We start from the raw sequence: 56,945 nt of genomic DNA, 5'->3' as shown, positions 1-56,945 counted from the left end.
AAACCATTAACTGCCTAAACTTCAGGCAGTTTTTTTTGCGGTTAGTGATCTCTGACTAAGAACACGAAGAAACCCCTAAAAGAAAACCTAGAAAAATTGTAAGACCTTACCCCTTTTCATAAAAATATAGAATGATTACAATTTTACGATAACGGAAAATAAACCAAAAACCCTCATATATTAAGGGTTTTTAGTTTATAAAATATTGATTTAAAGATTGTTTATTGTTCGTTTTAAAAAAGTTTACCCGTTTTGATGGCATAAATAGTTAAGGAAATCAGAATGAACAACGCCAACATTTCTAGTAAAAAGTCAGTCGGTTTTACTCCGTTTTTCGAAGCGTCCTTTTCTCGTTTCATTGCGCTATTAGAGCCCTCCTCGCTTTGATATTGCAAGAATAACAAATCAGCGGTACAGGTCCGTAACAATTCTTATTGAATTTAATTAGAATCTCATTAACAGAATTTAATTTCTATCCAGTTCAAAAACCAACGATGTTTTTGTCGTAAAAATCCGTTAAAAAAGTAATTGCAAACTCCTGCACTTTTACGCTCACTTCTCTGTAACTTTTTTGTCTAGTTTAGCAAACGGAATAAATGCTGGTAATTGTCCTTCTGGCTTAGTTAAAAATTTTTGCAGCCAGATGACATCGAGCCATTGATCAAATTTATAACCTATTTTAGGAAAACTAGCGACTTCTTGATAACCAAGTTTTGTATGAAAATGGATACTAGATTGATTTCCACCAGTAATACATGCTGTTAAAATCGCGACGTTTTGTTTTTTTAATGCTGCTTCTAGCGCTTGGTATAAAACTTTGCCTGTCCCATTGCCGCGTTTTGTACGATCAACGTAAACACTGACCTCCACTGCCCAATCATAAGCCGCTCGATTTTTATATGGATGCGCATAGGCATATCCTAAGATTTCTCCCTCATCTTCTGCCACAAAATAGGGATATGTGTCGACCGTTTCTTCTATATTTTGAACAAATGTCGCCTCACTGGGCACTTCATAATCAAAAGTAATGGTTGTTTCTTCGACATAAGGCGTATAAATCGCAACTAATGCCGCTGCATCTGCAGGTGTTGCTACTCGAACTTTAATCATTTTAGACCTCCTTGCTGATTCAATTTTATCACTCTGTTAACTAAAAAACAGCCTCTCCTAAAGAAAATAAACAGCAACAAACTGTTGGGTTTGCTATTTTTAAAAATCATTTCCTGATAAAAATTCAGGAATGCACGCAATTTTTCCTAATTCCAAAATAATTTTCTTCTGCACGTATTTAGGATCAGGTATTTCCTTATTTTCAAACAAAAGTGCTACTTGTCGCTTCAAATTATAACAAAATGATAATTCTTTAATGTAAAAACACTTAGTTTCACTTTATCCTTATGGTCATTTTCACACAAATATGCTTGAATAGAAACAGTATTTCTTAGGAGGAAATTTATGGAACAAAATCAAGCACCTGATAACCATACGAAAGAGATGAGTTTATTAGGTTTGAGTATGATTGTCATCGGCTCGATGTTAGGCGGCGGCGTCTTTAACTTGCCTAGCAGTATTTCGCAGTCAGCTGGTGTAATTGCTTCGTTACTCGCCTGGCTAATTACCGGACTCGGCGTTTTCTTTATTGCGAAAGTGTTTCAAACTCTTTCAAAAGAAGAGCCGCAAATCATCGGTGGGATTTATTATTACGCCAAAGATGGTTTTGGCGATTATATCGGCTTCAACTCGGCTTGGGGTTATTGGCTGAGCAATATTATTGGAAATGTGTCTTTTGTCATTTTATTTTTAGACGCTTTAAGCAAGTTCATTCCCTCAATTGGTGGTTCTGGTGGTCGGATTGGTTTATTTTTGGGGACCTTTATGATCTGGAGCGTTGTTTTTTTAGTGGCTCGCGGCATTCGAACTGCAAGTATTTTAAATACGATTGCTACCGGCGCAAAAGTCATTCCGATTTTAATGGCAATTTTACTTTTATTTATCCATTTTAATTATCAGACTTTTTCATTCGATGTCTTTGCTCAAAATATAAACTTGAATGGGCAGCATTTAGGCAGTATTCCAACGCAGATCCGACATGCCATGTTACAAACGATGTGGGTTTTTGTTGGGATTGAAGGCGCTGTTGTACTGTCTGGGCGTGCCAAACGTGCTCGCGACGTCGGTCGTGCTACCTTAATCGGATACGCGATAACGTTAGCTATTTACGTTTTGATCGTGATGCTTAGTTTCGGCTCATTGCCACAAACCGAATTAGCGGCACTACCTAGTCCTTCTTTAAGCGGCGTTTTACGGGTATCCACGGGTGCGTGGGCAGCTCACATGATTGACATCGGAGTCATCATCTCAGTCTTAGGTGCATGGATATCGTGGACAATTTTAGCTGCCGAGATTTCTTTTGACGCAGCACAAGACAAAATGTTCCCAGCATTTTTAGGAAAAGCCAATAAACAAAACGCACCTGTAAATGCGTTGATCTTAAATGGCGCCATCATGCAGATCGTCTTTTTGATTTCTCGTTGGGCAATGGATGCTTTCCAAGCAGTGACGAATACCGCAACGACCATGGTGCTAGTCCCTTATGTTTTATCTGCTGCATTTTTATGGCAGATTGCTAAAAAGAAAAAACATAAAGGTCAACAGTTTTTAGCAATCGGCGGCATTGTTTATGGAATTTATATGCTGTATTCTTCTGGATTGCTAAATTTACTTTATTGCATCGGAATCTATGCGTTAGGACTTGTCTTTTGGCTGTGGAACAGTCACACGTATCACCGCCCAGTCTTTACGACAAAACGCGATAAACTCCTATTTACTATTGTTACTAGCCTAGGTTTATTAAGCTTAATCATCTTTTTGATTCAATGAAACGAATAAAAAAAGAAGTGACAAAAATTTTGTCACTTCTTTTTTTTGCAGCTATTTTTCGACTAAACCTAAACTCATCCCGATAATCAGAATGATCAACACGATTACTGTGATCACTACATACAAATAATCTTTTTCTTTTGCAAAAGCAAAAATCGACACGACCACTCGTAAAACTGGTGTCAAAATCAAACAGAACAATCCCAGCATAATGAAGGCTTCTCCTCTTAATCGAAGCAAACCTTGAAAGATCAATGACAAGCTAGTTGGTGTTTGAATGGCGGTTGGTCGCAAAAATAATAAAACCAGCCCAATCACAATGATTGCGGCAGACACGATCACACCGATCCGTAAAATGTATCCGATCGACCGTTCAACTTTTAAAATTTCTTCTTTTTCTTCCATTAAACGATCACCCCAAATCCGCGGAGAACCATCTGGATCCCCATAAATAACAATATCGGAATAAAGATCAAGCGAATGACGGCAGGTTTCAACCGTTGCATGATCCTAGAGCCGATTGTTGCGCCAACTAAAACCCCTAAGGCTAGCGGCGCCGCAATTTCTGGTAAGATCGTTCCGTTAAAAAAGTAAACCATCGCAGAAGCTGCTGCCGTCACGCCCATCATTAAATTGCTCGTAGCACTTGAGGGTTTCAATGGCATTTTCATAATGGTATCCATTGCTGTCACCTTAAAAACACCACTACCAATTCCTAACAAGCCCGAAGCAATCCCTGCACCAAACATCATCGCAAAACCGCCAGGCACTTTTTCAACTTGATAATCAATTTGTTTTTCCAGTACTTTGTCATAATATGAACCATTTAATTTTAATTTTTCAGCTAGTGAGTCCTTAACAGATCCATTGACGCCATTGTCTGATTTTCCACGTAGTTTTTGAATCATGTTAATCACTGAAAACAGTAAAAATCCACCAAATAGAATAAATAAAAATCCTGTTGGTACGATACCAGAAAGTACCGCTCCAACGATTGCGCCGATCGTTGTTGCAATCTCTAAAAACATCGCTACCCGCAGATTCAACATATCGTCTTTCAAATAGGCGATAGTCGCACCGGAACTTGTCGCAATTACACAAACAATACTTGCTGCAATCGCGTATTTGATATCTAATCCTATGATTAATGTCAAAAAAGGCGTTAAAATAATCCCGCCGCCAATTCCTAAAATTGCGCCCAAGATTCCAGCAAAAACACCGATCATTAGTAATGAACTGACTAAACTAATAAGCATAACCTTCCACCTTTCTCGCTTTATTATAGCGCAATTTTATTCAATCAGTTGCTCTGATAGCCGCTTCGGACTAAATCTATGTATTTTAATGCTAAAATAACGTACAATATTGCTATTAAATTGATTGGAGTCGATCTGATGACCGAAAATATTTTTGAAAAGATAGCACAAACTTATGATACCCCTGAACGGAAACATTTAGCCCAAATTATTACAAAAAAAATTGAACCTGAATTTTATGGAAAAGTACTAGATTACGGCGGCGGAACTGGGTTAGTCAGCTTACCTTTAGCCGAGCAAGCTGATGAACTGCTTTTAGTTGATCCAGCAGAACAAATGTTAGCCGTAGCACAACATAAAATAAACCAGCAACAACTAACCAATGTCCGCGTCCTGCAAGCTGATTTTACTAAAGAAACTCCTGAGTTAACGGTTGACACGATCGTACTGTCGTTGGTTTTGCTGCATATTCCCGATACAAAAAAAATCTTGACGGAACTCTTTGATCTCTTACCAAAAGGCGGCAAACTATTGATTGTTGATTTTATTGAAAATTCAAAAGTCTACCATCCTAAAGTCCACAATGGTTTTGCTGAATCTGAATTATCAAGTTTACTAAAAACGATTGGTTTCTCCCAAGTAAGTATTCAACCTTTTTATCGTGGTGAAAAGATTTTTATGAACCAAGACGCTGAACTTTTTCTTGCCACTTGTTATAAATAAGGTGGGCTTCTTCCGTACAAGATCAAAATACTTGTCTTAAAATTCTTTGTAATCGTCAGCTGCTCCGCTGACCTAAATCTTTGATTATTTCAGCGGAGTAATTTATTCTGTCAGACACCAATTTTTTAGTTATCTTTGATCTGCAAACCTAGTCCCGCTGCGATAACTACCGCTTGATAAGTATCGACTTTTAGCCCTTTCAACTGGTCCATTGAGAAGGCAATCTTACTAAATCGATTGGTTGTAAAATCTAATTCAGCTAATTTAGTCCGCATCCAGTTGCTGTTAGTCAATTCATTATCTACCAAAAATAAATGTTTCCATCGTACTTCAAAAAATTCACTATCGTTTAATTGGCAGTGTTCAAATGCAACATTTTTTAAATTTGTCGCGCTGAAAGAACCAAAATTGATCAAACAATCTTTGAACTGACAATCACGCAAATAGCTTTCTGCAAAATTACAGCCTGTCAGTTTGCAATTTTCAAAAACAACTTGATGAAAGCTACCACCGATCCATTCAAGATTTGAGAAATCACAGTTTTTAAAAAACACATTGTTCGCTTCAAAGCGAACCAGTTTTGTCCGTTGCATCGTCACTTTTTCTAAAATCGATCGGCGTAATACTAGATTTTCACAAACTAAGTAACTATAATCCAATCCGTAGCCGTGAACAGCTTCAATACTAGCTTCATCTTCCAAATAGAAATCGTTGGAAAAACTTTGGGGTACGTTTGGTGAGACGGGATAATTCTTATTCATCGCTTTGCTCCTATCATTGATCCTCGTTTTAGTTTCCCACAAACTACTTGATTTCTCTAGCCTTAAACGAATAATAGTTTAAAAGAGCTTTTTATTTTGAAGAATGATAAAATTTAAACACGAGGTGACCCTATGAACAATAAAATAAAAGAATGGCTTCCAGTAGTCATTATCATTGCTCTAATTTTTCTTGCTAGAATATTTGTTTTTTCACCAGTGAAAGTTGAAGGCCATTCAATGGACCCGACACTCCACGACAATCAACGCTTAATCACATCCAAACTATCTAATTTAGATAGACAGGATATTATTACAACAAAAGAACCGGATAATCAGAGTCTTTACGTGGTGAAGCGGATCATCGGCTTGCCCGGCGATCAGGTAGAAATGAAGAATAATGTGTTGACCATCAACGGCAAAACATACGATGAACCGTATCTTGACGAGTTCAAGGAGCAGTTTAAAAAAGACGCGCTGGCTGATGAGTATTCATATAATTCGGCTTTCCAAGAACAAGCTGAAAATGCTACCAGTTTCACAGATGATTTTTCAGTGACTGTCCCGACAGATCAATATTTTGTTTTAGGTGATAACCGTTTGATCTCAAAAGATAGCCGAATTTTCGGTTTTGTCGATCACTCTTTGATTCAAGGAAAAGTGATTTTACGCTTTTGGCCGTTAAATGAATTTAAATTGTTTTAATCAGTCATGGGATTCTTCCCATGGCTTTTTTGTTTGTCCAATCCCCCCTTTCTTCCAAGAATGAATTACAGAGCTTTACTTAGTTCGATGAAAAGGACAGAAACGATTGACGATATATTGAGGTTCATCTATATTAAATACATAGATGGATTTCTATATAGAGGAGTTGAACTATGAATTATGCTGAAATGACCAAAATATTAAAAGCTTTAGCTGACCCAAGCCGTTTAAAAATTATCGACTTGTTATCATGCGGCAGTTTATGTGCTTGCGATATTTTAGACCACTTTGACTTCACCCAACCAACCTTGTCTCATCATATGAAGGTATTGGAAAAAGCCGGTATCATTCTTGTCACGAAACAAGGGACGTGGCATCATTATCAATTAACTGAAAGTTTTATTGATCAATTTATGGGATCAATCAAGCAATTATTTTCTGATGACGATGATTGTCTTTGCAAAAAAATAAATTGTAACTGTAAAGGAGAAAGAAACGATGAAAAAATTGGAATTATTTGAACCAGCCATGTGTTGCTCTACCGGTGTTTGCGGTCCATCAGTCGACGAAGAATTATTGATGGTGACTTCTGTCTTTGAAATTTTCGAAGGGCTAGATTCAATTGAAGCTGCCCGTCATAATTTAACCGGTGATCCAGATGCCTTTGTCAATCAACCTGCCGTTTTAAAATTACTGCAAGAAAAAGGTAACGATATTTTGCCGGTGACCTTATTAGATGGTGAAATCGTCAAAGAAGGCGCCTACCCTACTTTAGAAGAGTTTGGAACATATGGAGACGTCCACTTCGTAATGCAGCCCGCAAACAGCTCGAGCGATTGCTGCGGTGGAAATTCTGGCTGTTGCTAGTCGATCAGGAGGAAATGCCATGCTTCGCTATATTCCCCAAAAGATGGGACTAACCAAATATTTATTTTTTACAGGCAAAGGCGGCGTTGGCAAAACGACTACTGCCTGTGCAACCGCCGTAACTTTGGCACAAGACAATAAAAAAGTTATGCTCGTCAGCACGGACCCCGCTTCAAACTTGCAAGACGTTTTTCAAACTACGTTATCGAATCGGCCTACAACTATTGCGGGCATTACTAATTTAAAAGTTGCCAATTTTGATCCGATCACTGCTGCTAAAGAGTACAAAGAACAAGTTGTCGGTCCGTATCGTGGAATCCTTCCTGACAGCGCTCTTATTAATATGGAAGAACAGTTATCCGGATCTTGTACCGTTGAAATTGCTGCCTTCAATGAGTTCGCAAATTTCCTAACAGATGAACAAGTTGCCAAACAGTTTGACTATATTCTCTTTGATACAGCACCAACTGGTCATACATTAAGAATGTTGCAGCTCCCTTCTGCTTGGAACAGTTTTCTAAATGAAAATACTACAGGTGTTTCTTGCTTGGGACAATTATCAGGATTGAGCGGTCAAAAAGAACGGTATGAAAAAGCCGTTGCAACATTGACTGATGCTGCTCAAACATCTTTGATACTAGTTACCCGCCCACAAGCAGCTCCTTTGATCGAAGCTGAGCGTGCTTCAATAGAGCTGCTGAAATTGGGAATCAAAAACCAACGATTAGTAGTCAATGGTTTACTGAAAGTGCCTGACGATGTAATTTCTCAAGAGATTTACACAGAGCAACAAAATGATTTAGCCAACACGACTCTGTTGCATAAATTTGAATCATTTTATATCCCGCTTCGTCCTTACAATGTTACGGGAATCGACAAGTTACAAATTCTATTAAACGAACAACAACCGGCTATTGTTGAATTAGAACATACATCACTTGATTTTCCTCATTTAGATTTGATCGTAAATGAGTTCATTCGGACAAACAAAAAAATTATTTTTACAATGGGTAAAGGTGGTGTTGGCAAAACAACTGTTGCGATTAAAATCGCGGAAAAATTGGCCCAAGCAGGAAAAAAAGTTCATTTAGCCACCACGGATCCGGCTGATCATTTGAACCTGTTTCTTCCAGCCGATTTCCCTATTTCAATTAGCCATATTGATGAAGAAAAAGAACTAGCTGATTATAAAGAAACTGTTCTTTCGAAAGCTCGTGAAACATTGAAAGCTGATGATCTAGCTTATATAGAAGAAGATCTACGTTCTCCATGCACACAAGAAATAGCGGTATTCCGCGCTTTCGCGGAGATCGTTGATAAATCAGAAAATGAACTTGTCGTTATTGATACGGCACCTACGGGACATACTTTGCTGCTTCTAGATTCTACTCAAAGTTATGCAAAAGAAGTCGCCAGAAGTTCAGGTGAAGTCCCGCTTTCTATTCAAAAATTATTGCCGCGACTGCAAAACAAAGCCGAAACAGAAGTATTAATGATCACTTTACCTGAAACAACACCCGTTTATGAATCTATGCGTCTAGCTGAAGATTTGGATCGGGCAAAAATTGCTCATACTTGGTGGCTGATCAATCAGAGCCTATTTGCAGCTGATACACACAACGATATTTTAAAAGCTCGTTCTTTTAATGAATTGGAATGGATTAAGAAAATTTCCAAACTTTCAAATGGAAATTTTGCCGTTGAGAAATGGCAGCCGAACTTTGCTTCACGAATATGATTAGTGATTCCTGTGATCACCACTGCTTCAACTGTTTTTGTTGGTATCTTAACAGGAATTTCGGTACTATTATTTTTGACGTATTAATCACACGAATAAATTCTCACTGAATGAACGTATATTGGAGGACAATCGGAATGAAGAAAGTGTATTTTTTATGTACAGGAAATTCTTGTCGCAGTCAAATGGCTGAAGGCTATGCTCACAAATACTTGCCTAGCACACAATTTGAAATCAGAAGTGCCGGAATCGAAACTCACGGCTTAAATCCTAAAGCGGTTCAAATCATGGCAGAAGATGGGATCGACATTTCCAATCAAACATCTGATTTGATCGATAGAGACTACTTCAATCATGCGGATTTGATCATTACCCTTTGTGGTGATGCAAAAGATAAGTGTCCGGCCATCCCTAAAGGTGTCAAACATCTTCATTGGGATCTGCAAGACCCTGCTCGAGCAGTCGGAAGCGAAGCAGAGATCTTATCCGAGTTTAGAAAAACAAGAGAGCTTATCAAGAATAATGTTTTAAGTCTCAAATAAAATTAATTCTCTACTGATCCAACAGTCTGCTTTATCGTCTGTTGGATCTTTTTGTTTCTATTAGTTTTTTATCAAATAAAACGGAGAGTTACTTGACTTTTTTTCAAGAAACGAAGTAATATATATACGAACGTAAGTTCTGTTTTTTTAAACGATGGATTGGAATTGATTGCTCACTGTTTGTGAATGTCAAAGTTAAGGGGATTCAAATGAATTTCAACTATGAATTAGAACCAACTGGAGACTATGCGTTTATTGATATGAAATCTTTTTATGCCAGCTGTGAATTAGTCGCACGCGGCCGTCATCCATTAAAAGATCTTTTAGTTGTGATGAGTCATGCAGACAATACCTCCGGGCTTATTTTAGCCAGCAGTCCTATGGCAAAAAAAATGTTAGGTATTACGAATGTGACAAGAGCGTGGCAGCTTCCTAAAGCCGCTGAGAATCCAGCTGTCGATAATTTGATCATTGTCCCTCCTAGGATGCGGTACTATATTTCTGAAAATCTAAAGATTCAAAGTATCATTCGTAATTATGCAGCCGATGAAGACATCATGTGGTACTCCATCGATGAAGGCGTGGTTGATTTGACGCATAGCTTGAACTATTTTGTTCCAGAAAATCATAGCCGCGCAAAAAAATTAGATATAGTAGCACAAATGATCCAAAAAGATATCTTGCAACAAACGGGAATCTACTCTACTGTCGGTTTATCAAACAGTAATCCTTTACTGGCTAAACTAGCGTTGGACAATGAGGCAAAGAATGCTAAAACTATGCGTGCGTTGTGGAATTATCAAGATGTTGCAGAAAAGGTTTGGAAAATTCCCGAACTAGATGATTTTTGGGGCATTGGTAATCGAATGAAAAATAATTTCCGCGAAATGGGGATCCAAACTATCTACGACTTAGCCCATGCTTCCCCTGCTAAATTAAAAAATAAATTTGGGATTATCGGGCTGCAATTATACCACCATGCCAATGGGATCGATCGCACCAAACTACAAGAACAATATATCCCAAAATCAAAAAACATTGGCAATAGTCAAATTTTGCCGAGGGATTATCACGGTGCTGAGATGGCTTTGGTCATTCGTGAAATGGCGGAACAAGTTGCTATCCGCTTGCGCAGAAATAATGCAAAAACAGGAACGGTCTCTTTAGCGATCGGTTATTCAAAAAACGAATTGACTAAAGGATTCAGCCGCCAACTCAAGATCACCCCCACCGACAATACTAATGAATTGACGGCTCATCTGTTGTTTTTATTCAAGAAGTTCTATACGGGGGAATTGATCCGGAATATTGGTGTGACTTATTCTGATCTGCAGTACACTGCTGATACTCAATTAAATCTTTTTGAAAAAGCCGAAGAACAAATCAAGCATGAACATTTAGATCAAGTGATGGATCTGATTCGAGCAAAATATGGTTTTGTCTCCATCATTCGTGCTAGTTCTAAGTTGGAGCATGGCCGCAGCCTTACCCGCTCAAATTTAGTCGGCGGGCATGACGGCGGTGCAGGTGGGTTGGACGGCTTGTAGGCATATTTTATACGGACTCTTTAAAATCCTCTAGTTTGGAAGCTGTCGTACGCAATCATTTAGATAAAAATTGTTGGGCTTTTGACAAGAGTTTTCTTTTCAAGCTAATTAGTGGAGGTGTGTCATGGGAGAATCATTCATGTCTTATCATTCCGATCCGCTTATCCGGGAGTATCATGATCGCGGTATGGCAAAATGGATGGGCTTTTATTTAAGTGAACATACGGCTCGAATGAAGACAGAAAAAACTAAAAGAAATTTAACTCGTCCAAGAAAACCGCAAATGACCACGATCGAAATCGCCGAGATTCTTAGTACATCCTACCTCAGCAAAAATTTAGTTGAGATTCAATTAGCAGCATTGAACTCTGAGGGCGAAGCGTTCGCTGATATTATCGGTGTCGTTCTTGGATTTGATGACACGACTATTTTTTTGGCGGATGCTAACACGAAAATCCAAGCTATTCCCAATGGATCAATCCGCCATGTCCATTTAGTCAAGCATCCTAAATGGAGTGACTTTTCATGACGCTGAATGTTGAGGGGGCCGAATTTGATTATCACACTGAAAATGCAGAAAAATTGACGAAAGATTTTACTGACTATGTCCTGACGGATGTTCCTTTTTTTGCATTGCAGGACGAACTGCTCTATCTTATGAACAAAAGAAAGATCGATCGATTCAGGATTCCTGGATCGATGACTATTGATCATCAGGAACACATTTTTTACTTTCAAGTTACGCAAGTAAACGAAAATAAAAAACTGCGAACGTATCATTATTTAGGCATTGACTTAACGAAAAAAGAAGCTTGATCCACTAAAATTGGAGCAAGCTTCTTTTTGATAGTTCTATGCTATTTTTTTGTGATAACTGCTTGTAAAATACTATAAAGCAGACCCGCCATGACAAGGATCAGCCAACTAGAACCCCATAAATTCGTTAAAAAAGACCAGCCTAAGTAGATCATCACCACGATCGGCCAATAAATTCTTCCAAGTAAATATCTAGCCTGAGCCGCATCCCCATATTTTTCCTGCAGCGCATTCGGTCCTAAGATATCTTCATCTGCGATAAAATATTTTTCTTTAATAAATTTATCGAAAATACTGTAATTGATTCCGCCGTAGATAATTAGAAAGACACCCACCGCTAAAAATAAAAACATAACTGGTACTCCATACCTCGCATACGTGAACATTTTAAAAAATAAAATGGGTGATACGCTTAAGATACATAGACAAATACCGATAACTAGGCTGACTTGAAAACTTTTTTGATACCCTTGTTTCAATCTTTGCGCTTCTTTGTTTAAATCAACAGGAATAAAGCGATCATTTAACAGCTCATTATTTTTAGAAAATTGCATGCCGTTATAAATAATAGCCCCGATACTGATCGCTAGGACAATGAAAAACAGTAAGAGAGCCATGATCGCAATGCCTCCGATCCCTAGGCTAGTCAAGATCCCAACAGCTAATAAACACCCGCTGATTCCCAAGCTGAGTCCCTTCGCTCCTTGCTTTTGTGCTATCAAATATTGATACATCTCATCTTCATCAATTCCGTTTTTTTCTTTTTGAAATGAAATACCTAATTCTTCACGTAATTCATCAATTGAACCAAATTCACTGATGGCTTGTCCAATCGCTTCATGCTCGCTTTTTCCTTCATCTAATAATGCCAAATAGTGGTCTTCCATAATCGTTAAAATTTCTTGTTTAGCTCGTTGGACTTCCTCAGTATTTGGAAATTCCAGAAACAATGTCTCTACATAATTTTTAATCGTATCCATTTTTTACCCTTCTTTCATAAATCGGTTCACAACTTTTTTAGTTTGTTTCCATTCGGCTCGTTTCTCTACTAAAAAAGTCAGACCTTTGGCTGTTATCTGATAGTACGTCCGCTTTTTTCCATGGGTAATCTCTCCTGGATAAGAATGAATATAGCCATTTTTTTCCAAACGGTTGAAAGCTGAGTAAAGGGTCGTTTCCTTAATAACATAAATTTCTTCACTTATCTCTCGTATTTTTTGGGAAACGGCATAACCGTACGAATCACCATCTTTCAATACGGACAAAATGATCACATCATTGTACCCACGAATCCCATCGCTTGAAATCATTTTGCCACCTCCTCAAATTACTCCATCTGTCGTTGTAATGATTGTACGATAATTACTACGACAGGTAAAGTAAAATATGCTAATTTTATTGAAAAAAGTAACGCACTATGTCAAAATCGATAACAGAAAGAAGTGAAGAGCATGAAAAAAATCGCGATTATCGGCGGCGGCATCATTGGTATGACGCTCGCAAATTATATAGATCAAAAAAAATATCACGTAACTTTATTTGACGATCCCACCGGTCAGGCTACCAGTGCTAGTGCCGGGATCATCTCCCCTTGGTTATCGAAACGACGCAACAAACAATGGTATCGACTAGCCAAAGATGGCACCGGATTTTTCCCAAAACTGATCCAAGACTTTCAATTAGATGACACGATCTATCGCCAGTCGGGCACTTTGCTTTTACGTCCAGAAAAACAATTGGCTGAACTTTTAGCTTTGGCTGAAGAACGTAAAAAAAATGCGCCAGAGATTGGTACGATCAAACAGCTTTCGGCGGAACAGACGCAACAAGAATTGCCGTTGTTAAGACCACACCCTGCGCTCAAAGTTAGTGGCGGCGGTCGTTTAGATGGCAAAGCTTATTTAATCCAAATGCATAAATTGGCTGAAAAAAAAGGCGTCGACTTTATTTCACAGCGAGCTCAGCTAGCAGATACTACTACCGTTATTTATGGAGAAAAACGAGAAGTCTTCGATCAAATTATTTTAACGGTAGGTCCACATTTGAAAAAATTATTAGCACCCTTGAATTATCAAGTCGATTTGCGTCCACAAAAAGGCCAACTTTTGGTTTTTCAAACGGCTTTCAAAAACAGTGGAGACTTTCCAGTTGCTATGTTAGATGGTGAAGCTGATTTGATTCCATTTTCAGCCGGAAAAATATTACTAGGTGCGACTCATGAAAATGAAGCAGGCTGGAATTTGAAAGAAACTCCAGAGGCTTTTAAACAATTGGCCAATAGCACTCGGAAATTTTTGGCTGAACCAGAAAAATTATTAGAACAGCCTTTTCACTATCGCGTTGGTACGCGGGCGTATACCTCTGATTTTGCACCCTTTTTTGGTCAGTTGAATGATCACTTGCTAGTTGCCAGCGGACTTGGTTCGTCCGGTTTGACAACTGGTCCGTACATCGGCTATCTATTGGCTGACTACTTAAATACAGGCAATGCGAATTGGCAAGAATACCAAAAAGAATTATCAAACTATATCCAATTTGAAAAAACGCTGGCATCCAATTAAGGAGTCAGCGTTTAAGAATAGGGTCGAAATTCTTGCGGTCAACGTGTCGGTTATCCATTCATTATCTTAAAAAATTTTTTTAGAGCTTGTCACTTACGTTACAAATCGCTAAAATTAATAAAACATGATAGCTGTTCAACACACAAAAAGAGAGGTTTTTATATGCAAATTATAGAAAAAGATTTTGGCAACGGTTACCAGCTGATCACCCTTACAAATGATGCTGGCGTTCATTTATCTGTCACCGATTTAGGCGCTCGGATCGTCAGCCTTGGTCGCGACAAAGAATTGGTTTTAGGGTTTGACTCTGCTACAGAATACTTGGAAAAAGATGTTTTTATCGGAGCTTCGATTGGTCGGACAGCTGGTCGGATCGAAAATGGGCGGTTTGTATTAGATGGTAAAGTTCATCAAGCGACGACCGATCCAGGAAATGGACACTCCTTGCATGGTGGTCTACCTGGATTTGAAACGAAAAAATGGACATACACGATTGAAAATAGTGATGATGAAGCCTCTGTTATTTTTACGACGATCAGTCCTGATGGTGAGCACGGATTTCCCGGCAATTTAACCGTTGAAGTGCGTCATACCCTCACTCAAGAAAATATCTGGCGCGTAACCACAACTGGAATCAGCGATCAACCAACTTTATTCAATCCGACCAATCATGTCTATTTTAATTTGACCGGCGACGTCACGCAATCGATTGCTGAACACAAACTTTGGCTGAACAGTACTGCCTTTGCTCCACTTCGCCAAGATAGTATTCCCACAGGTGAAAAAGCAAGTACGGTAGGAACGGCTTTTGATTTTCAAAAAGGAAAAAAAATAGCTGAAGTTTTTGCCAGCGACTTTGATCAGAAAAAGCAATTCGACGGCATCGATCATCCCTTTTTCTTGGATGAAAACGATTTAGCTATACCGGCTGCTAAATTGCTCAGCCCTGATGGCACAACTGAGCTCACTGTCGCAACCGATCTGTCCAGTATCGTTATTTTTACTGCAAACTTTGGAACTGACGCTCCTGAGATGCACGGCAAACAGTTAGCCAATCATGGCGGAATCACTTTTGAAACACAAACTGCGCCTGGAGCTGAACAGTATACTGATTTCGGTTCAATCAGACTTGCTGCTAACGAACCCTTTGAAACAATCACCGAATACAAATTAGCTTTTAAACCTACTGCTAATTAGAACAAAAATAGATCCTTTCTATCACTGGTAGAAAGGATTTATTTTATAGATTTCGTTCGCTACTTCGTTTTCAGGAAGATATTTTTATGAAAAAATACTTAGTTTTCTATGTTAAACTAATGGATACTAGCATTAAAGGAGGTTCTAATGAAAAAAGATTCTGGATTGCTCTATGGGTTCGGCGCCTATATCTTTTGGGGATTTCTACCGCTTTATTGGAAATTACTAGGAAACGTCGGATCTATTGATATTTTATTTTATCGAATTATTTGGTCGCTGCTTTTTATGACGATCTATTTGACCTTGTTTCGAAAGTTTCCTACTTTTATTCAAGAAAGCAAGGAGCTGTTGAAAAGCCGCCGAAATACACTGGCGATCCTTGCCGCCGCAATTTTCATTTCACTCAATTGGGGAATCTATATCTATACTGTATCGATTGGGCAAGTCCAGCAAGCGAGCTTAGGTTATTACATCAACCCTTTATTGAATGTCCTTGCAGGTTCGCTTTATCTAAAAGAACCTCTGTCAAAACAAGCGAAACTCGCGAGCCTTTCCGCTTTTGCCGGTGTCGTCTTATTAACCATTCAGACAGGTGTTTTTCCTTTCAATTCGCTTTTTCTAGCTGCCAGTTTTTGTTTATACGGATTAACTAAAAAGCAGCTGCAGCTGAGTGCTGCTACAAGTATTACCTTGGAAACATTGATCATGGCACCTTTAGGTCTGATTTATTTGTTTTTTATCTCACCAACTGGTTTCATGCACTATCCGTTTAATACGAATTTACTGCTCGTGGGTACTGGAATCGTCACAGCGATTCCATTGTTGCTCTTTTCAACGGCTGTAAAAAAATTATCCTACATCACGATCGGTTTCTTGCAATATATTAATCCTACAATCATGTTGATTATGGCAATCTTCCTGTTTCATGAGCCCTATGCTCTGCCGCAATTTATTGCCTTTGCGTTTATTTGGCTAGGGATTTTGATTTTTATTATCGGTAATTTTATTGAAGCTCGCACAAAAAAGTTGTAACTGCAGCGAACCGCTTCAAGTAATTTTGGCTTAGTTCCGAAGAAACTGGAACACGATTTATTCGCAATAAGGGGGTGTGACAAAACTCTGGTCACACCCCCTTGTTCGTTCAGTAATAATCAATGATTCATTTGAAAATTTTCAATATTGGCGATTACTTTTTGTGCCAGACGGACCTTAGCCATCGAGGTCAAGCCAGCATTTGTTTTCCCAGCAAAAACATTCGGCAAATCAATCACTTCTTCTCCCAGTCCTGCTTCAGTATCGCTAAAAGCAAAGTTTCCAGGTTGATTCAACCAAGTTTTCAATGCCGCAATTTCATGCGATGGAGCAATCGAAACATTCATCAAAATTTTCCCATTCCCGAAAAGTTCAAAGGCCGCATTATCTAATAAAACAACATTTTTATTCAGACAAGTGATTAAGATATCGACCTTTTGCAGCAATTCATTTAACGGAAGATAATCCATCCCCAATTCTTTTTCTATATCAGGTTTTCGAGTTCGACTGTAGTAATTGACGTTCATTCCAAAAAAGTTCATTGTCCGTGCCAACAAGCTGCCAACAGTACCCATGCCAACGATTCCAATTTTGACTCCAGTCAATTCCATTGGTTCAGCCTTCCACATCGCATCCCCGCGCCCTTGCAGCAAGCGAACCAATTCGCTAACGGCATATTCTTTCACACCTTCGTCGCCATAATCGCGGACACCCGTCACCACGATTCCTTTTTTCTCTGCATAGAGAATATCGACATTGGCATTTTCAGGGGAATACAAGCTCGCACAAATCCCGATGTAACGAATATTAGGACAAGCATCTAATACTTCCTGATCGATGAAACTCGTAAAACTTAATAGTACGCAATCCGCATCACCGATCCGCTCACTTATAGTTGTTGCATCTGTCGGAACATCCTCATAAAAAATCGTCTCTTCCGCCAATGATCGCAATTTTTCATCCCATTCAGGCAATAATTTGGTAGGTTCGATTGCTACCATTTTTTTAAATTTTTTCATGTCAGCCTCCTAGATAATTGTACTCTCTTCATGATAAGTCCAATAAATTTCTGCGTCAATGAAGAAGCGATGCGACTAGCTTTTCCGACAATCAGGATTCCTTCATTCTAGTACTTTTCATAAAAATTTTATTCACAGCTTAATGATATAAAAAAACACCGGCAAAAAACTTCACCGGTGTCCAATCTATTCTTTGTTCCTTGCTTCAACAATTTCATCGACTAATTTATCGATTGCTGGATCTTGCAAATAATTTTTCAAAGTCACTATCTTCATTTTAGGGTGTGCATTGTGGGTCCGTTCCTCCAGATCTTGGTGAACGACTACCATATCACTATCTTCCGGCACATCTTCAATTCGATAATTTTTGACCTCAATATCAGTGATCCCAGCTTTTTGAAGTTTCTTTCTAAATGTCGTAGCGCCCATCGCGCTGCTGCCCATCCCTGCGTCACAAGCAAATGATACTTTGCTCAATCCAGCAACGAGTGCATCGACTGTTTTAGCAGACTCGCCATTTAACAGTTCTTTTCCTTCAGATTTCATCGATTTTGATTTTTGGACAGACTCTTCAAAGCTGTCATCATCATCCGATTTATCTGCCTTTAAAATTACCGCTGTGACTAAGAAAGAAACGGCCGTTGCGATCACGACCCCGGCGATCATTCCAAAGAAATTGCCGCGAGGTGTCAACGCTAAGTAAGAGAAAATCGAACCTGGACTTGGTCCAGCTACTAATCCTACATCAAGCAATTGGAAGGTCAATGTCCCAGCCATTCCACCTGCGATCATTGATAAAATAGTAATCGGTTTCATCAAGACATATGGAAAATACATTTCGTGGATCCCACCAAAGAAGTGGATAATGATCGCGCCTGGCGCTGTTCGTTTGGCTACTTTTTTTCCAAAGAAAGAATACGCTAATAATAAACCTAAACCAGGTCCAGGATTCGATGCTACCATGAAGTAAATCGATTTTCCGGCTTCTAATGTTTGCTGCATTCCTAATGGATAATAGACACCTTGATCGATAACATTATTCAAGAATAAAACTTTTGCTGGTTCATTGATCAAAGATAATAATGGTAAGAAACCAGTGGATACTAACGCTTCAATCGCGTTTGTTACAAATTGGTTGGCTGATTGGATCGTTGGACCAACAACTAAATAAGACAAACACATTAAGATAAATCCGATAATCCCGATCGAGAAATTATTAACAACCATCTCAAAACCGGCAGGAATTTTTCCATCTAAAAACTCATCTGTCTTTTTCATGATCCAGCCGCCTAATGGCCCCATGATCATGGCGCCCATAAACATGGGAATATCTGCACCAATAATCAATCCGATGGTTGCAAGTGCGCCTAAAACTGCGCCACGTTGACCACCGATCATACGTCCACCCGTATAGGCTAGTAATAATGGTAGTAAATAGCTAACTGTCGGTGAAACCAATTCGCCTAACGCTTTGTTAGGAAACCAGCCAGTTGGGATAAATAAAGCAGTCACGATCCCCCAAGCAATAAATGCACCGATGTTGGGCAATACCATGTTAGTTAAAAATCCACCAAATGCTTGCACTCTCGCACGTGTGGATACTTTTTTTTCTGCATTCGTTCCATCCATTTCCTTCTCTCCTTTACTCATTGATTAAATCAAACAATGCTTCTTCTGTCGTAACGTCAATTAACTTTTGATACAATTCTTCATCACTTAACAATTCACCTAGACTTCCAATCAATTCCAAATGTCCGTCAGGCGAATCTGAGGACAAAGTAAATAAAACTTTGACTGGTTCTTCGCCTGGAAACATGACGGGTTCAGCCAGATGTAAAAAGGTTATGCCAACGCCTTTACTGCCGTATTCTGGACGTGCATGAGGCATCGCGACTTGCGGCAATAAAATAATGTAATTGCCATTATCTAAAACATTTTGGATCATTGCCTCAACATATGCTTCTTCGATGATGTTTTTTTCTAGCAAAGGTTGTGCCCCTTTACGAATCGCCGCTTGCCAAGAATCAACTTTGGCAGCAAACATTGTATTTCCTTTTAATTGTTCTTTTAACATGTGGGCCTCCTATATCTGTGACTCATACGCAGCAATAACTCCTTCAAGCAGCTCTCCAGTTAATTTTGAAATTTGTTTGATCGTTGCTTCTAAGCCCTCTTCTGCAATCAGCTTCTTCAATTTCTCCGCTTCAGGATCTCCTACATTCCGATAGTGATACCCAGCCGCAATAACTTCCATGCCCGCTTGATGAGGCAATCCTCGTGCGCTTAGCTTTACTACTGGCGCAACTAGACGATCGTTGGGGCCTAATTTTCTAATTGGCGAACCGCCGACCCGAACAATCGCATCTGAAAGTTTTTGGTTGCCGTGGCGTCTTAATGTCTTTTCAATAAAAGCTGTTAGATCCTTCCGCGAAAAATGATACTCTTGCACGAAATATTCTAAGTTTTCTGCTAAGAATTGATTGACCAACTTTAAAATTTCTTCATTTTGAATGGCTGTTTGGATCGTTTCGTATCCTTGCAACGCGCCTAAATAAGCTACTGCCGCATGTGCTGCATTGACGATATAAAGTTTTCGTTCGATATAAGGCTGCATTTCATCGATCAAAACTACATGGGTCAGATCAAATGATGTCGCAGGATCTAGTTGCCGCCGATTAATCACCCATTCATAATAGGGTTCAACGACTGCAACTGCCTTGCCATCAACACGTTTGCCTAAAGACTGACGATCAATAGCTGTATTCACAAAATAAGCAAACTGTTCAAAAATGGCTGCTTCTTCTGCCGAAAGTAATGCATAAACGGTCGCTTTTAAATTGTCGCTTGCATTGATAATATTTTCATTGGCTAAAATATTAATACTGCGCTTTTGATCAAAACGTTTTTTTAAACCTTTTGCAAGAATCGGCGCAATTTTCACTAAATTATTTGCACCAACAGATGTCGTTAAAATATCAGCTGTTTCAATCGTTTTAAGCACTTTTTCTGTCTCAGACAAACTGTTAAGTGCTGTGACTTGATCGACAAAGTCTGTTGTTGCGGCTTCATCGATGATCTCGATCGAATAACCGCCATCTTGATTCAACTGTTGGATCAAATCTGCATTAGTATCAACAAAACAGATTTCAAACCCATTCTGATGTAAAATTTGTCCAATAAATCCGCGTCCAATATTTCCTGCACCAAAATGTACCGCTTTCATTTTCTTCACCTACTCCAAATTTGCATGATATTGCCACAAGCTAGGCATATCGATTGATTTTTCTTCGATCATCATCAAAGCAATCGTATCCCCTAATAAAAGTAAACACTGTTCAAATAAACTAGTCATTGGCTGAACTGAAGGGATCTCACCAGGTAAAGCTAATTTGGTCTGCACGGGAATACGGATAAAAAGATCAGTATATTCCTTCATCGAACTGTTGGCATTTGATCCAATATGGGCCACTTTTGCTTTAAAACTTTTAGCTTTTCTCGCAATTGCTAGTGGAAAAGAACTTTCCCCGCTGCCAGATCCGACGATCAGTAAATCATTTTCTGTAATTGCAGGTTCTGTAATCTGCCCCACTACAACTGTCTGAATGCCTAAATGTGCCAATCGTTTAGCAATCCCTTCTAATGAAAGCAACACACGACCAACACCTACAAAAAAAACTCGTTCTGCTTTTTCAATCTCTGCAACTAATTGCTCAACTTCTTGCACGTCAATGCTGTCTAAAGTTGCCGCAATTTCTTTTATAATTTTTTGTTCGACTATTTGATAACTCATGACTTTCCCTCCAATTTTTGTCGTTCTAACTTATTTTTCAACTTATTTCATTGAGGCCGCTTTTCCGATTGCTTCAGCTAATAATTGACGATTTTCTGCTAACGTATTTCCAGCAATAAATAATCCTGTACTTCCTAATACTAGATTTGTCGCACCGGCATCTAATAAACCTGGAATCGTCGCTAATGATACCCGGCCATCTACTTGAATATCTACTGCCAATTCTTGTTTATCGATCAACTGACGCAAATCAGCAACTTTTTTCAAGGCATACGGAATTTGTTTCTCATTTTTATTTGTTGCAAACCCTGGATTGATCAACATCAAGCATACCCGATCAATTTCTGGCAAGATATAATCTAACACATTTAATGGAGTTGCCGGATTCAATGCCATACCAACCTTTGTTCCTGCATTTTTGATCAATTGAATGTAGCGATCTACATGTAGACTTGTTTCATGATGGAAAGTAATTCCTTCAACTCCGATCTTCAACATCTCACCGATAAAGAATTCGTTGTCATTTGACATGATGTGTATATCAAAATTCATTGAAGTGATCTCGCGCATTCTTTTAATGGTATCGATTCCTAAAGGCATGCTGGGACTGAATGAACCATCGATTACATCGATATGCAACGTGTCCATTCCGATATTTGTTAATTCTGTGATACTTCTCTCTAAATTCACCAGATCTCCGCACATAATCGATGGTGATAAAATAATTTTGTTTTTCATAAGCTACCTCCTTCATTCGTTTACGAGTTCATTGTAATCGCTTAACAAGCACAAGTCAACATAAACAAGATATGTTTTTATCATTTTATGCATGTTTGTGCGCGAAATACAGTTTTAAGCAGATTGAAATTGACACAAAAACGCATACATGGCATGATAAACATGAAGAAATAAGAAGGAGTATGCAGTATGTTAAAAGAGGAGCGGCATCAAAAAATTGTAGATCTACTAAACATTGAACAAAAAGTTATCGCAAGTGATTTGAGTCAACGTTTTAACGTTTCAGAAGATACGATTCGAAGAGATTTGAAAGAGTTGGATGGTCAAGGTCTCTTAAAAAGAGTTCATAGCGGGGCTTTACGTGTCGGCCCGCCAATTACTGATTTTAATTATCGAGAAACCGTAGCCAGTGATCGAAAAAAAAAGCTGGCTCATAAAGCCTTGCCTTTTTTAAGAGAAGATTCTGTAATTATTATCGATGGTAGTACAACCAATCTGGCTTTAGCTAAAGAGATCCCGAAAGATTTTCGTGCGACGATCATTACAAACAGTCCGCCGATAGCGATTGAATTAGCCCAGCATCCTAACCTTGAGATCATTAATATTGGTGGCGTATTTTACAAACAATCAATGATCAATATTGGCGTACAAACGCACAAGCAATTGCAAAATATTCGTGCAGATCTCTATATCATGGGAATCTATAACTTAGATTTAGATGCTGGAACAAGTGTACCGACTACACAAGAATCAGAAATAAAACGGGAAATGGTCCGTATCTCGACAGAAGTTTTAGGAATGATCACCAATGATAAATTTGGCACCATTAGCAATCATATCGTGGGTCCTGTGGACGATTTGACGTATCTGATTTCAGAACAGATCCCAGATAAAATCCGCAAAGAGTACAATAAACAAAAAATAATCTTGATTGACTAGCTAGTAAATTAAAAAAGATGACCAAAATTTTGGTCATCTTTTTTAATTTAAATCTTCATCTAAAATCGTGCCATTGCTTACTAAGTTTGTATCACCGATCAAGTAAAGATCATCATTAACAACATTTACTTGAAGCTGGCCACCTAAAACCTCGATTACTACTGGATCAGTTTTAATCAAGCCTTTTTTGGTCAATGCATAAGCCGTCGACCCCGTTCCAGTTCCGCAAGCTAAAGTAAAATCTTCAACACCGCGCTCATACGTCCGTTCCACAACAGTTTGATCTGGCAAAATATCGTAAAAGTTTACGTTTGCTCCTTTTTCAAAAGCCGTATGGTTTCGCAATTTTCTAGCAAAATCAAAAATCGCTTCTAATTCTGTCATCGCAAGATCCGGGATGTGAACAACTAAATGCGGAATTCCTGGATCACCTAATTCGACATAATCTACTAGTACTTCTTTGCCGTCGACTTGAATAAGTTTAGCTGCTTCAAAAACAGTCGGTGAGTTTAATTTCACCCGGTATGTTCGAGTATCTAAACGTTCTGCCGGTACATCGCCAGCAATCGTTTCAATGATCATTTTTTCTTTTGCGATGCCAGTCTCATATGCCCAGCGAGCAACACATCGGGCTCCATTCCCGCACATTTCGGCTTCAGAACCATCCGCATTGAAAAAACGTGCATAAAAATCGCCGCTACCACGCGCAGACTCAATGGCGATCAATGTATCCGCGCCAACTGAGAGGCGGCGTGCACAGACGCGCGCTGCAAATGTTGTTAATTGGTCACTAGAAAAACCTATTTTTTGATTGTCGATCAAGATGAAATCATTTCCAGCACCTTGTATTTTATAAAATGGTATGCTCATCTGATAACCTCATTTCAGCTTATTTCGATTTTAGAAAATCAGGAACGACCTCATTTTGAATGATTTGATCCAATGTTTGTCTTTTTACAATGATTTCTGCTTGCCCGGCTTTTGTCAATACAACTGCTGGAATCGCCAATTTATTATAGTTGCTGGCCATGGAATAACCATACGCTCCCGTTGAAAATGTTGCAAATAGATCCCCTGTTTCAACCATTGGCAATTCGATATCTTTGACTAGGATATCTGTACTTTCACATGCTTTACCAGAAATGGTCACTTTTTCTTCCGCTGCATGCCCTGCTTTGTTTGCTAATACCCCGGTATACTTTGCGTCATAAAGTCCCGGACGAATATTATCCGTCATTCCACCATCGATGCTAACATATTTTCGTAGCCCTGGAAGCTCTTTGATTGCACCAATTTTGTGTAGACTGATACCGGCCTCTGCAACGATACTGCGCCCTGGCTCGATTACGACTGCTGGTTGGGCAAAATGCTCTTCCTCACAAAAAGCCAACACTTTTTCCATCATCGGATCTGTGAAATAACTAAACGGTTTAGGTTGATCCGTATCTGTATAACGGACTCCAAAACCACCGCCAAAATTTAATTCTTTGATTGAATAGTCAAAACGATTTTTTACCATTTTAACTAAGTCCAAAGCGATATCGACTGCTGCTAGATGTGCCTGGTTATCAAACAGCTGACTGCCTACATGAAAATGAAAGCCTAAGAAGTTTACTTCCGGTGTTTCGATCGCATGTTGGATTTGCGGAAATAAAATGGTCTCATCAATTGGGATACCAAATTTTGAATCTTTTTGTCCAGTTGAAATAAATGAATGTGTCTGGACATTGACCTCTGGTGTAATTCGAAATAAAATATCTACTATTTTTTGCTTTTCCTTCGCAATTTCCGCAATCAAGTCAACTTCTTGCAAACTGTCGACGATGATGCGTCCCACACCGTAATCTATCGCCATTTCCAATTCTTGAATCGACTTATTATTGCCGTTCATTTCAATGTGTTCGGCTGGAAATGCGCCTTTGATCGCTGTGTACAGCTCTCCGTCTGAAACGACATCCAGTGAAAAGCCTTGTGTTTGGATGATTTTAAGCATCGCTAACGTTGAAAAAGCTTTGCTGGCAAATGCAACTCGGACATTTTCATATTTTTCGACAAAATCTCGTTGCAGTTCTTGACATTTTTCTTCGATTTTTGTTTGTGAAAAGACATATAACGGTGTGCCGAATTTTTCAGCTAATGCGACTGTATCACAGCCGTCCCACATTAAATGCCCATTTTTCGTTTCAAAATCCATCATAAGCCCCCTCAATTAATTTTCATTCAGCCCAGCAATCAAATTTACATAAGTCTGAACGCCTAACAACAGATTCACTTCATCAAATTTCAGCTGGCTGCTATGCAGCGGATAAGTATAGCCCTTTGCTTCGTCTCGAATTCCTAAAAAGAAGAACATTCCCGGAATTTCTTGTTGATACATTGAAAAATCTTCCGCGATTAAGTAAGGCAATGTTTCTACATAGTAATCAGCCGCAACTTTCTCCAATATCTTCACCATTTTAGGATCATTATCTACTACACGATACATATGATTGAAAACTACTTCTGCTTCACAGCCGTAGCCTTTTGCGATCTCTCCCGCTAACAATTCGATACGGCGAACCACTTCATCATAAACGGCATCATCAAATGCACGCATCGTTCCATGTAAAACAACTTCTTTAGCAACGATATTCATCGCTTCTCCACCATGGATCGTACCAAATGTCAACACAACATTATCCAACGGGCCGATGTTTCTTGCTAAAATACTATTTAATCCGGTAATCACTCCGCCGGCAGCGACAATCGCGTCCTCACCTAATTGTGGCTGTGCTCCGTGGGTGCTGACACCTTTGATCGTGATTGTCACTTCTGCATTACGTGCCATCATTGCTCCAGGCCGACAAGCGATTTTCCCAGCTGGTAAATCAGGAAAGACATGCAAGCCGACGATTTCTTCTACTCCCAGTTTCTGTAAAATTCCTGTTTTCATGATCATTTCTGCACCACCGGGGCCTTCTTCAGCCGGTTGGAAAACAAAAACAAGCGTTCCTTGAATTTTTTCAGGATGTTTATATAAATAGGCGATAAACCCCAGCAATGTTGCCATATGTCCATCATGACCACATGCATGCATTTTTCCTGGATTTTTTGAAGCAAACGCATATCCAGTCTGCTCTTTAACCGGTAACGCATCGATATCTGAGCGAAAAGCCAGAGTCTTTCCTGGTTTTGTTCCTCGTAAGACTGCAATCGTCCCAGTTCCGAGAACTTCATGTGTCTCGGTAATTCCAAAGGATGCTAATTTCTTTCGAATGTACGCTGCTGTCTGTTCCTCTTTTAATCCCAATTCAGGAATTTGATGCAGCTCGCGGCGCATCGTAGTTACTAATTCTTCTAATTCTTTGACCTCTGTGTCGATCATTGTCTCACTCGTTTCCGTAAACATTCTTAAAATAATGCTTTTTAGATTAAAAAACCATTGTTAGTTTCTCATATTATAGTATAAATTGCTTATTTGGTCATTAATTTGTTTTCTTAATATTTTAAATCATCGCTTATTAAACCACTTGAAATTTTTACGAGCCGCTGCTGTTGAATTTATTCCACTATTCTTTTTAAAATCGATTGATTAAAATTTTCATGAGATTTACGTTGGCATCCACTCATAATTGAGCTATAATTTCACTATTAAAGACCTTTTCATAAAGGCTTTGAAAAAATAATGAAGGAGTTGTCTCCCTTGAAAATATTTGAAGGATCTGGTGTCGCTTTAGTCACCCCCATGAAAGCCGATGGTGTCGTAGATTACAAGCAGTTAGGCGAACTTGTTGAATGGCAGATTGCTGAAGGAACCGATGCAATTATTGCGTGCGGAACGACTGGCGAAGCCTCTACTTTAGCTAATGATGAACATATTGCAGTAATCGAGGCTGTCGTCAAAAAGGTAAACGGACGAATTCCAGTAATTGCGGGAACTGGTGTAAACGATACTCGACACGCCATCGAATTATCGACTGGAGCCGAAAAAGTTGGTGCCGATGCCTTATTAATCGTAACTCCTTACTACAATAAAACGTCAGATGACGGTCTCTTTTTACACTACCAAAAAATTGCTCAGAGCGTGAAACTGCCAATCATTTTATACTCTGTTGCTTCACGTACTAATATGAATATCACTCCGCAAATGGTCACACGTTTAAGTGAAATTCCTAATATTGTGGCAATCAAAGAAGCAAGCGGCGACATTTCTCAAATTGCTGAGATCGCCCGAATCACACCAGATGATTTTGCGATTTATTCTGGAAATGATGATCAAGTACTGCCAATCATGGCACTTGGCGGAAGCGGATCGATCTCAACGATCGCCAACATCGCCCCACATCAAACTCATGAACTGACTCACGCCTTACTAGACGGCGATTTACAGTTGGCACAAAAAATCCAATTGGCTCAATTGCCGCTGATTCACACAATTTTTAGCGAAGTAAATCCGATCCCGGTTAAAACTGCAGTTAGTTTATTAGGCAAGATTGAACCAAACTTCCGTCTCCCCCTTACTGCTGCGAAGGCCGAAACAGTTGAACGTTTGAAAAATGAAATGACTGCTTATGGTTTGGAGGTCGCCAAATGATCAAGATCATCTTGAGCGGTGCCAACGGACGGATGGGACAAGTGTTGCAAACAATGATCGCTCAACAGGCAGAAATGCAAGTTGTTGCCGGAATTGATCGAGAAGTTTTTGAAGCAGACTTTCCTACTTATCAGGCCATCGCAGATTGTCAAGTCGCGGCTGACGTGGTCATTGACTTTTCCCATTATTCTGCTGTCCCTGCTATTTTAGATTATTGTGTCGAAAAAAAGATCCCCGTTGTTGTAGCTACGACAGGATTGACTGACGAAGTTAAAGCACAGCTAGTTAAGGCCGCTGAACAAACCGCTGTCTTCTTTTCAGCAAACATGTCTTTAGGAATCAATTTATTGGCTAAAGCGATCCGATCGATCACCCCTGTTTTAGAAGAAGAATTTAATATTGAAATCGTTGAAAAACATCACAACCAGAAAAAAGATTCCCCTAGCGGAACAGCTCTTTTATTAGCAGATGCAGTAAATGAAGCCGTTGAAGAAAAGAAAACTTATATTTATGGCCGACATGGCAACGATTTAGAAAATCCACTATCAGAGTTAGGGATTCATGCTGTTCGCGGGGGGACTATTCCTGGCGAACACACGGTCATTTACGCTGGACCGGATGAAGTGATCGAGCTAAATCATTTGGCCTTATCACGTAACATTTTTGCCAGTGGAGCCGTCAAAGCCGCGAAATACATCAGTAATAAAAAGACTGGCCTATATGACATGGAAAAATTGATTGACGAAAGTTAATTGTGTTTGGCTAAATAACTATAACTACTTTAGTACGAGATTGGGGAATATCAATGACTTTAACTGATCCTTATGAAATTGCAAAATATATCAAAAACGCCGAGAAAACAACGCCGGTTAAAGCCTATGTTCAAGGAGACCTGACCGGTATTGCCAAAGAAAAGGTTCAATTTTTCGGTCAAGGTACGACTTGGATCTTGATTGGTGAAAACCAGGCAGTCCAAGAAGTCTTGGACGAACAACATGCAAAAATCAGCAACGTCCATCTTGAAAATGATCGTAGAAACTCGGCGATTCCGATGTTAGACATCTCAACTGTCAACGCACGGATCGAACCGGGCGCATTGATTCGCGAGCGAGTTGCAATTGGTGAAAAAGCGGTCATTATGATGGGGGCGATCATCAATATCGGAGCTTCGATTGGCGAAAGTTCCATGATCGATATGGGAGCCATTTTAGGTGCCCGTGCGACTGTTGGAAAACATGCCCATATTGGAGCTGGTGCCGTGTTAGCTGGAGTTTTAGAACCACCCAGTGCCTCACCGGTCATTGTGGAAGATAATGTTTTAGTCGGAGCCAATGCTGTTATTTTAGAGGGCGTCCATGTTGGAAAAGATGCCGTCGTCGCTGCAGGCGCAGTCGTAACAAAAGATGTCCCTGCTGGAGCGGTTGTTGCTGGTACTCCTGCTAAAATTATCAAGATGCGTGACGAGATTGATCCCGGAAAAACCGAATTTCTGGATGACTTGCGTTAAAAATTTTACTGGCGGGGAGAAATCTCCGCCTTTTTTTGTATTATTACTGCACTTTTAACGAAGTATGCTATAATACAAACGGATTAGAACAACTCTTAAAAGAAAGCGACTGAATTATACTCGTGAATTTGAAAAGTATCAAAAAATCAATCAAGAACCGTAACAAACAAATCAACAAAACTTTTGCTCAAGTGGAAGAAACTCTTGCGAACCATATCCACAGCGATGTAAAAATTTATTTTGACAAAGCGGAGACTCATCGCATCCATCTTGAGGAAAAAACACCAGATGGCAAAACTCGTCATATCCAAAGTACAGAGCAAGATCACTCATTCAAAGAATTGATCGATGCACATATTCAAAAGCCACAAACAGATACGTTGAATCAATTAACGAATAGTATCTATAATTTGTGGGCAGACAGTTTCAAAACGGCACCCGTTGCTGCAGAAACTGAGAAAGCAACAGAACTAGCACAAGACATCTTAGCTGATGTTGCTAAAGAACCACTGAACACAGGTGTGACGTCTGAACAAGCGGAAACATTGAATCAAGCCTTAAAATCAAAAGCAAATTATTCTGCTGAATGGTCGGATGCTGACAAAGCAATCGAAGTCTTCTACAATCCGCCTAAAAAAGATCGTCAACTTTTAGCAACGATCGCTGCAGATCAAACGATCACTTATACTGACGCATTAGCTACTAAACGTGTCATGAAAAAAGAATTACCAGATATGATCGCTGCTGTATTAGCCTAATAATAAAACAGGGATGTGACAAAAATCTTGTCACATCCCTAGTTTTTTGTTCATTGGTGCTCACTGATGAAAAATAACCTAACGTTAACAGCCTCTTTTTCAGCTCTGCATTTGATTGATCCCCGTTAGCAAACTCATCAATTCAAAACCCGTATTTACTTTTGAATAGATCGAACAAACGACAAATAATTTCTTCCCAGCAAATTGAACTTTCTTAAACCGTCTTGACGACGCAGGAATATGATGATGACCATGGATTACGCCGATAATATTGTATCGTTCAAATAATTTTTCAATCTCTGGCTCTTCACAAATGTATTCTTGATTGTACGCCTCGCTCGTTTCCGGTAACAAACTCAATTCATTAAACAACGGTGCATGTGAGACAATAACTGTTGGTGTCGTTGTATCTTCACCTAATAATCTTTCCAACGATTCTAAAATAAAGCGTTGCTGCGCTTTTTTTCGTCTGACTAATGCCACTGGGATCGTCAGCCCAATATAACGGATATTCTCATGAAGCAGACTATTGTTATTCAATACCGCCATTTGGGGAAAACGTTCCTCGAGTTCTTTTTTGACTACTTCGTAAAAAGGATGATCTCCTGTAGGTAATAGATACCAAGCATCGTCTGGATCTTTCAGCCATTTTTCAAACCACTCATAGTTGAAAAATGGCTGCCATTGATCCCATGGTTTAGCTGATCGATCCAATGTTTCCGGCAATACATCGACTAATTCATGACCGCCGATAACGTACAGCCCCGCAACTTCGGCATCTTTGACATGAGAGTCTGAAATATCTCCCGCTAAAATATTAAAATGGCGATTTGTAAATGGTAATTTTCCATCCTTTGCGTGAATGTCTGAGACGACATTGACTAGATGGCGGTTTTCAGTAGAATGGACATTCTTGAAATATTTTTCTGCCTCGTCTGGAGGAACACTATGCGCTACGTAGTTTTCTCGTACTCTTGACAGCTCCTCGCCGTGCTTTGAACGCAAAAGCGGTTCTGTATTGACTACCACTGCCTCATCCGCAACAACTAAGGCATTTTTGATTCCTGATTGCACTTCTTCCGGCAAGCGAGTCAGTGCAGGTTCGATGTCTGAATGAATTGACAAACTATTGTCGATCGACAGAGGAACCTGTGTATCTAACAATTTTACATCATTGCCATCAATCATTAGCGGCAATGAGTTGGCAAGTGACACAGCAAAATTTAAGTATTCAGAAATATAGCCGGCAATCCCAGTTTTTTTATTCTCACTAAACAGAAATTTCCCCGCAAGATTTGCCGACAACGGTCCTGTCTCATCATGCTGCATTAAGCGACCGGCAATTTGGATTTCCAATAATGGATTTTGTAAAACAGCTTGGTACGCTTGCTTCACTTCAAACGAATTCTCATCGACTCGGTTGCCTGTCACTTGGAAAATGCTCAACATCAAATATTTTTCCAACGTTGTCTGGTGTAGTTCGATATATCGGCGAATGTCTTCCGGATGAAGCAGATATTGGATCGCGGCTCGTTGGATATAGTTTCTAGCAGTATCATACGGAATCGCAGAATAAACTAAATCACCTTTTGATGCGATCGCCAACGAAGCTTTTTTCGTATTATACGTCAATTGAAAATAATCATTTTTGAAAATAGTCTTATTTACCGGCCGACGTTTATTTTCGGGATATTGTTCAATCCGCTCAGTCAATACTTGAGGCACGGTTTCTGCTAATGCAGTTAGTTCTTTTCTGATTGTTAGTTCTTTTTTATTTAATTTCATCAACATCCCTCTTTTGAAGAAAGTCTCTTCACTTCACCAGTTTATGTATCGTATACAGTATACTGCCTTAACACAATTCTGCTGCTAAAATTTTTATTAAGACTGCTATCACTAGGAAATTAAATAATCTATTGAACCGTCCTAGCTATTTTTACTGATAGTCCCGTCTATCCATAAAAAAAATCCAAGAAGATTTGCAGCTATCTTCTTGGACAAGTCTATTTAGGTTGGTTTAATATACACGGACACCGAAGTCTGGTGTATAGTATTGAGTTGAACCATATTTTACGTTTTCACCTGGTTGAGGCGCGTGAATGTACTGATCACCACCAGCTGAGATCGCCACGTGGTAAGTTGAACCTTGATCTCCCCAGAATAACAAATCGCCTTGTTGTGCTTCACTAACCGAAATTTGAGTCCCTGAGGATTCTTGGGCGACTGTCCAACTGCCGATATCTTGTCCAGTTACTTGTTTGTATACATATTGCGTAAGACCTGAGCAGTCAAATCCACTTGTATCTTTTCCACCCCAAACATATGGTGTACCGATATATTTTTCTGCTTCATTAACAACTTGTTGTCCTCGTGAAGCTTCGGTCGCTTGTTCAGATCCTGCTTGATCAGTTTGATCTGGCTGCGCTTCAACAGGTTGTTGTTCAGGTGTCGCTGGCGTTTCTGATTGAACTGGTTGTTCTGGTGTTTCTGCTGGTGTTTCTGATTGAACCGGTTGTTCTGGTGTTTCTACCGGTGTCGTTGGTGCGGTTTCTTGCTGTACTGTTTCTTGTTGAACAGGTGTTGTCTCCGGCTGTACTGCTTCTGGAGTTGCAACTGGTGTCGCTGCTGTTATTGGTGCAGCTGGTGCAGAAACTCCAGTTGATCCTGTGTTGTCAATTGGTGTAGTCGCTACAGCTGACACCGAATTATCGACTGGTGTAGCTTCAACAGGTGTTGTTGCGACAACGGATGCTGCCTCGCTGACGGATTCACTGCCGACGATTACTGTTTGTCCAGCGTAAATATTATTGTCATTGATGTTATTCCATTCAGTAAAATCTTTGATTTCAATCCCGAATTGATCCGTGATAGAATTGACCGTGTCACCAGATTGAACCGTGTATTCTGCCTGTTGTTCAGGTACAGCAGCTTGGGCTACTGGTGGTGTTACAGGTGCCGTTGCATCATAGTTAGTCAAATCATATTCTTGGATCGCAGAAACTAATTTTTGGGCATATGTTTGATCATTATTAAAGCGAGTAGCTAACACTGTTGCGGCTGCTTGATAGTCTGCAGCATTGCTCCGCCAAGTCCCGCTAAAGTAATTCTCATTACCATCGCCGGAAGTTGTTTTTAAAATCTCAATATAATCTTGAATCGCTTCTTTATAAGAACCATATTGTTTCAATTCTTTTTTCGCCGTTTGGTTCGTTTCTGGATCCTTTTTGTCTAGCATCGCAGACTTGCCTTGATATTGGCCTTCTAAACCGAATAAATTATAATAAGGAGCTTGTGCGTAACTGTTTTGTCCCCAGTCACTTTCAAGACCAGCTTGCGCGATCAAAATCGAAGCGTAAAGATCATGTTTTTCAGCTAATGGTTTGATTATATTTGAAACTTCCTTGATAAACGCTTCTTTATTAACATTGGATGTGGTGGCAGTCGTTTTTCCTTCAACAGCTTCTACTTCATGGGTGTTCAGCAAAGGCGCCGTCACTGAGACAGTCACTAATGCAGTTCCTACTACAGCCGACCCTTTCTTTAGGTAGCGATAGTTAGCGGCCTTCTGTCGTTTTTGTTGACGCAGCTCGCGTCGGGTTAAAACTTTATTTGACATTTAACATCTCTCCATTCTTTCTCTCATTGCATTCTTCACGTAGTCAATTATAACACAATCGAAATAAGCGGTCATTGAGAAAGGTTCTTTTTTTGGATATTTCATATTATTTTTTCAGGAAATAGACTAAAAAGTTCTATTTCCCCCAAAAATTTGAGAATAGAAAAAAATTTATTTCGTAACAATGTTTTTAAAAGTTATTTAAAAATCTTTTTGTGTACTTCGAAAAAAATGAGGTGGTTCTATGCTAAAAGAAAAAATTAAAAATCTGCCAAAAACTCCTGGTGTCTACCAGATGAAAAATAGCCGAAATGAAATTATTTATGTCGGAAAAGCTAAAAACTTAAAACAGCGAGTTAGTTCCTATTTTATTAAAAATAAGCAACACTCGCGAAAAGTTCAAGAGATGGTTCAAAGAATCACAGATTTTGATTATGAATTAGTCGATACCGAATTCGATGCGCTCCTACTAGAATGCCAACTGATCCATCAAATTCGCCCGCAATATAATCGAATGATGAATCATTATGAAGGCTACGGCTACTTTCAATTTATCGACAAATCCCCTTATTTGAAAGTCTTAAATGAGTGGGCTGAAGAAGGCCTAGTGATTGGTCCTTTTTTCAAGCAAAGCAAGATTCAAGAACTAAAACAGATCATCAATAGCGTCTACCGCTTAGACGGTCCGTTAAAATACGTAGCAGGAATCGTTAAAGATTATACTGAGATCTCTCCGGAAGAAGAATTTGATTTGCGAATCCAGGAAATCAAGGAGACGCTCTTAGGTCAATCGACTTCTTTACTGACTCGGATTGATCAACGTGTACAATCCGCTAGCGAGCGGCATGACTACGAATCCTCAGCACAATGGTGGAATAATTATCTAACAGTCCAACGCTTTTTGCGCCGCAACAAGCAACTAATCCAAATCATGCAAAATCAAACCTTTGTCGGTATCCTGCCGGAAGAAAAACGCTATTACTGCTACCTCTATGCTAAAGGAGAGTTGTTGAACCGCGTAGTCTATCAAAAAAAGCCAAGTTTCCAACAAGCAAAAAAACGATTAGAAAAAAAGATTTCTCCCAAAACATGGCTACGTCTCGAGGCAAAAGGATGTTTGGATAAAGCCGATGTAGACTTGTTCCCCATTTTCTTTAATTACTTGAATCAGCATGGACAAATCATGGGATTCCAAACAGCAAAATAGCTCCTGTTTGTATTCGATTTCATTCCTTGTTACAATCACCATAACAGTTTATGAAATGGAGGATACAGTATGCAAATTGAGAAGATCATCAAACCGGCACAGACGATTGTTTCGATGTCCGCTCATCTTTCGCATGAACACATTCCAAGTTACATCGGAAAGTCTTTTGCGGATTTGCTAGAATATATACAAAAAAATGACGCTGAGTCTATAGGAACGCCCTTTATTTCTTACTTAAATCTTGACGAGTCTGGACAACCTAGAGATCAGTTATTAGAGATTGAGGTCGGCTTTCCAATCAATCAAGAATTGCCTTCGACAGAGAAATTCCAAAGTTATCTCTTGCCTAGCTATCAAGCTGTACGAACACTTTATATCGGCGACTATGATGACTTGACCGACTCTTATGAAGAGCTAATTGCAGCCATCAAACAGGAAAATGGCGTCTTCACTTTTCGCAGCTATGAATACTTTTTGACGGATGCCTCCGCTCCTTTGGATGAGCAAGAAACCATGATTGAATTAACTTACCGATTAAAACGAAAAGATCTGCTGTCTAGTTAAGATTTATCCATTTAAATAACAAAAATCCTTTCAAAAATTATTTGAAAGGATTTTTTTAGTCTTTACTATTTTTTTAAAGTCTCTTCGAGTTAATAAAATTTTGTTCTTTTATCTTAAAATCCATACTGTCACTTCAATATAAAAAAACATTCTATTAAAAAACTTCTTAAAGTTTTTAATAGAATGTTACGATTTGCTTCGAAAAAAAGTTTGCACCTTTTATCATGAATACGCTGCTACTTTAATAAAGTTTTGCGGACCCTTTTATGCGATTGTTACCTAATAAAGTATTCTTCTCTTCATTAAAAAACTTGTCCCCATGTTTCAAAAAACATTTGATCCTTTGAATGATTCAAGATAGTTAAACTTGAATTATCTACGATGCCACTCTCACGAATTTTCGCTAAAGGTACCCCTTTTAGGGTATTCAGCAAAGCCATCAGCAAAATTCCATGACTAACGACGAGCACTTTGTCAGTTGGATGTGTTTCTGTTACTTCTTTGATCACCTTTGTACTGCGGGCGATCAGACTGGAGTATGCTTCGGCATGGATTTTTTCTGCATTAAACAGCTCTGGATGTGTGCGATAATTCTTTAATTCCTCTGGATAAGCTGCTGTAATTTGAGCGATATTTTTACCGTCCCAATCGCCTAAATGCATTTCACGCAAATCTTCAATAATCGTTAGTGCGGGCGGATTCAGGCTTTCTTCTAAAACAATTTTTGCCGTCGTCTGCGCACGCATCTGCGGTGAAGTCAATGCTAGATCAAAAGATACCGTTTTTAAATGTTGAGCCATCCGCTTGGTAGCGGCTATTCCAGATGGGTTCAAAGGAGAATCGACAGATCCTCCATTGAAACGTCCTTCTGCATTGATCACCGTTTTTCCATGTCGGACAAAATAAAATTGTGTCACATTCTCACCTCTTTCACTCATCAAGTATACACTACTCATCGGTAACTTAGGTCAAAAAAACGGAGATCGTACGGATAGTTTCAAAAAATAACTATCTTATCACTGATTAATTCTTAGAAACGTGACATTGGAATCGGATTCATTTATAATAAAAATAAACCTCAAAAATACGATTAGACTGCTTTTTCTTAATTTGCAAGAACATGAAATTTAAAAAAACAACCGTTTCGAATGAATCAGATGACTCACTTTTACGGATGGAGGGAAACACATGGAAAAAGAACGTAAACAGACTAGTACCGATTTAGCTTTAGCGACCGCCGGAATTTTTAGTCTGATCCTTTTCAGTATTCTAATGCTCGCTCGTATTATTGAACACCGCGAAGTAATGGATCTGTTTAGCCTCTTGACCGGTGCGGCTGCGGCCTTTTGTTATGGCAAGTTTCTTTGGATCAAACAAAAAACTTGGCTAACTTTGTCCATTGTCCTTTTTATCTTATGTATTTTCTTTTTCATTCAATATTTGTTCTAAACTGCCAGTTTATTCTTGCAGTTTTTTTCTTCCTAAATTTTTGCTAGTATACTTGTAAGCACTATTTCGTTTCATGAGTAAGGAGACTATCATGTCTGATTTTGTTACACTCGTTGAGTATTTAACAACAAGTCCAGAAAATCCAAATTTTCATTCCGATACATTGGTGATTGCCGGCAACAGTTTGCCTTATTTAATCATTTCTGCCGCAAAATTTTGTGAAAGAGTATCTGAGATCCGACGGGTCGTTTTTGTCGGTGGCATCGGTCACGGCACTGCCCCATTGATCAGAAATTGTCAAAAAAGCTATCCTGAACTCGTACGCGCAGACTGGCAGCAGCTTTCAGAGGCTGAAATTACCCAAGAAATATTCTCCCATTACTGTTTGCGTGAGCTCACGTTATTATTAGAAAAAGACTCGACCAATACCGGCGAAAATGCCCGTTTCTCTTATGAACTTTTAAAACAAGATCTGCCGCAAAGGTTTTGGCTAGTCCAAGATCCGCTAGTCCAAAAACGTTCTCATCTAACTTTCAGTCACGAATGGCAATTGCCTTTGTCAGCGATCTACCCACTCTTTTTTGAACAGCCTCAATTGATCAATTTTAATCGACAGCCGCTTTTTAAAAATCCTCAAATGGATACTTGGTGGACTGCTGATTATTTTTTATCTTTAGTTCTTGGTGAGATTCGTCGACTAAACGATGATGAAAATGGTTATGGTCCAAAAGGTGCTAATTTTATTCCTCATGTCGCTGTACCAGAAAAGGTTTTAGCAAGTTATCAACGTTGTAAGAAACATTTGCTTGGAATTAATCGTATATAGCCAAAAAGCGACCATTTGGCCGCTTTTTTTATTCAATCACTGTACTCACAAAACCTGTAACCTTATCAAATAAATTCCCAAAAAAATTTGAAATGTTTTGCCACAATTCCCCAAAATTAGGATCAGCGACAAACTGTTGAACTTGTGAGATGACTTGGTCTTTATAGATATAAATAATAAATAGCAGAAACAACAGTCCGGCAATCCGCCATAAGACTGAACCGACTTTTACAACAAAGAAAACCAATAATGCGATAAACGCAATAGCGATGATTTGCTCCATCTTAACTTCCTCCTTATTCAAATAATTCCATATCTCGTTTTGCTGCTTTATTTTGACTAACCTTAGCGGCCAACTTATACATACAGTATACCGACTTTTTACTATTTGGCATGGGTCGTAAGTCTGAGATCTAGTGCGATACAAAACTCTAAAAGGTAATTCTAAGAGTTTTGTAAGCGTTAACTTAATTGTCGTATCGCCTTTTTCAGACGATTTTGAAAAAAACAGCTCTTATTTCTTTGTTTTTTAACAGAAATTTTCTCATAAACTCTAAGCGTATTTACGCTGTATTAAAAATTTTTCTCGTTACTATAGACTTAAAATAAAGCGTAGAAGGAGTCATATCTGTGTCAACAACTGCCGAACAAGCCTTAGAGGAATTAAGCCCATTTGAATTAAGTCTTTTTTTAGAACAAAAAATTCATAAAAATAAAAAAGTTACGAATCTTCTGAATGCCGGGCGTGGAAATCCAAACTGGACGGCTCCGACGCCACGAGAAGCCTTCTTCTTATTGGGGCAATTCGCCACACAAGAAACATTGTACGGTAATGGGGAATTAACAGCTGGTATGATCCAAGCCGATAGAGATCGCAGTCAACGGTTTGTCGATTTTTTAGCTGATCGACCAGGTAAAGGTGCCGATTTTTTAAAAAAAATCTGGTTTTCTGATAATAACTATTTAGGAATGCCTAAAGAAATTTGGTTGACAAGTATGCTCGATCATATCATTGGAGATAACTATCCCAATCCCGTCCGCTGCTTAACGGCCTGTGAAGGTCCCATCAAAGCGTATTTAAATCAAGAACTTTTTTCTAACAGTGAAACTCCGTTTGATATTTTTGCTGTAGAAGGCGGAACCGCAGGAATCTGCTACATCTTCGATACTTTGCTCAATAATTTTTTACTGAATCGTGGAGATAAAATTGCTTTGATGTTGCCGACCTTCGCTCCTTACTTAGAAATTCCTGAATTACCGAAGTATTCATTCGATATCGTCAAGGTTCAAGCAAAGCAAGTCATGATCGATGGCAAAATGACCTATCAATATCCAGATGACGAAATCAATAAATTACGGGATCCATCCATCAAAGCAGTCTTTGTAGTAAATCCAAGCAATCCAACAGCCAATGCGCTTTGTCCTTCAACGATCGATTTGTTAAAAGATATCGTTGTTACAGATAATCCTGGACTGATGATCTTAACTGATGACGTTTATGGCACATTTGTACCAGTCTTTACTTCTCTATTTTCTGAGATTCCTTATAATACTGCCTGCATCTATTCTTATTCAAAATATTTTGGGGCAACCGGTTGGCGTGTAGGTACGATTGCTGTCGCTAGACAAAACCTTTTTGATAAACTGATCGCAAATTTACCGCAAGACAAAGTCGAACAGCTAAATGCACGCTATGCTTCATTGACCGCAGATCCAACAAGCATTACATTTATCGATCGCATCGTCGCTGACAGCCGCGATGTTGCGTTGAATCATGCGTCTGGACTTTCTGCTCCGCAACAAGTCATGATGGTCATGTTTAGTTTGTACAGTTTATTAGATGAAGGAAAAGCCTATAAAGCCGAAGTAATGGATATTTGTCGGCAACGGGAAAAATTATTATTCAACACTTTGGGCTTGCAAGAGCCATTAGCAGATTTAGATACAGCTTATTATTGCGAAATCAATTACGAAGATTGGAGCCGTAAACGTTACGGCAACGACTTTGCGGACTATTTGAAAAATAAATGGACCGTTACAAAAGTTTTAACTTCTCTAGCAGAAAAAGAACAATTGATGCTGCTCAAGGCCAACGCTTTCGGCAGCGGCGAATGGGCCGTACGGGTCTCATTAGCAAACTTAGCAACAAATCAATATTCAGAAGTTGGTAAACGAATCATTCGTTTAACCGATCATATCCGCGATCAATGGTTGAAAACTCGGTAATTTATATTTAAAAATTAGAGGTTGTGACAAAAATATTGTTACAACCTCTTTTTTGAATTCTTTTGATAGCCCGTATATCGCTAAAAATGAATAATTGCTCGCTCAAATACAAAAAAAGACAAATCTAGTTTTAATTCTAGATTTGTCTATCGCTTAAATAAAATGAGTCTTAATTTTCTACAATTAGTCTTCTTTTTTCCAAAAATCGGTAATTGCACCTTCTGCGGAACTAGAAACAAGATGTGCATATTTTCCTAGAACACCACGGCTATGCAATGGCGGAATCACAAGCTCGGCTTGACGTTTAGCAAGTTCAGCTTCAGAAACTTTCATCGTAAGTTCTTTAGTATCTTGGTCGATAACGACTGTATCACCGGTTTTTAACAACGCGATTGGTCCGCCATCTTGTGCTTCAGGAGCGATATGACCAACAACGAGTCCGTGAGTACCACCTGAGAAACGACCATCTGTCAACAATGCAACGGTCTCACCTTGTCCTTTTCCGACGATCATGCTAGACAGAGACAACATTTCCGGCATACCCGGTCCGCCCTTTGGTCCAACGTAACGAACAACGACAACATCGCCATCGACAACTTCGTCTGCAAGCACTGCGTCGATTGCCTCATCTTCTGTGTTAAATACTTTTGCCGGACCTTCATGACGACGAACTTTCACGCCAGAAACTTTGGCAACGGCACCTTCTGTCGCCAAATTCCCATGTAAGATGATCAATGGACCATCTTTCCGTTTTGGATTTTCAAATGGCATGATGATTTGTTGACCTTCTTTTAGTGGAGGAACGTCTGCTAAGTTTTCTGCGAGTGTTTTTCCAGTAACAGTCAAACAATCCCCGTGCAAGTAGCCATTTTCATAAAGATATTTCATCACTGCGGGTACCCCGCCAACTTCATACAAGTCTTGGAAAACATATTTCCCACTTGGTTTCAAATCGGCTAGATGAGGAACCTTTTCTTGAAAATCGTTAAAATCATCTAAAGTTAACTCAACGTTAGCTGCGTGCGCCATTGCCATTAAATGCAAGACTGCATTAGTGGAGCCGCCCAAAGCCATGACAACCGTAATTGCATTTTCAAAAGCTTTGCGAGTCATGATGTCTTTTGGATAAATTCCTTTTTCCAATAATTTCATCACTGCTTCGCCAGCTTCTTCTACGTCTTTTAATTTAGCTTCAGTTGTTGCCGGATGTGAAGAAGAACCAGGTAAGCTCATTCCCATCGCTTCAATTGCAGAGGCCATCGTATTGGCTGTGTACATTCCACCGCAGCCACCAGGTCCAGGACAGGCATTGCATTCGATTCGACGAACTTCTTCAGCAGTCATGTCATGATGGTTCCATTGACCAATCGCTTCAAATACAGAAACTAAGTCGATATCTTCTCCATCAAGGTTACCAGGCGCAATCGTCCCGCCATAAACAAAAATTGAAGGAATATCTGTATTTGCAATCGCGATCATACAACCCGGCATATTTTTATCACAACCGCCGATGGCTACAAATGCATCGCAGTTATGTCCGCTGATTGCGGCTTCAACTGAATCAGCGATAATATCGCGTGACGGTAAAGAAAAACGCATCCCAGGCGTCCCCATCGCAATTCCATCTGAAACTGTGATTGTTCCAAATTGAACAGGCCACCCACCAGCAGTCAGTACCCCTTTTTTAGCAAGCTTACCTAAATCGGCTAAATGAATATTACAGGGGGTGTTTTCTGCCCAAGTACTAATCACACCAATGATCGGCTGCTCGAGTTCTTGATCTCCCATCCCCGTTGCCCGCAATAACGCACGGTTTGGTGATTTGACCATATTGTCATAAACATTACTTCTGATACGGATATCTTTTTTTGGCTGGTTATCAGTCATAGTGAAACTCCCCTTTCAAAAAAATCATTATTATTCCAGCAATGCCTTTGAATAATCTAATTGTATTTTAACACAAACATTAAAGAATTCTAAGGCAAAACAAAAAAATTTCATAAAAACTCTTGAAAAAAAGAATGTTTCATGAAAAAATACACATAATCTTTTTGGAACGGGGGAAAAAGGATGCGGGAAGATATCTTAATAAATGATCGAGCAGCCGCTATCGGCGAGCAATTGATCGAAAAATTCGAAACAATCTATGATCCTGAGATAGGATTGGATATATATAATTTAGGACTGCTTTATGAAATTGATTTGACTGAGGATGGACATTGTAAAGTAGTTGTCACTTTCACATCAATGGGCTGCGGTTGTATGGTGACCGTGCCTAATGAAATCGTCGTGGCACTTAAAGAACTTGATGGGATCAAAGAAGTATCTGTCGAAACGGTTTGGTCTCCCAGTTGGAAAGTGACGCGAATCAGCCGCTTTGGTCGGATTTCGTTAGGTATCAGTCCAAGATAGATAAGTCAGAACTAATAAACAAGATTTAATTGCAGACAAGTCTAGGTTCAAAACTAGATTTGTCTTTTTTGATACACCACTTTTATCTTCTGTTCTCAGAAATTTTTAATATCTCACTTGCTTTTTCTGATCTTTTCGTTCAGCTATAAAAACGTCTAGCTGCGTTTCATCGCTAAAAAATGAAACGAACTACTATTTATTTTTACTAATTGGCTGAGTTAAAACAAATCCAATTGGCTCTTTTTTTTCGCTGCTTAAAAAGATATGCTTGAAGAGTTCATTACATCTGAATTTTATTGCTAAGAATGGAGGCAAAATGATGAAGAAAGTTGCAACAATTGCTGGTTCTGACGCTACTGGCGGAGGCGGCCTAGAAGCAGATTTAAAAACGTTTCAGGAATTTGGAACTTTTGGTTTAGCAGCGATTACTTCAATCGTCACTTTAGACCCAGAAACTGGAGATCATCACTTGAAGAAGTTGCCGACCGAGTGGATTCAAGAACAACTCGCATCAATCTTCGCAGGACCGATTGACGCAGTTAAAACAGGATTATTACCTTCTGAAGAGATCATTCATGTAGCAGCCAAACACCTTCCTAAAGATATCCCACTGCTTGTGGACCCTGTCATCGGTGGGAAAGGTACCAAAGATTTCATTCAAAATGAACAAGTTCAAGCCTTGCAAAAAGTATTATTGCCGCATGCCTTGATCACAACTCCAAATCTGCGTGAAGCGGGGATTTTAGCTGAACTAGGTGACTTAACTTCAGAAAAACAAATGCAGCAAGCCGCTAAAAAAATTGCCTTGCTAGGCGTTAAACACGTGGTGATCAAAGGTGGTGCACGGTTTGACGACAAACAAACCCTCGACCTTCATTATGATGGGAGAAATTTCTATCGTTATCCGCATCCAGTCATTGCGACACCTTATAATCATGGTGCTGGGTGTACGTTTGCGGCGGCGATCACTGCAGCGATTGCGAAAAACTACCCTCTTGAACAAGCCATCAAACTGGCGATTGCATTTGTCCAAGCCGCGATTGCATCGGGTGAAAAAATCAATCCGTATGTCGGTCACGTTTGGCACGGGGCCTACACTCATGGAGAAAAACGATTGGAGTATGCAGATGAACAGTGATAAACGAATTCAAAATTTAGTATTGATTGCATTATTTGCCGCATTGACCTTTATTGGAACGATGATCAAGATTCCCTTACCAACGGGAGCCTTTATTCATTTTGGCAATGCGGTGGTCTTGTTAGCTGTTTTATTGATTGGTTACTGGCAAGGGTCGTTAGCTGGCGGGATTGGCTTTTTTATCTTTGATATTTTAAATGGGTTTGCTAGTGAAGCTCCCTACTTTCTGATTGAAAGTTTTGTGGTTGGCGCAGCTGCTTATGCCGCTTTTTCAATTTTCAAACGTAAACCAACGCGTGTTTATCAAATCGTAATCATTGGGATTTTTGCCGGCATCGCTAAGTTCATCATGTCGGTCATCAAAGTGACTGTTATGGGAATGATTGCTGGTGCTCATTTGAAGCCCGCTTTCTTCGCTGCTTTGGCTACTATGCCAGCTACTGTGATTAATCTTTTTTCAACCATTCTGATTGTCAGCCTCGTTTTCTTTCCATTAAGACGCGCGATGCAATTAATTTTTCACAACCAACCCAGTTAATGCTATACTTAACTTCCTTGGCAGGGGCGTAAGCTTAAATAGAGTGTCTAAAAAGCATGTCGAAGTTTTTGTTAGGTTTTTGCCTAATAATTTGAGAACGACTTATTTTTAGGCATTCTTTTATTTTGAAATTTCACTTATGACCGCCTGTTTCTCATACAGCTTTTTATGGCAAAAATGTTTCCGCTATCATTTTTTTTACGAATTCTACAGTTTTAAAAGTCCTAAAACTAACCCTTTTTTACTTGACTATCCCCTACTTTTATTGGATGATGGGAAATTGAGTAAGAAAGTAGGAGAAACATGAGTATCTTAGATTTAACCGGAATCACCCAACAATTTGGGGATAAGATTTTGTATGAAGATTTAGAATTACATTTGAATAAAGGGGAACATCTTGGTCTGATTGGACAAAATGGAGCAGGAAAAAGTACCTTGATCAAGATTATCACTGGCGAGCAGTTGCCTGACGATGGCACTATTGCGTGGCAAAAAAACATCCATGTTGGTTATTTGGATCAATATGTCGAAGTCGACCCAACCTTATCTATCAAAGATTTCTTAAAAACGGCTTATGCTTCAGATTTTGCTAAAGAAGCAAGAATCGGCGAACTGTATATGGAATACAGCGAATCATTGGACGATAAATTATTGGAACGAGCCGGTCGCTTACAAACAGAATTAGACCAAGGTGATTTTTATCAAATCGATACTTTGGTTGCTGAAATGAGTAGCGGTTTAGGCTTAGATGTCTTAGGGATGGATACACCGTTAGAAGACCTAAGCGGCGGACAACGTTCAAAACTGATTTTAGCAAAGTTATTACTGGAAAAACCGGATGTATTGATCTTAGATGAACCAACTAACCACCTAGATGATGAACACGTCGCCTGGTTGAGCCAGTTCTTACAAGATTTTGTCGGCACTTTTGTAGTAATTTCTCATGATCGTGACTTTTTAAACCAGATCACAACGCATATCGCAGACATCGAATTTGGTAAACTGACTAAATATACGGGAAACTTGACCAAAGCTTTAAAGCAAAAGGAACAGTTTCAAGAGACGTATCTAAAACAATACGCCGCTCAAAAACGACAAATTGAAAAAACGGAAGCTTACATCCGCAAATATAAAGCTGGTTCTCGTTCAACTATGGCAAAAAGTCGGCAAAAGCAATTAGACAAAGTGGACCGATTAACACCGCCATCGGCTAACGCGGTTGCCCAGTTCAATTTCCCCTATGCACCGATCGTTACGACGCTGGCACTTGAGACAACTGATCTTGAAATTGGTTACCAAAGACCTTTGCTTGCGCCGATCAATATCACCTTACGCTATGGTGAAAAAGTCGCAATCCGTGGATTCAACGGCATTGGAAAATCAACACTATTAAAAACATTGATCGGAGCGATTCCAAAAATTGCTGGAGAATTCCACTTCCCTGCTAATACGACAATCAATTATTTTGAACAAGATCTCCAATGGGAAAACCCTTATCAAACGCCATTACAATATTTAAGTGAACTTTTCCCAAAAGAAACGGTCAAAGAATTACGCAAACATTTAGCTAAAGCCGGATTGCCAAATCAATTGGCGCAAGAACCCTTGAGTACATTAAGCGGTGGCGAGCAAACTAAAGTCAAACTGTGTCAAATGACGATGCAAAAAGGCAACCTGCTGATTCTCGATGAACCAACGAATCATATTGATCAAAGTACCAAAGACAGTTTACGCGAAAGTTTAGCAAACTTTGCTGGAACGGTTATCGTCGTTTCCCATGAAGAAGGATTTTATCAAGACTGGACCGATCGCGTGATTGAGATCAGCCAATAAAAAAGGCTCCCAAATAATGGGAAGCCTTTTTTTATTGTTTGATGATTCACTTTTTCTTTATCACTCCAATACCAAATAAATTGATCTTTAACAATTTTAGGCATACCGAATCTTTTTCTTCCATTTTCCTTATTTTAGGTGTATGATTGCCTCGTAGAAACCATTAGAGAAAGGTGGGCACATCTTGAGTACAACTAAACACCCCATTTTAGAGCATACAAATGGACTTTCTTTAGAGGAGGTCAATGGTACTATAAAAGTGCCGAAAGGAAAAAGTTTTTGGCGAACACTGCTTGCTTATTCGGGTCCAGGTGCTTTAGTCGCTGTCGGCTATATGGATCCTGGAAACTGGTCGACATCTATTACTGGCGGCCAAAATTTCCAATATTTATTAATGTCGGTCATCTTGCTTTCTAGTTTAGTCGCCATGCTTTTGCAATACATGGCAGCCAAACTTGGGATCGTCACTCAGATGGACTTAGCACAAGCGATTCGAGCTCGGACAAGCAAATCTTTAGGAATTGTTCTTTGGCTCTTAACTGAATTAGCGATCATGGCAACAGATATCGCCGAAGTCATCGGTGCGGCCATCGCCTTGTATTTATTATTCAATATTCCTTTAGTTATTGCCGTATTTATTACTGTTTTGGATGTTTTTTTATTACTGCTTTTAACAAAAGTCGGCTTCCGGAAAATCGAAGCCATCGTCGTCTGCTTGATTTTTGTCATTCTCATCGTCTTTATTTACCAAGTAGCGCTATCTAATCCTAACTGGAAGGATGTATTGAAAGGATTTGTTCCAACCAATGAAACATTCGCCAATTCCCCTGCAATTGCCGGTCAAACACCGTTAACTGGTGCATTGGGAATCATCGGTGCAACAGTCATGCCCCATAATCTTTATCTTCATTCAGCGATCTCACAAACTCGGGAAATCGATCATGAGGATGAAGATGATGTCGCAAATGCAGTTCGTTTCACCACATGGGATTCAAATATCCAATTATCACTGGCATTTTTAGTAAATGCCTTGCTGTTGATCATGGGGGTCGCTGTTTTTAAAACTGGGACTGTTGAAGATCCTTCTTTCTTTGGATTGTATGAAGCTTTGTCTAATCCAGCTACAATGAGCAATGGCATTTTGATGACTGTCGCAAAAACTGGTGCATTATCAACTTTGTTTGCAGTAGCTTTGTTGGCTTCTGGTCAAAACTCAACTATTACCGGAACTTTGACTGGACAAGTTATTATGGAAGGTTTTATTCATATGCGGATGCCGATTTGGCTGCGTCGCTTAGTCACTCGACTAATCTCAGTTGTTCCCGTATTGATCTGTGTTTTGTTTACTCGCGGTGAGACTGTGATCCAAGAGCATGAAGCGTTGAATAATTTAATGAATAATTCGCAAGTCTTTTTAGCCTTTGCCTTGCCTTTTTCTATGTTGCCACTGCTGATGATGACTAACAGCCGTGCCGAAATGGGCAATCGCTTTAAAAACAAACGAATTATCCAACTGCTCGGCTGGATCTCAGTTATCGGATTGACCTATTTAAATTTGATCGGCTTGCCTAGCCAAATAGAAGGCTTTTTTGGAGATCATCCGACCGTTGGTGAAATCACCACTGCTGATACGATTGCTTATCTTCTAATTGCTGCAGTTCTCGCCTTATTAATCTGGACAATTGTTGAATTGCATCACGGAAATAAACAAGTTGCGGCTAATGTAGCTGCGCTAAATGATGAATTATAGATCCAAAGCAGAAGTCTAAATGATTTCTGCTTTTTTTCTCAAATTTTGTAAGAGTCACATAGATTACATCGTTTTTAGAGCATTAATCACTCAAAAATGCTAAAATCGAGCTATAGACTTTTTTATAGAAAGAAGTGATTTTTTGGAAGAGTATCGCGGCTTATTAGAAAAAACAATTTTATTGCAAGAAAAGCCGATCATGATGTCATTATTGATCATGAGCAACGGTGAAGAAAAAACGGAAGTCTTGATCAAAGATCGTTACCTTTCGGGTTATGTCTTCCGCTTGCCGGAAAATAAATATCGGATTCGGATTGAAGGTCGCCGCAACAAGCGCAATCAGTTAGTTGCAAAACATTTCGAAATCTTGAATCCTGATGAATATATCAAAATTATTGGAGCCCCTGAATAATCAGAGGCTCCATAGACTTGCTTACGGTCCTAAGCAAATGATAAAGAAGTAGAATAGGAGTAATTTTCTTGTCCAAAAAAACTAAATTAGTCGCAGCGACCCTTATTTCGATCGCTGTCCTTGCTGGCTGTAGCATTAAAGATACCAAGCCGGAATCAACTTCAACACCAGCTACCTCGCAAAAAAACCAAATGCAAATCAACGATTCCCAAGATTTAGCCGCTCTTGACTATCGAGGAAATCAAACGATCGAAATCAATCAAAACAAGCCGACTTTTTCTAAAGAGGATCTGTCCACTGCTAATGGTCCTTGGGAAAAATATGGTGATTTAGATTCTCTAAATCGTGCAACTGGTGCCGAAGCATTATTGAATCAAAAATTGATGCCCACCGGCGAACGCGGCAGTATTTCAAGTGTCTCACCAACTGGCTGGCACAGTAAAAAAATCAATGGACAATATCTTTTCAATCGTTCTCATTTGATCGGCTATCAATTATCTGGAGAAAATGCCAATTGGAAAAACTTGATTACCGGTACACGCCAATTGAACAGTCCGGAAATGTTGCGTTTTGAAATGGATGTCAAATATTATTTAGAAAAAAGTCCTAAAAATTATGTTCGCTATTCAGTTGTTCCGATTTTCCGCGGGGATGAACTGCTCGCCCGCGGGGTTCATATGATGGCTCAATCGATTGATGGCGACGCTATTGCTTTCAACGTCTATATCTTTAACGTGCAAAACGGTGTAACGTTAAATTATGCGGATGGGACTAGCACGACTAAGACTGAAACAACAGAAAATTCGACCGCGTCGGCGAATAAAGAATATGTCGACAGTCACGGAAAAGGTTTGATCAAAGGATCAAAAAGTGGTGTCTACCATTTGCCTGGCGGTAAATACTACGATCAGACGACCAATCCAAGAGCTTGGTTCAAAACAGTCGATGAAGCAAAGAAAGCAGGCTACCGGCCAGCAAAATAAAACAACTAGTTATTGAAATAATAGCAAAAGGATCAGTGAGAGTTTCTTCTCACTGATCCTTTTTACTTTTGTTTAGCCTGATATGCTTGCCAATCTGCTTCAAATTGACTGATTCCATTCGTTGTTAATGGATGGCTCCATAACTTTGGAAATAAATTCCCTGGAATTGTTGCAATATCTGATCCTGCTAACGCTGCAGCTTCCACATGACCAAGATTACGAACACTCGCTGCAATGATCGCTGTTTCAAAACCGTACATATCAAAAATTTCTCGCAAATCACTGACTAACTGGATTCCATCAGAAGCAATATCTTCTAAACGACCGATAAAAGGACTGACATAAGTCGCGCCAGCTTTCGCAGCCATCAAGCCTTGTGCCGCTGAAAAAATCAAAGTGACGTTCGTCTTGATCCCCTCTTGTGAAATCGTATGGACCGCTCTGAGTCCCTCTTCAGTCATAGGGATTTTCACTACAATATTCTCGGCCCACTGACTGATCACACGTGCTTCACGAATCATTCCTTCACTGTCTAAAGCGGTGACTTCTGCACTAACTGGACCATTGACTAGCGTACAAATTTCTTTGATTACTGTTTCAAAATCTCTGCCCTCTTTAGCAATGATTGTAGGATTGGTCGTAATACCATCGACCAGCCCAAGCTGATTGATCCGTTCTATTTCTTCAATATTCGCTGTATCTAAAAAAAATTTCATATTCTCCCCCTATTGGTATTTTTTTAAAATCTACTAAAAACGAAAGAAAGCGTTTTCCTAACAAATTAAGTATACCATTTTTCACAACTTCTTCAATGACCCTCAAATTTTGTGACAATTTTGTTAGTTGTGGTTCAGTCCATCGCCCGATCTTTACCTTTCAAAATGGTGATAAGCTGAATGTATCAAATTTGAAGGGACTAATTATTCTATGTTAAAAAAACTATTTGGCATCATTAGCGGCATTTTCATTTTGCTTTTAGGTGCTAGGCTCTATGCCAGTCATTCAGCCAGCGAAGTCGCTGGTGTTTTAGACCAGCTCAATCCTTTAGTTTTCCAAAGTGAACTTTATGTAAAAACTGGTGTACCGCAATCTGTTAATGAGTATGGAACAGCCAGCTACAAACATCTTGCTGCTAATAAAGATGGTGAAACACGGACGATTCGCTTTAATGGACTCACCAAACTAAAGACGAATCGCTACTTAAAACTGACTAATAAAGGTGCTCATGTCGAAACATATGAAGAGCTTCGACGTGATCAAGTACCAGAAAAAGCTTTAAAAGAAATTGATTCTCGATTATAAAATTGAAAATGCGCTCCCCACTAAATCTGCTTTCAACGCTAACCGCTCCTTATATTTGGAATAGTTTCTCTTACTTGAAGGTGCTAGAATAGATAGAAAGAACTGGGAGAGGAAATGATCGCTATGTGTAACGGACTTAAAAATCATGATTTTTCATTCCGCAAATTACAAAATGCCGATTTTCACGATTTGACTTTTGAAAATGTTGACTTTTCTAATGCCGATTTGACTGGTGCAAATTTAGAGAACTGTTTATGCCGTAATTGCAACTTTTCTGGTACGATTTTACGGGGAGCTTCATTGAAAGGCACCGATTTTCAAGATTCCAATTTGCGAGAAGCCGATATTTCTGGTGCAAATTTATTTTTTGCCATGTTGGAACATGCTGATTTAACCAAGATCATCCATGATAATCAGACTCAATTTTTTGACCTTTACTGTCCAGCAGAAGGCCCATTGATCGGCTATAAAAAATGTTTTGGCTTTAAAATCGTCCAATTGCTGATTCCCGCCGATGCCCGCAGAACTTCTGCTACCAACACTTGTTGCCGCTGTGATAAAGCCAAAGTACTGACGATCAAAGATATGTATACACTAGAAAATTATAACGAAGCGGTCTCTTATGTTGACAGTGAGTTTATTTATCGTGTGGGCAAATGGGTCGTGGCAGAAAACTTCAACCCCAATCGCTGGGCTGATTCTACTGGTGGTATTCATTTTTGGCTAACCCGAAAAGAAGCAGAGGGTTACATGTAGCTGCACCAAAGAAACAAAACTAAACCACAGTCAGTAATGGCGTTGCGATAACCATACCCACCTAAAAAAAAGGGATGTGACTAGACTTTGATCGCATCCCTTTATTCGTTAAAACTTACTATTTTTCGACTGTTCAGCGATTGACAAATACGGTTATTTCTTCCGTGAATAGAAATAAATCGTTGGATCTGCTCTTCAGAGACTTCTAAAACCGTATGCATCACATACCATTCCACCCCTTCAGTCAAAGGTGGTGTTGTCAACGAACCCGCATAATGATAATAACTTTTATTCTCGGGGATCAAACGTGCGACTGAAAACTCTCCCTCTCCTTGCTGCTGATCGTATTGATTCAAAACATGTTCAAAATCCAGATTATGTTCTCCCACTTGATAAAGTACTCCGATAACAGCCGTTCGTCCGTTGGGTGTTTGGAAAAGAAAATGACCTTCTAAAGGATAGGTCTTTCCGTCGATTTGATGCTCAGAATCCGCATGAAAATGAACTTGGACAAATTGAAACAAGCTGTGATTGAAAAAGGCTTGTCCTGCCCCCAACAATTGCAGGTTTTGTCCATTATTTAGAAACGTTGCCGTTGTTTTAGCAAAATTCACTTGGATACTTGCAAGTGAATCATTGGTTACAATTTGAGCTGTTTGGATATTAATTGGTGATTGCTGTTGACCACCTTGCGGCTGCCAGTCACATTGATGGCGATAATCAATCATGAATTTTGCTTTCATACGATCCCTCAAATCCTTAGAATTTTTTCAATAATATCATTTTATAGAAATATTTTCCATCCATTTGCTGATATCATGAAAAACTGTCGATTTTTGAGCTTCATTTAACAATTCATGACGGGCTTTTTCATAAAGTCGAACCGTCACCTGCTTCATTCCAGCAGCTTGATAAGTACTTGCTGCTTTCATTACTCCTTTACCAAAATCTCCGATTGGATCTGCTTTGCCTGATAAAAATAATAATGGCAGTTCCTTTGGTATTTTGTTTATCTCTTCAGGCTCTTGTGCACGAATAATCAATGAAAAAAGTTCCTGATACCCATTTAAGGTAAAAAGAAAACCGCAGTCAGGATCTGCTAAGTACGCTGTAACTTCTTCAGGCAAACTAACCAGCCAATCCTTATTTGTTTTTTTGTTGTGTATCTTGCGATTCATATTGCCAAAAGCGAGTTGATCGATCAATTTACTAGGATGCTTCTCTCCTTGAATTTTCCCCAATAATTTAGCGGATTGTTGACCAAAGCGGGTGAGCCAAAGCGGCTGCTGGCCTGTTCCAACTAAAATCGCACCAGTGAGCTTCTCACCAAATTCATACAAGTAATTCCGCAAAATAAATGAGCCCATACTGTGACCCAAGATAAAAAAAGGCAGATTCGGATACTTGTTTTTTCCCCATTGCGTTACTTGATACAAATCTTGAACCAATCCATGTTTTAACGTTTTGTCATGAAAATAACCCGGCGGATCTGTATGGATCGAAGCGCCGTGTCCAAGATGATCATGACCGATCATCACGATTTTTTGCTTATTTAAATAATCAGCTAACGGCTGATAGCGCAATAAATGCTCTGCCATTCCGTGTGATACTTGGAGAACTGACTGCGGATCTTCACAAGGCCAATGATAGCCTTTTAGCCATGTTGCTTGATCAACAGAAAGTAATTCGAATTGTTCCAAAGCATAGACCTCCTCAAAAAATTCTCTGATCTTTTTTAATGAATCTAGCATATTGCTGCTTTTTTAGCTAGTTTATTCCATCTTAAGATGGATGTATTTGATCTGCAAAATGATATACTGGTCAATAAATGGAGGAATGATAAATGTCTTGTTTAGGTAATCTTATCTGGTTTATCTTTGGCGGCTTGATCGGTGGTTTGACTTGGTGTTTGGCCGGGATCTTATGGTGTATCACCATTATCGGTATTCCTATTGGTTTACAATGCTTTAAGTTTGCCAGTTTGAGCTTTGCGCCGTTTGGTAAAGACGTTGTGTACCAGACAACTGGTGTAAACTTGATCGTTAATATTATTTGGTTAATCGTTTCTGGTATTCCTTTAGCAATAGGACACTTGGTCAGCGCTGCTTTGCTTGCTATCACAATTGTAGGAATCCCATTTGCTATGCAATCTTTGAAACTTGCTCGCTTGGCGCTGATGCCATTTGGCGCACAAATTGTTTCTATTCGTTAAAAAAAGAGGAATGACAGCTGTTGAACCACTCACGAAGTTAGCTTTTTACATCTAACTAGTGAAGTTCCACTTCTTGTCTTCCTCTTTTTTTATCCAAAAATCAAATAAAGCAACCCTGCAATAACTAATACAATATTCAATGTCACTTGGATATTCACCATCAAAGGTGTCACCTTTTTCTTCTTACGGCGTGCAAGGTTGAGATAAATATTATATGCTCCTACTAAAATGACAAAAACTACTAATATGATCAAATACAAAAGGCCACTTCCTTTTTTATTTTAGTGTAACTTGAAATATTTGTGTCAGCAAGCAAAGTCCAAAAAATCTAATCGAATTGTTTGAAAAAAGACCGCACGCAACTCCCCTTCACTGAGCGTAGTCCCTCTTCTTGTCGTTATCCTCAGATATCGCTTAGCGACGAAAAAAGCAAAATTTCCCCTCTCAAAAAGCTCAGACTGCTATTTTCAGTTTTTTTTAGATAATATTTAACGAACATAATCATAACTATAGTTATATCATAAAAACATTTTATTATTTAAGCATAAATTTGTTTTTTTATCACTTGACAGCGTTTAATTTGTATTAAATATTATTTTAACTTATTATATAAAACGGTGTTGCCGATTATTTAATACGATTGGAGGAGAATTTTATGCTTGAGATGGATCGAAACACATTGTTGAAGATTCAGATCATCGAGATTTTGGACGGCTTACAAGAACCAACCTCCTTGAAAGAATTGCAAGCAAAAATTGGTTCCGCTAGTCTAGGTACGATTCGGGTAAATTGCAAAGAACTGCAAACAATCATCGACAAGCTTTATACTGATGACGATTATTCATTGAAATTGCGTATGGATAATGGCCGTGGTATTCAATTAGACCGATCTTCTACAAATCTGCAATCATTGACCAGTTATCTTTACCAACACGATCTCGCTTGCGAGATCCTCCACGCAATTTTAGCAAAAAGAAAAATTTCAGCTATTCAATTTTGTATGGATAAAAATATCAGTGAATCAAAACTGCGTCGAAAAATCAGAGAAATCAATCAGGGGCTGACTGACTATGATCTTTACATTTCCTGTTCAGCTAAAATCAGTTTAAAAGGACGAGAAATCGATATCCGACGTTTTTATTATCTCTTTATTAGAGAACTGTATCATCAGTTCAATCAAATTGAATGGATCAATCCAGATGCCTATTTACAAATCGCCCGACAAATCGAAGCTGATTTAAAACTCATAAGCAACCCGACGAACTTAGAAATCATCGGTTTCTGGCTACTGATTGTCAATCAATCCCTCAGCCAAAAGGGCGAACTTCTTTTCACCAGTGATGAAAAAGAGCAGTTGGAGCATTTCGACTACCCCAAAAAACCAATTTATTTAAGAAATTGGAACACAAATGACTGGCATTTTTTTCTTTATGCTCTTTATAGTTCTTTTTTGACCGATTTTGAACTTGCTACTAAAAAAACGCTAAATGAACCTTTCCTAGAGCGAGCTGTCTGTCAATGGGTAGACTGTTTTTCACATCATTTTAGACCGTTAGATCGCCGTGAACAAGAATTTGTCGCGCAAAAAATCAAGCGACACTATGCCGCCCTAAATTTTTTCAAGTTAAATGATTCAATGATCGACCGGCTGAGAAGCAGTGTTGCGCTCAATTGTGTACGCACTCAATTTCCTTACTACTTTCGCCGGTTTGAAGCATTTTGGGACGACCTTACTCGAGCAGTTCCCGATTATGATCGAAACCAGCTGCGCGTCTACTCGTTTTTAACTTGTGTGACTCTTTTTTCTTTAGAAAACTGTTTACCAGAAATATCAGTGTATGCTTTTTCTGAATATAGTGAATTGTTTAGTATTTTTATTCGCCAAAGAATTCGTTTGTATTTCAAGAATCGATACCGATTGCAGTTTGTCGAAGATCCGAAAGCGGCCCAGCTGATTATCGGTACCTCCCCGACCTGTAAAAGTTTTCTGCTCGAGGGTCAAGAATCGATCATCATTCGCTCCAATATTTCTGAGACGGATTACCATGACATCGAAATGATTTTAGCAGCACTTGTGAAAAAAGATTTAGCTAAACAGCCGAAATAATCACGTTCAACTTGAGAAACGATTCAAAAACAAGTATTGTATTATTAATCACAAGTAAAAAGGAGGCCGCTATGGTTTACGTAAGCGACATACAGACTACCCCACCGACTGAGTTTGGCTCGGAATTGGAAAAGATGACCTACGAAACATTAACAACGTTAGAGATTCCCTTTTATCAAGTAGCAACCGGTGAAGCGGTAACAATGGAAGATTGTCTTGATATTGATGCTCGCTTAGGAATCGAAGTTGTAAAAACGATTTTTTTATGTAATCAGAAAAAAACGAAGTTCTATCTTTATATCACACCGGCAAACTTTAAATTTGTTACAAAAGAATTCGGTAAAAAACTAGCGATCCCCCGTGTCTCCTTTGCTTCTATTGACTTGCTCAATGAACGCTTAGGTGTCATTCCCGGCGCAGCGACCATTTTTAGTTTGTTAAAGGACCCCAATCATGAAATTCAGTTAGTTTTCGACCAATCCGTTGCCAAACGGGAATGGTATGGCTGCAGTTCTGGCTCCGTTACAAATTATATGAAACTAAAGACTGCAGATTTATTTGAAAAATTTTTACCGGAAACAGGTCATGAGGCTCTCATTATCGATTAAAAAAAGTGTTAGAAGCACATGCTCCTAACACTTTTTTGTACTCATCGACGGTTGATCGATACGATTTTTTGCTGCAAGCGATCGTAAACGACTAGAAACTCTGCTACTTTTTTTTCAGAAGTCGGTACTCGGAAGTAATAATCTGATTGCCCGTCTGTCGGGGTATTCGTGTGGTAAAATCCGGATAAATACGCATGGGTAAGATCGCCGCGAGTCGCGTCGAACAATGCAAAAAATCCACTTGGATCCGTTACTGCGATACTCTTTTCTAACGCTTTAAATTCGGTTTGATCACTATCCATACCGTCTTTTTTCATTTCACGATAGAGCTGGATGTCCGTCCCGCGACGAACCAACTCTGACCAGGCAGTCTCAAAATCAGCTGACTTATCTAGATAAGTATCATCATTAGTAATAACTGATGCAGCCTCTCCGCCTTCTTCAGCAGTCAACGCTGTCAACTCTTGGTCATTGAATCGCAGACTCACCGTGTAGTCATGGCGTGCTCCGCTAGTATCTGTAAAACTCCAGATTTGACGTTGGATCATCATCGGCTGATCGTCGACTAACCGTTGACCAAAACCGATCAGGCTCACAGTGACAAACCCGCTCTCCTCCGAACTCACCATAGGATAGATTTTCCGATAAAGCTTAAAGCTATTTTTTTCATCTTTAGCTGCCCCATAGATTTCTTCGATTGTATCTGCCATTGCCTGCGAACTTGAAAAGCTGGCGTTGTCTTTAAATGCCTGATTTAAAGCCGCCACTTTTTCTGTTTGCTGCTTTAATAATTCTTGATCGTTGATCTCTCTAAGTGCTACTATTTTTAGTTTTGGCAATTCTTCTTTTTTCTCTGTTTTATCCTCACTGGCGAAGACACTGAAGGGAATCGTAAACTGCGGAAAATTCCCACTCAATATGATCCCAAAAGAGCCCACGAATAGCGCAGCTAGAACGCCCCAAAAAACCAACCATTTTTTTGACGTGTTCATAAGTCACCTCATTTCATCCTTATTGTGGCGACTAATGCAGCAAGCGTCAAGTATTTCTAGCAATTCTC

General features: G+C 39.2%; 62 protein-coding genes (1 of these 62 cut by a window edge). 36 read left to right on the top strand and 26 right to left on the bottom strand.

Features of this window, described 5'->3' with window-relative positions; all coding sequences use genetic code 11:
* Window positions 1-10: the final stretch of a hypothetical protein gene (locus FFM68_RS03810; RefSeq protein WP_137618106.1), read on the top strand. It extends 473 nt beyond the left edge of the window; 10 of the gene's 483 nt are visible here — the last part of the coding sequence; its start codon lies off the left edge, out of view; the stop codon is at window positions 8-10.
* 223 nt (window positions 11-233) lie between these two features.
* On the opposite strand, the gene FFM68_RS13290 is transcribed toward FFM68_RS03810, so the two are convergent.
* On the bottom strand, window positions 234-359 hold the full coding sequence (locus FFM68_RS13290) for a hypothetical protein (protein ID WP_275578059.1): 126 nt from the start codon (window positions 357-359) through the stop codon (window positions 234-236).
* Window positions 360-552: 193 nt separating this feature from the next.
* On the bottom strand, window positions 553-1,110 hold the full coding sequence (locus FFM68_RS03805; protein ID WP_137618105.1) for a GNAT family N-acetyltransferase: 558 nt from the start codon (window positions 1,108-1,110) through the stop codon (window positions 553-555).
* 345 nt (window positions 1,111-1,455) lie between these two features.
* Between FFM68_RS03805 and FFM68_RS03800 the strand changes: the two genes are divergently transcribed.
* A complete protein-coding gene (locus tag FFM68_RS03800) occupies window positions 1,456-2,880 on the top strand; it encodes a basic amino acid/polyamine antiporter (protein WP_137618104.1) in 1,425 nt (474 codons plus the stop codon).
* 51 nt (window positions 2,881-2,931) lie between these two features.
* Here the strand turns inward: FFM68_RS03800 and FFM68_RS03795 are convergent, their stop codons facing one another.
* Together FFM68_RS03795 and FFM68_RS03790 are read right to left on the bottom strand one after the other, a co-directional pair.
* A complete protein-coding gene (locus FFM68_RS03795) occupies window positions 2,932-3,285 on the bottom strand; it encodes a DUF1634 domain-containing protein (protein ID WP_137618103.1) in 354 nt (117 codons plus the stop codon).
* Window positions 3,285-4,136 carry a sulfite exporter TauE/SafE family protein gene (locus FFM68_RS03790; protein WP_137618102.1) on the bottom strand — a complete coding sequence of 284 codons (852 nt, stop codon included), beginning with the start codon at window positions 4,134-4,136 and terminating at the stop codon, window positions 3,285-3,287. Before FFM68_RS03790 ends, FFM68_RS03795 begins: the two co-directional genes overlap by 1 nt.
* Before the next feature lie 138 nt (window positions 4,137-4,274).
* On the opposite strand from FFM68_RS03790, the gene FFM68_RS03785 reads away from it, so the two are divergent.
* Window positions 4,275-4,859 carry a class I SAM-dependent methyltransferase gene (locus tag FFM68_RS03785; RefSeq protein ID WP_137618101.1) on the top strand — a complete coding sequence of 195 codons (585 nt, stop codon included), beginning with the start codon at window positions 4,275-4,277 and terminating at the stop codon, window positions 4,857-4,859.
* Window positions 4,860-4,984: 125 nt separating this feature from the next.
* On the opposite strand, the gene FFM68_RS03780 is transcribed toward FFM68_RS03785, so the two are convergent.
* Window positions 4,985-5,620 (bottom strand): pentapeptide repeat-containing protein, encoded by a 636-nt coding sequence (locus FFM68_RS03780; protein ID WP_137618100.1) that lies wholly within the window; start codon window positions 5,618-5,620, stop codon window positions 4,985-4,987.
* Between the two features lie 132 nt (window positions 5,621-5,752).
* Here FFM68_RS03780 and lepB point away from each other — a divergent pair, with 132 nt between their 5' ends.
* From lepB to FFM68_RS03740, 8 genes are all read left to right on the top strand, one after another.
* The gene (gene lepB / locus FFM68_RS03775) at window positions 5,753-6,322 is read left to right on the top strand and encodes a signal peptidase I (RefSeq protein ID WP_137618099.1); all 570 of its coding nucleotides are present in this window, start codon (window positions 5,753-5,755) and stop codon (window positions 6,320-6,322) included.
* Window positions 6,323-6,495: 173 nt separating this feature from the next.
* Window positions 6,496-6,843, top strand: a complete 348-nt coding sequence (locus FFM68_RS03770; protein WP_137618098.1) for an ArsR/SmtB family transcription factor — start codon at window positions 6,496-6,498, stop codon at window positions 6,841-6,843.
* The gene (arsD, locus tag FFM68_RS03765) at window positions 6,821-7,189 is read left to right on the top strand and encodes an arsenite efflux transporter metallochaperone ArsD (RefSeq protein ID WP_137618097.1); all 369 of its coding nucleotides are present in this window, start codon (window positions 6,821-6,823) and stop codon (window positions 7,187-7,189) included. The genes FFM68_RS03770 and arsD overlap by 23 nt, the downstream gene beginning before the upstream one ends.
* 19 nt (window positions 7,190-7,208) lie before the next feature.
* Complete coding sequence (arsA, locus tag FFM68_RS03760; RefSeq protein ID WP_239585040.1) at window positions 7,209-8,927, top strand: arsenical pump-driving ATPase; 1,719 nt, start codon at window positions 7,209-7,211, stop codon at window positions 8,925-8,927.
* A 137-nt stretch (window positions 8,928-9,064) separates the two neighbouring features.
* Window positions 9,065-9,469 carry an arsenate reductase (thioredoxin) gene (gene arsC / locus FFM68_RS03755; protein WP_137618095.1) on the top strand — a complete coding sequence of 135 codons (405 nt, stop codon included), beginning with the start codon at window positions 9,065-9,067 and terminating at the stop codon, window positions 9,467-9,469.
* 209 nt (window positions 9,470-9,678) lie between these two features.
* Window positions 9,679-11,016, top strand: a complete 1,338-nt coding sequence (locus FFM68_RS03750) for a Y-family DNA polymerase (protein ID WP_137618094.1) — start codon at window positions 9,679-9,681, stop codon at window positions 11,014-11,016.
* Window positions 11,017-11,140: 124 nt separating this feature from the next.
* Complete coding sequence (locus tag FFM68_RS03745) at window positions 11,141-11,545, top strand: hypothetical protein (RefSeq protein ID WP_137618093.1); 405 nt, start codon at window positions 11,141-11,143, stop codon at window positions 11,543-11,545.
* Window positions 11,542-11,832: a DUF5960 family protein gene (locus FFM68_RS03740; protein ID WP_137618092.1), complete on the top strand. Its 291-nt coding sequence runs from the start codon at window positions 11,542-11,544 to the stop codon at window positions 11,830-11,832. Before FFM68_RS03745 ends, FFM68_RS03740 begins: the two co-directional genes overlap by 4 nt.
* 41 nt (window positions 11,833-11,873) lie before the next feature.
* Here the strand turns inward: FFM68_RS03740 and FFM68_RS03735 are convergent, their stop codons facing one another.
* Entirely contained in the window at window positions 11,874-12,812 is a 939-nt protein-coding gene (locus tag FFM68_RS03735) for a permease prefix domain 1-containing protein (RefSeq protein WP_137618091.1), read from the bottom strand.
* 3 nt (window positions 12,813-12,815) lie between these two features.
* Complete coding sequence (locus FFM68_RS03730; protein WP_137618090.1) at window positions 12,816-13,142, bottom strand: PadR family transcriptional regulator; 327 nt, start codon at window positions 13,140-13,142, stop codon at window positions 12,816-12,818.
* A gap of 141 nt (window positions 13,143-13,283) precedes the next feature.
* Here FFM68_RS03730 and FFM68_RS03725 point away from each other — a divergent pair, with 141 nt between their 5' ends.
* The 3 genes from FFM68_RS03725 to rarD all read left to right on the top strand — a co-directional run bounded on the left by FFM68_RS03725 (window position 13,284) and on the right by rarD (window position 16,622).
* Window positions 13,284-14,393: an NAD(P)/FAD-dependent oxidoreductase gene (locus tag FFM68_RS03725; RefSeq protein ID WP_137618089.1), complete on the top strand. Its 1,110-nt coding sequence runs from the start codon at window positions 13,284-13,286 to the stop codon at window positions 14,391-14,393.
* A gap of 162 nt (window positions 14,394-14,555) precedes the next feature.
* Window positions 14,556-15,590 carry an aldose epimerase family protein gene (locus tag FFM68_RS03720; RefSeq protein WP_137618088.1) on the top strand — a complete coding sequence of 345 codons (1,035 nt, stop codon included), beginning with the start codon at window positions 14,556-14,558 and terminating at the stop codon, window positions 15,588-15,590.
* A gap of 147 nt (window positions 15,591-15,737) precedes the next feature.
* Window positions 15,738-16,622 (top strand): EamA family transporter RarD, encoded by an 885-nt coding sequence (rarD, locus tag FFM68_RS03715; RefSeq protein WP_137618087.1) that lies wholly within the window; start codon window positions 15,738-15,740, stop codon window positions 16,620-16,622.
* A gap of 119 nt (window positions 16,623-16,741) precedes the next feature.
* Here rarD and FFM68_RS03710 read toward each other — a convergent pair whose 3' ends face one another.
* From FFM68_RS03710 to FFM68_RS03685, 6 genes are all read right to left on the bottom strand, one after another.
* Window positions 16,742-17,641: an NAD(P)-dependent oxidoreductase gene (locus FFM68_RS03710; RefSeq protein WP_137618086.1), complete on the bottom strand. Its 900-nt coding sequence runs from the start codon at window positions 17,639-17,641 to the stop codon at window positions 16,742-16,744.
* Between the two features lie 186 nt (window positions 17,642-17,827).
* The gene (locus FFM68_RS03705; RefSeq protein ID WP_137618085.1) at window positions 17,828-19,270 is read right to left on the bottom strand and encodes a PTS mannitol transporter subunit IIBC; all 1,443 of its coding nucleotides are present in this window, start codon (window positions 19,268-19,270) and stop codon (window positions 17,828-17,830) included.
* A gap of 13 nt (window positions 19,271-19,283) precedes the next feature.
* Window positions 19,284-19,715, bottom strand: coding sequence for a PTS sugar transporter subunit IIA (locus FFM68_RS03700; RefSeq protein ID WP_137618084.1), 432 nt, complete (start codon window positions 19,713-19,715; stop codon window positions 19,284-19,286).
* Window positions 19,716-19,724: 9 nt separating this feature from the next.
* A complete protein-coding gene (locus tag FFM68_RS03695) occupies window positions 19,725-20,864 on the bottom strand; it encodes a mannitol-1-phosphate 5-dehydrogenase (RefSeq protein ID WP_137618083.1) in 1,140 nt (379 codons plus the stop codon).
* A 9-nt stretch (window positions 20,865-20,873) separates the two neighbouring features.
* The gene (gene hxlB, locus FFM68_RS03690; RefSeq protein ID WP_137618082.1) at window positions 20,874-21,431 is read right to left on the bottom strand and encodes a 6-phospho-3-hexuloisomerase; all 558 of its coding nucleotides are present in this window, start codon (window positions 21,429-21,431) and stop codon (window positions 20,874-20,876) included.
* Window positions 21,432-21,473: 42 nt separating this feature from the next.
* On the bottom strand, window positions 21,474-22,169 hold the full coding sequence (locus FFM68_RS03685; RefSeq protein ID WP_137618081.1) for a ribulose-phosphate 3-epimerase: 696 nt from the start codon (window positions 22,167-22,169) through the stop codon (window positions 21,474-21,476).
* 189 nt (window positions 22,170-22,358) lie between these two features.
* On the opposite strand from FFM68_RS03685, the gene FFM68_RS03680 reads away from it, so the two are divergent.
* Entirely contained in the window at window positions 22,359-23,108 is a 750-nt protein-coding gene (locus FFM68_RS03680) for a DeoR/GlpR family DNA-binding transcription regulator (RefSeq protein WP_137618080.1), read from the top strand.
* Window positions 23,109-23,150: 42 nt separating this feature from the next.
* On the opposite strand, the gene dapF is transcribed toward FFM68_RS03680, so the two are convergent.
* Genes dapF through FFM68_RS03665 form a run of 3 tightly spaced genes read right to left on the bottom strand, consistent with a single transcriptional unit; the run spans window position 23,151 to window position 26,472 of the window.
* On the bottom strand, window positions 23,151-23,978 hold the full coding sequence (gene dapF, locus FFM68_RS03675; protein ID WP_137618079.1) for a diaminopimelate epimerase: 828 nt from the start codon (window positions 23,976-23,978) through the stop codon (window positions 23,151-23,153).
* A gap of 19 nt (window positions 23,979-23,997) precedes the next feature.
* Window positions 23,998-25,302, bottom strand: coding sequence for a diaminopimelate decarboxylase (gene lysA / locus FFM68_RS03670; RefSeq protein ID WP_137618150.1), 1,305 nt, complete (start codon window positions 25,300-25,302; stop codon window positions 23,998-24,000).
* Between the two features lie 15 nt (window positions 25,303-25,317).
* Window positions 25,318-26,472, bottom strand: a complete 1,155-nt coding sequence (locus FFM68_RS03665; RefSeq protein ID WP_137618149.1) for a M20 metallopeptidase family protein — start codon at window positions 26,470-26,472, stop codon at window positions 25,318-25,320.
* Window positions 26,473-26,790: 318 nt separating this feature from the next.
* Between FFM68_RS03665 and dapA the strand changes: the two genes are divergently transcribed.
* The 4 genes from dapA to FFM68_RS03645 all read left to right on the top strand — a co-directional run bounded on the left by dapA (window position 26,791) and on the right by FFM68_RS03645 (window position 29,946).
* A complete protein-coding gene (gene dapA / locus FFM68_RS03660; RefSeq protein WP_137618078.1) occupies window positions 26,791-27,681 on the top strand; it encodes a 4-hydroxy-tetrahydrodipicolinate synthase in 891 nt (296 codons plus the stop codon).
* Window positions 27,678-28,433 carry a 4-hydroxy-tetrahydrodipicolinate reductase gene (dapB, locus tag FFM68_RS03655; protein WP_137618077.1) on the top strand — a complete coding sequence of 252 codons (756 nt, stop codon included), beginning with the start codon at window positions 27,678-27,680 and terminating at the stop codon, window positions 28,431-28,433. The genes dapA and dapB overlap by 4 nt, the downstream gene beginning before the upstream one ends.
* A 53-nt stretch (window positions 28,434-28,486) precedes the next feature.
* Entirely contained in the window at window positions 28,487-29,188 is a 702-nt protein-coding gene (gene dapD, locus FFM68_RS03650; protein WP_137618076.1) for a 2,3,4,5-tetrahydropyridine-2,6-dicarboxylate N-acetyltransferase, read from the top strand.
* Between the two features lie 122 nt (window positions 29,189-29,310).
* Complete coding sequence (locus tag FFM68_RS03645) at window positions 29,311-29,946, top strand: hypothetical protein (protein ID WP_137618075.1); 636 nt, start codon at window positions 29,311-29,313, stop codon at window positions 29,944-29,946.
* A gap of 99 nt (window positions 29,947-30,045) precedes the next feature.
* On the opposite strand, the gene FFM68_RS03640 is transcribed toward FFM68_RS03645, so the two are convergent.
* Together FFM68_RS03640 and FFM68_RS03635 are read right to left on the bottom strand one after the other, a co-directional pair.
* Window positions 30,046-31,731, bottom strand: coding sequence for a metallophosphoesterase family protein (locus tag FFM68_RS03640; RefSeq protein WP_371852001.1), 1,686 nt, complete (start codon window positions 31,729-31,731; stop codon window positions 30,046-30,048).
* Between the two features lie 232 nt (window positions 31,732-31,963).
* Entirely contained in the window at window positions 31,964-33,562 is a 1,599-nt protein-coding gene (locus FFM68_RS03635; protein ID WP_137618073.1) for a C40 family peptidase, read from the bottom strand.
* Between the two features lie 244 nt (window positions 33,563-33,806).
* On the opposite strand from FFM68_RS03635, the gene FFM68_RS03630 reads away from it, so the two are divergent.
* The gene (locus FFM68_RS03630; protein WP_137618072.1) at window positions 33,807-34,769 is read left to right on the top strand and encodes a GIY-YIG nuclease family protein; all 963 of its coding nucleotides are present in this window, start codon (window positions 33,807-33,809) and stop codon (window positions 34,767-34,769) included.
* A 69-nt stretch (window positions 34,770-34,838) separates the two neighbouring features.
* The gene (locus FFM68_RS03625; RefSeq protein WP_137618071.1) at window positions 34,839-35,333 is read left to right on the top strand and encodes a GyrI-like domain-containing protein; all 495 of its coding nucleotides are present in this window, start codon (window positions 34,839-34,841) and stop codon (window positions 35,331-35,333) included.
* 302 nt (window positions 35,334-35,635) lie between these two features.
* Here the strand turns inward: FFM68_RS03625 and FFM68_RS03620 are convergent, their stop codons facing one another.
* Complete coding sequence (locus FFM68_RS03620) at window positions 35,636-36,250, bottom strand: histidine phosphatase family protein (protein ID WP_174784497.1); 615 nt, start codon at window positions 36,248-36,250, stop codon at window positions 35,636-35,638.
* A 271-nt stretch (window positions 36,251-36,521) separates the two neighbouring features.
* On the opposite strand from FFM68_RS03620, the gene FFM68_RS03615 reads away from it, so the two are divergent.
* Both FFM68_RS03615 and FFM68_RS03610 read left to right on the top strand, forming a co-directional pair.
* Window positions 36,522-36,782: a DUF6442 family protein gene (locus tag FFM68_RS03615; RefSeq protein ID WP_137618069.1), complete on the top strand. Its 261-nt coding sequence runs from the start codon at window positions 36,522-36,524 to the stop codon at window positions 36,780-36,782.
* Between the two features lie 91 nt (window positions 36,783-36,873).
* A complete protein-coding gene (locus tag FFM68_RS03610; RefSeq protein WP_137618148.1) occupies window positions 36,874-37,608 on the top strand; it encodes a YdcF family protein in 735 nt (244 codons plus the stop codon).
* 28 nt (window positions 37,609-37,636) lie between these two features.
* Here the strand turns inward: FFM68_RS03610 and FFM68_RS03605 are convergent, their stop codons facing one another.
* Complete coding sequence (locus tag FFM68_RS03605; RefSeq protein WP_137618068.1) at window positions 37,637-37,891, bottom strand: hypothetical protein; 255 nt, start codon at window positions 37,889-37,891, stop codon at window positions 37,637-37,639.
* Window positions 37,892-38,238: 347 nt separating this feature from the next.
* Between FFM68_RS03605 and aspD the strand changes: the two genes are divergently transcribed.
* Window positions 38,239-39,834, top strand: a complete 1,596-nt coding sequence (gene aspD / locus FFM68_RS03600; protein WP_137618067.1) for an aspartate 4-decarboxylase — start codon at window positions 38,239-38,241, stop codon at window positions 39,832-39,834.
* 183 nt (window positions 39,835-40,017) lie between these two features.
* On the opposite strand, the gene ilvD is transcribed toward aspD, so the two are convergent.
* Window positions 40,018-41,721, bottom strand: coding sequence for a dihydroxy-acid dehydratase (ilvD, locus tag FFM68_RS03595; RefSeq protein WP_137618066.1), 1,704 nt, complete (start codon window positions 41,719-41,721; stop codon window positions 40,018-40,020).
* 183 nt (window positions 41,722-41,904) lie between these two features.
* Between ilvD and FFM68_RS03590 the strand changes: the two genes are divergently transcribed.
* The 7 genes from FFM68_RS03590 (at window position 41,905) to FFM68_RS03560 (ending at window position 48,900) form a co-directional block, all read left to right on the top strand.
* Complete coding sequence (locus tag FFM68_RS03590; RefSeq protein WP_137618065.1) at window positions 41,905-42,246, top strand: metal-sulfur cluster assembly factor; 342 nt, start codon at window positions 41,905-41,907, stop codon at window positions 42,244-42,246.
* Between the two features lie 319 nt (window positions 42,247-42,565).
* Window positions 42,566-43,384 (top strand): bifunctional hydroxymethylpyrimidine kinase/phosphomethylpyrimidine kinase, encoded by an 819-nt coding sequence (thiD, locus tag FFM68_RS03585; protein ID WP_137618064.1) that lies wholly within the window; start codon window positions 42,566-42,568, stop codon window positions 43,382-43,384.
* Entirely contained in the window at window positions 43,374-43,922 is a 549-nt protein-coding gene (locus tag FFM68_RS03580) for an ECF transporter S component (protein ID WP_137618063.1), read from the top strand. The genes thiD and FFM68_RS03580 overlap by 11 nt, the downstream gene beginning before the upstream one ends.
* A 303-nt stretch (window positions 43,923-44,225) precedes the next feature.
* Entirely contained in the window at window positions 44,226-45,755 is a 1,530-nt protein-coding gene (locus FFM68_RS03575) for an ABC-F family ATP-binding cassette domain-containing protein (protein WP_137618062.1), read from the top strand.
* Between the two features lie 184 nt (window positions 45,756-45,939).
* Window positions 45,940-47,505 carry an Nramp family divalent metal transporter gene (locus FFM68_RS03570; protein ID WP_137618061.1) on the top strand — a complete coding sequence of 522 codons (1,566 nt, stop codon included), beginning with the start codon at window positions 45,940-45,942 and terminating at the stop codon, window positions 47,503-47,505.
* A 142-nt stretch (window positions 47,506-47,647) separates the two neighbouring features.
* Window positions 47,648-47,917 carry a hypothetical protein gene (locus FFM68_RS03565; protein WP_137618060.1) on the top strand — a complete coding sequence of 90 codons (270 nt, stop codon included), beginning with the start codon at window positions 47,648-47,650 and terminating at the stop codon, window positions 47,915-47,917.
* A gap of 68 nt (window positions 47,918-47,985) precedes the next feature.
* The gene (locus FFM68_RS03560; RefSeq protein ID WP_239585041.1) at window positions 47,986-48,900 is read left to right on the top strand and encodes a DNA/RNA non-specific endonuclease; all 915 of its coding nucleotides are present in this window, start codon (window positions 47,986-47,988) and stop codon (window positions 48,898-48,900) included.
* A 62-nt stretch (window positions 48,901-48,962) separates the two neighbouring features.
* Here FFM68_RS03560 and fsa read toward each other — a convergent pair whose 3' ends face one another.
* Complete coding sequence (fsa, locus tag FFM68_RS03555; RefSeq protein WP_137618059.1) at window positions 48,963-49,616, bottom strand: fructose-6-phosphate aldolase; 654 nt, start codon at window positions 49,614-49,616, stop codon at window positions 48,963-48,965.
* 211 nt (window positions 49,617-49,827) lie between these two features.
* On the opposite strand from fsa, the gene FFM68_RS03550 reads away from it, so the two are divergent.
* Both FFM68_RS03550 and FFM68_RS03545 read left to right on the top strand, forming a co-directional pair.
* Entirely contained in the window at window positions 49,828-50,202 is a 375-nt protein-coding gene (locus tag FFM68_RS03550) for a YxeA family protein (RefSeq protein ID WP_137618058.1), read from the top strand.
* Window positions 50,203-50,325: 123 nt separating this feature from the next.
* Window positions 50,326-50,958 carry a pentapeptide repeat-containing protein gene (locus tag FFM68_RS03545; protein WP_137618146.1) on the top strand — a complete coding sequence of 211 codons (633 nt, stop codon included), beginning with the start codon at window positions 50,326-50,328 and terminating at the stop codon, window positions 50,956-50,958.
* Window positions 50,959-51,059: 101 nt separating this feature from the next.
* Here FFM68_RS03545 and FFM68_RS03540 read toward each other — a convergent pair whose 3' ends face one another.
* Complete coding sequence (locus tag FFM68_RS03540; RefSeq protein WP_137618057.1) at window positions 51,060-51,701, bottom strand: carbonic anhydrase family protein; 642 nt, start codon at window positions 51,699-51,701, stop codon at window positions 51,060-51,062.
* Window positions 51,702-51,737: 36 nt separating this feature from the next.
* A complete protein-coding gene (locus FFM68_RS03535) occupies window positions 51,738-52,658 on the bottom strand; it encodes an alpha/beta fold hydrolase (protein WP_239585043.1) in 921 nt (306 codons plus the stop codon).
* A 143-nt stretch (window positions 52,659-52,801) separates the two neighbouring features.
* Between FFM68_RS03535 and FFM68_RS03530 the strand changes: the two genes are divergently transcribed.
* Window positions 52,802-53,170, top strand: coding sequence for a YccF domain-containing protein (locus FFM68_RS03530; protein ID WP_137618055.1), 369 nt, complete (start codon window positions 52,802-52,804; stop codon window positions 53,168-53,170).
* An 89-nt stretch (window positions 53,171-53,259) separates the two neighbouring features.
* On the opposite strand, the gene FFM68_RS13085 is transcribed toward FFM68_RS03530, so the two are convergent.
* Complete coding sequence (locus FFM68_RS13085; RefSeq protein WP_167483445.1) at window positions 53,260-53,430, bottom strand: hypothetical protein; 171 nt, start codon at window positions 53,428-53,430, stop codon at window positions 53,260-53,262.
* Window positions 53,431-53,825: 395 nt separating this feature from the next.
* On the opposite strand from FFM68_RS13085, the gene FFM68_RS03525 reads away from it, so the two are divergent.
* Both FFM68_RS03525 and FFM68_RS03520 read left to right on the top strand, forming a co-directional pair.
* A complete protein-coding gene (locus FFM68_RS03525) occupies window positions 53,826-55,277 on the top strand; it encodes a helix-turn-helix domain-containing protein (protein ID WP_137618054.1) in 1,452 nt (483 codons plus the stop codon).
* 71 nt (window positions 55,278-55,348) lie between these two features.
* Complete coding sequence (locus tag FFM68_RS03520; RefSeq protein ID WP_137618053.1) at window positions 55,349-55,885, top strand: YbaK/EbsC family protein; 537 nt, start codon at window positions 55,349-55,351, stop codon at window positions 55,883-55,885.
* A 41-nt stretch (window positions 55,886-55,926) separates the two neighbouring features.
* Here the strand turns inward: FFM68_RS03520 and FFM68_RS03515 are convergent, their stop codons facing one another.
* A complete protein-coding gene (locus FFM68_RS03515; protein WP_137618052.1) occupies window positions 55,927-56,877 on the bottom strand; it encodes a hypothetical protein in 951 nt (316 codons plus the stop codon).
* Window positions 56,878-56,945 lie beyond the last annotated feature (68 nt).

The organism is Enterococcus xiangfangensis, from assembly GCF_005405365.1.
Taxonomy (GTDB): domain Bacteria; phylum Bacillota; class Bacilli; order Lactobacillales; family Enterococcaceae; genus Enterococcus_A; species Enterococcus_A xiangfangensis.
The sequence above is the reverse complement of the archived record's forward strand: the minus strand, read 5'-3'. Positions and strand labels throughout refer to the sequence as shown.

Excerpts from the sequence above, each read along its gene's own strand:
- FFM68_RS03790 (WP_137618102.1), bottom strand. The coding sequence starts at position 4,136 with ATGCTTATTAGTTTAGTCAGTTCATTACTAATGATCGGTGTTTTTGCT.
- FFM68_RS03735 (WP_137618091.1), bottom strand. The coding sequence starts at position 12,812 with ATGGATACGATTAAAAATTATGTAGAGACATTGTTTCTGGAATTTCCA.
- FFM68_RS03575 (WP_137618062.1), top strand. The coding sequence starts at position 44,226 with ATGAGTATCTTAGATTTAACCGGAATCACCCAACAATTTGGGGATAAG.
- FFM68_RS03580 (WP_137618063.1), top strand. The coding sequence starts at position 43,374 with ATGAACAGTGATAAACGAATTCAAAATTTAGTATTGATTGCATTATTT.
- FFM68_RS03550 (WP_137618058.1), top strand. The coding sequence starts at position 49,828 with ATGTTAAAAAAACTATTTGGCATCATTAGCGGCATTTTCATTTTGCTT.
- lepB (WP_137618099.1), top strand. The coding sequence starts at position 5,753 with ATGAACAATAAAATAAAAGAATGGCTTCCAGTAGTCATTATCATTGCT.
- FFM68_RS03640 (WP_371852001.1), bottom strand. The coding sequence starts at position 31,731 with ATGAAATTAAATAAAAAAGAACTAACAATCAGAAAAGAACTAACTGCA.
- FFM68_RS03780 (WP_137618100.1), bottom strand. The coding sequence starts at position 5,620 with ATGAATAAGAATTATCCCGTCTCACCAAACGTACCCCAAAGTTTTTCC.
- thiD (WP_137618064.1), top strand. The coding sequence starts at position 42,566 with ATGAAGAAAGTTGCAACAATTGCTGGTTCTGACGCTACTGGCGGAGGC.
- FFM68_RS03515 (WP_137618052.1), bottom strand. The coding sequence starts at position 56,877 with ATGAACACGTCAAAAAAATGGTTGGTTTTTTGGGGCGTTCTAGCTGCG.
- FFM68_RS03805 (WP_137618105.1), bottom strand. The coding sequence starts at position 1,110 with ATGATTAAAGTTCGAGTAGCAACACCTGCAGATGCAGCGGCATTAGTT.
- dapD (WP_137618076.1), top strand. The coding sequence starts at position 28,487 with ATGACTTTAACTGATCCTTATGAAATTGCAAAATATATCAAAAACGCC.
- FFM68_RS03800 (WP_137618104.1), top strand. The coding sequence starts at position 1,456 with ATGGAACAAAATCAAGCACCTGATAACCATACGAAAGAGATGAGTTTA.
- dapB (WP_137618077.1), top strand. The coding sequence starts at position 27,678 with ATGATCAAGATCATCTTGAGCGGTGCCAACGGACGGATGGGACAAGTG.
- hxlB (WP_137618082.1), bottom strand. The coding sequence starts at position 21,431 with ATGAGTTATCAAATAGTCGAACAAAAAATTATAAAAGAAATTGCGGCA.
- FFM68_RS03740 (WP_137618092.1), top strand. The coding sequence starts at position 11,542 with ATGACGCTGAATGTTGAGGGGGCCGAATTTGATTATCACACTGAAAAT.
- FFM68_RS03720 (WP_137618088.1), top strand. The coding sequence starts at position 14,556 with ATGCAAATTATAGAAAAAGATTTTGGCAACGGTTACCAGCTGATCACC.
- dapF (WP_137618079.1), bottom strand. The coding sequence starts at position 23,978 with ATGAGCATACCATTTTATAAAATACAAGGTGCTGGAAATGATTTCATC.
- FFM68_RS03615 (WP_137618069.1), top strand. The coding sequence starts at position 36,522 with ATGGAAAAAGAACGTAAACAGACTAGTACCGATTTAGCTTTAGCGACC.
- FFM68_RS03750 (WP_137618094.1), top strand. The coding sequence starts at position 9,679 with ATGAATTTCAACTATGAATTAGAACCAACTGGAGACTATGCGTTTATT.
- FFM68_RS03590 (WP_137618065.1), top strand. The coding sequence starts at position 41,905 with ATGCGGGAAGATATCTTAATAAATGATCGAGCAGCCGCTATCGGCGAG.
- arsA (WP_239585040.1), top strand. The coding sequence starts at position 7,209 with ATGCTTCGCTATATTCCCCAAAAGATGGGACTAACCAAATATTTATTT.
- FFM68_RS03625 (WP_137618071.1), top strand. The coding sequence starts at position 34,839 with ATGCAAATTGAGAAGATCATCAAACCGGCACAGACGATTGTTTCGATG.
- FFM68_RS03540 (WP_137618057.1), bottom strand. The coding sequence starts at position 51,701 with ATGAAAGCAAAATTCATGATTGATTATCGCCATCAATGTGACTGGCAG.
- FFM68_RS03710 (WP_137618086.1), bottom strand. The coding sequence starts at position 17,641 with ATGAAAAAATTTAAAAAAATGGTAGCAATCGAACCTACCAAATTATTG.
- rarD (WP_137618087.1), top strand. The coding sequence starts at position 15,738 with ATGAAAAAAGATTCTGGATTGCTCTATGGGTTCGGCGCCTATATCTTT.
- FFM68_RS03770 (WP_137618098.1), top strand. The coding sequence starts at position 6,496 with ATGAATTATGCTGAAATGACCAAAATATTAAAAGCTTTAGCTGACCCA.
- FFM68_RS03730 (WP_137618090.1), bottom strand. The coding sequence starts at position 13,142 with ATGATTTCAAGCGATGGGATTCGTGGGTACAATGATGTGATCATTTTG.
- FFM68_RS03545 (WP_137618146.1), top strand. The coding sequence starts at position 50,326 with ATGTGTAACGGACTTAAAAATCATGATTTTTCATTCCGCAAATTACAA.
- fsa (WP_137618059.1), bottom strand. The coding sequence starts at position 49,616 with ATGAAATTTTTTTTAGATACAGCGAATATTGAAGAAATAGAACGGATC.
- arsC (WP_137618095.1), top strand. The coding sequence starts at position 9,065 with ATGAAGAAAGTGTATTTTTTATGTACAGGAAATTCTTGTCGCAGTCAA.
- FFM68_RS03745 (WP_137618093.1), top strand. The coding sequence starts at position 11,141 with ATGGGAGAATCATTCATGTCTTATCATTCCGATCCGCTTATCCGGGAG.
- lysA (WP_137618150.1), bottom strand. The coding sequence starts at position 25,302 with ATGGATTTTGAAACGAAAAATGGGCATTTAATGTGGGACGGCTGTGAT.
- ilvD (WP_137618066.1), bottom strand. The coding sequence starts at position 41,721 with ATGACTGATAACCAGCCAAAAAAAGATATCCGTATCAGAAGTAATGTT.
- FFM68_RS03635 (WP_137618073.1), bottom strand. The coding sequence starts at position 33,562 with ATGTCAAATAAAGTTTTAACCCGACGCGAGCTGCGTCAACAAAAACGA.
- FFM68_RS03695 (WP_137618083.1), bottom strand. The coding sequence starts at position 20,864 with ATGAAAGCGGTACATTTTGGTGCAGGAAATATTGGACGCGGATTTATT.
- FFM68_RS03725 (WP_137618089.1), top strand. The coding sequence starts at position 13,284 with ATGAAAAAAATCGCGATTATCGGCGGCGGCATCATTGGTATGACGCTC.
- FFM68_RS03680 (WP_137618080.1), top strand. The coding sequence starts at position 22,359 with ATGTTAAAAGAGGAGCGGCATCAAAAAATTGTAGATCTACTAAACATT.
- FFM68_RS03785 (WP_137618101.1), top strand. The coding sequence starts at position 4,275 with ATGACCGAAAATATTTTTGAAAAGATAGCACAAACTTATGATACCCCT.
- FFM68_RS03605 (WP_137618068.1), bottom strand. The coding sequence starts at position 37,891 with ATGGAGCAAATCATCGCTATTGCGTTTATCGCATTATTGGTTTTCTTT.
- FFM68_RS03520 (WP_137618053.1), top strand. The coding sequence starts at position 55,349 with ATGGTTTACGTAAGCGACATACAGACTACCCCACCGACTGAGTTTGGC.
- arsD (WP_137618097.1), top strand. The coding sequence starts at position 6,821 with ATGAAAAAATTGGAATTATTTGAACCAGCCATGTGTTGCTCTACCGGT.
- FFM68_RS03665 (WP_137618149.1), bottom strand. The coding sequence starts at position 26,472 with ATGATCGACACAGAGGTCAAAGAATTAGAAGAATTAGTAACTACGATG.
- FFM68_RS03705 (WP_137618085.1), bottom strand. The coding sequence starts at position 19,270 with ATGGATGGAACGAATGCAGAAAAAAAAGTATCCACACGTGCGAGAGTG.
- FFM68_RS03530 (WP_137618055.1), top strand. The coding sequence starts at position 52,802 with ATGTCTTGTTTAGGTAATCTTATCTGGTTTATCTTTGGCGGCTTGATC.
- FFM68_RS13290 (WP_275578059.1), bottom strand. The coding sequence starts at position 359 with ATGAAACGAGAAAAGGACGCTTCGAAAAACGGAGTAAAACCGACTGAC.
- FFM68_RS03700 (WP_137618084.1), bottom strand. The coding sequence starts at position 19,715 with ATGTTAAAAGAACAATTAAAAGGAAATACAATGTTTGCTGCCAAAGTT.
- FFM68_RS03610 (WP_137618148.1), top strand. The coding sequence starts at position 36,874 with ATGTCTGATTTTGTTACACTCGTTGAGTATTTAACAACAAGTCCAGAA.
- FFM68_RS03795 (WP_137618103.1), bottom strand. The coding sequence starts at position 3,285 with ATGGAAGAAAAAGAAGAAATTTTAAAAGTTGAACGGTCGATCGGATAC.
- FFM68_RS03630 (WP_137618072.1), top strand. The coding sequence starts at position 33,807 with ATGCTAAAAGAAAAAATTAAAAATCTGCCAAAAACTCCTGGTGTCTAC.
- FFM68_RS03525 (WP_137618054.1), top strand. The coding sequence starts at position 53,826 with ATGCTTGAGATGGATCGAAACACATTGTTGAAGATTCAGATCATCGAG.
- FFM68_RS03685 (WP_137618081.1), bottom strand. The coding sequence starts at position 22,169 with ATGAAAAACAAAATTATTTTATCACCATCGATTATGTGCGGAGATCTG.